General features: G+C 45.4%; 53 protein-coding genes and 2 other annotated features (1 of these 55 running past the window's edge). Of the genes, 5 read left to right on the forward strand and 48 right to left on the reverse strand.

The window, feature by feature from the left end; all coding sequences use genetic code 11:
* Positions 1-104: 104 nt before the first annotated feature.
* Positions 105-782 (reverse strand): BofC C-terminal domain-containing protein, encoded by a 678-nt coding sequence (locus tag ASD40_RS26680; protein ID WP_057306138.1) that lies wholly within the window; start codon positions 780-782, stop codon positions 105-107.
* A 561-nt stretch (positions 783-1343) separates the two neighbouring features.
* On the opposite strand from ASD40_RS26680, the gene sigW reads away from it, so the two are divergent.
* Complete coding sequence (gene sigW / locus ASD40_RS26685; protein WP_057306139.1) at positions 1344-1955, forward strand: RNA polymerase sigma factor SigW; 612 nt, start codon at positions 1344-1346, stop codon at positions 1953-1955.
* A 72-nt stretch (positions 1956-2027) separates the two neighbouring features.
* Here the strand turns inward: sigW and ASD40_RS26690 are convergent, their stop codons facing one another.
* From ASD40_RS26690 to ASD40_RS26710, 5 genes are all read right to left on the reverse strand, one after another.
* Positions 2028-3338, reverse strand: a complete 1311-nt coding sequence (locus tag ASD40_RS26690) for a LysM peptidoglycan-binding domain-containing protein (RefSeq protein ID WP_057306140.1) — start codon at positions 3336-3338, stop codon at positions 2028-2030.
* 228 nt (positions 3339-3566) lie between these two features.
* Entirely contained in the window at positions 3567-4430 is an 864-nt protein-coding gene (gene pheA, locus ASD40_RS26695) for a prephenate dehydratase (protein ID WP_057306141.1), read from the reverse strand.
* Entirely contained in the window at positions 4427-5404 is a 978-nt protein-coding gene (thrB, locus tag ASD40_RS26700; protein ID WP_057306142.1) for a homoserine kinase, read from the reverse strand. The genes pheA and thrB overlap by 4 nt, the downstream gene beginning before the upstream one ends.
* Before the next feature lie 27 nt (positions 5405-5431).
* Positions 5432-6718, reverse strand: a complete 1287-nt coding sequence (locus ASD40_RS26705; protein WP_057306143.1) for a homoserine dehydrogenase — start codon at positions 6716-6718, stop codon at positions 5432-5434.
* 30 nt (positions 6719-6748) lie between these two features.
* Complete coding sequence (locus ASD40_RS26710; protein ID WP_082562464.1) at positions 6749-7231, reverse strand: ACT domain-containing protein; 483 nt, start codon at positions 7229-7231, stop codon at positions 6749-6751.
* A 167-nt stretch (positions 7232-7398) separates the two neighbouring features.
* Here ASD40_RS26710 and ASD40_RS26715 point away from each other — a divergent pair, with 167 nt between their 5' ends.
* Positions 7399-7908: an NUDIX domain-containing protein gene (locus ASD40_RS26715; protein WP_057306144.1), complete on the forward strand. Its 510-nt coding sequence runs from the start codon at positions 7399-7401 to the stop codon at positions 7906-7908.
* Between the two features lie 58 nt (positions 7909-7966).
* Here ASD40_RS26715 and ASD40_RS26720 read toward each other — a convergent pair whose 3' ends face one another.
* The 20 genes from ASD40_RS26720 to ASD40_RS26815 all read right to left on the reverse strand — a co-directional run bounded on the left by ASD40_RS26720 (position 7967) and on the right by ASD40_RS26815 (position 25181).
* Positions 7967-8755 carry a C40 family peptidase gene (locus ASD40_RS26720; protein WP_057306145.1) on the reverse strand — a complete coding sequence of 263 codons (789 nt, stop codon included), beginning with the start codon at positions 8753-8755 and terminating at the stop codon, positions 7967-7969.
* 233 nt (positions 8756-8988) lie between these two features.
* A complete protein-coding gene (locus ASD40_RS26725; protein WP_057306146.1) occupies positions 8989-10062 on the reverse strand; it encodes an anthranilate phosphoribosyltransferase in 1074 nt (357 codons plus the stop codon).
* A gap of 1090 nt (positions 10063-11152) precedes the next feature.
* Positions 11153-12454 (reverse strand): GTPase ObgE, encoded by a 1302-nt coding sequence (gene obgE / locus ASD40_RS26730; RefSeq protein WP_057306147.1) that lies wholly within the window; start codon positions 12452-12454, stop codon positions 11153-11155.
* A 52-nt stretch (positions 12455-12506) separates the two neighbouring features.
* The gene (locus ASD40_RS26735) at positions 12507-13262 is read right to left on the reverse strand and encodes a Spo0B domain-containing protein (protein WP_057306148.1); all 756 of its coding nucleotides are present in this window, start codon (positions 13260-13262) and stop codon (positions 12507-12509) included.
* 223 nt (positions 13263-13485) lie between these two features.
* Positions 13486-13797, reverse strand: a complete 312-nt coding sequence (rpmA, locus tag ASD40_RS26740) for a 50S ribosomal protein L27 (protein WP_029194675.1) — start codon at positions 13795-13797, stop codon at positions 13486-13488.
* Between the two features lie 4 nt (positions 13798-13801).
* Positions 13802-14155 carry a ribosomal-processing cysteine protease Prp gene (locus tag ASD40_RS26745; RefSeq protein ID WP_029194674.1) on the reverse strand — a complete coding sequence of 118 codons (354 nt, stop codon included), beginning with the start codon at positions 14153-14155 and terminating at the stop codon, positions 13802-13804.
* Between the two features lie 11 nt (positions 14156-14166).
* Complete coding sequence (gene rplU, locus ASD40_RS26750) at positions 14167-14478, reverse strand: 50S ribosomal protein L21 (protein ID WP_029194673.1); 312 nt, start codon at positions 14476-14478, stop codon at positions 14167-14169.
* Between the two features lie 12 nt (positions 14479-14490).
* Positions 14491-14579: a sequence feature (ribosomal protein L21 leader region), on the reverse strand.
* Positions 14580-14631: 52 nt separating this feature from the next.
* Complete coding sequence (locus ASD40_RS26755; RefSeq protein WP_057306149.1) at positions 14632-15795, reverse strand: Rne/Rng family ribonuclease; 1164 nt, start codon at positions 15793-15795, stop codon at positions 14632-14634.
* Positions 15796-15818: 23 nt separating this feature from the next.
* Entirely contained in the window at positions 15819-16694 is an 876-nt protein-coding gene (locus ASD40_RS26760; RefSeq protein WP_057306150.1) for a M50 family metallopeptidase, read from the reverse strand.
* The gene (locus ASD40_RS26765; RefSeq protein ID WP_057306151.1) at positions 16687-17580 is read right to left on the reverse strand and encodes a M23 family metallopeptidase; all 894 of its coding nucleotides are present in this window, start codon (positions 17578-17580) and stop codon (positions 16687-16689) included. Before ASD40_RS26765 ends, ASD40_RS26760 begins: the two co-directional genes overlap by 8 nt.
* Before the next feature lie 111 nt (positions 17581-17691).
* Complete coding sequence (locus ASD40_RS26770) at positions 17692-18840, reverse strand: FtsW/RodA/SpoVE family cell cycle protein (RefSeq protein WP_057306152.1); 1149 nt, start codon at positions 18838-18840, stop codon at positions 17692-17694.
* 7 nt (positions 18841-18847) lie between these two features.
* Complete coding sequence (gene minD / locus ASD40_RS26775; protein ID WP_057306153.1) at positions 18848-19642, reverse strand: septum site-determining protein MinD; 795 nt, start codon at positions 19640-19642, stop codon at positions 18848-18850.
* A 44-nt stretch (positions 19643-19686) separates the two neighbouring features.
* The gene (minC, locus tag ASD40_RS26780; RefSeq protein WP_057306154.1) at positions 19687-20340 is read right to left on the reverse strand and encodes a septum site-determining protein MinC; all 654 of its coding nucleotides are present in this window, start codon (positions 20338-20340) and stop codon (positions 19687-19689) included.
* A gap of 72 nt (positions 20341-20412) precedes the next feature.
* Positions 20413-20940 carry a rod shape-determining protein MreD gene (gene mreD / locus ASD40_RS26785; RefSeq protein ID WP_057306155.1) on the reverse strand — a complete coding sequence of 176 codons (528 nt, stop codon included), beginning with the start codon at positions 20938-20940 and terminating at the stop codon, positions 20413-20415.
* 13 nt (positions 20941-20953) lie between these two features.
* Positions 20954-21814, reverse strand: a complete 861-nt coding sequence (gene mreC, locus ASD40_RS26790; protein WP_235549391.1) for a rod shape-determining protein MreC — start codon at positions 21812-21814, stop codon at positions 20954-20956.
* A gap of 21 nt (positions 21815-21835) precedes the next feature.
* On the reverse strand, positions 21836-22870 hold the full coding sequence (locus tag ASD40_RS26795) for a rod shape-determining protein (RefSeq protein WP_056836326.1): 1035 nt from the start codon (positions 22868-22870) through the stop codon (positions 21836-21838).
* 36 nt (positions 22871-22906) lie between these two features.
* The gene (radC, locus tag ASD40_RS26800; protein ID WP_047675978.1) at positions 22907-23596 is read right to left on the reverse strand and encodes a RadC family protein; all 690 of its coding nucleotides are present in this window, start codon (positions 23594-23596) and stop codon (positions 22907-22909) included.
* Positions 23597-23708: 112 nt separating this feature from the next.
* Positions 23709-24158, reverse strand: a complete 450-nt coding sequence (locus tag ASD40_RS26805; RefSeq protein ID WP_057306156.1) for an RrF2 family transcriptional regulator — start codon at positions 24156-24158, stop codon at positions 23709-23711.
* A gap of 120 nt (positions 24159-24278) precedes the next feature.
* Positions 24279-24881: a Maf family protein gene (locus ASD40_RS26810; RefSeq protein WP_057306157.1), complete on the reverse strand. Its 603-nt coding sequence runs from the start codon at positions 24879-24881 to the stop codon at positions 24279-24281.
* A gap of 57 nt (positions 24882-24938) precedes the next feature.
* Complete coding sequence (locus ASD40_RS26815; protein ID WP_047675969.1) at positions 24939-25181, reverse strand: DUF4321 domain-containing protein; 243 nt, start codon at positions 25179-25181, stop codon at positions 24939-24941.
* 146 nt (positions 25182-25327) lie between these two features.
* On the opposite strand from ASD40_RS26815, the gene ASD40_RS26820 reads away from it, so the two are divergent.
* Positions 25328-26575: an N-acetylmuramoyl-L-alanine amidase gene (locus ASD40_RS26820; RefSeq protein ID WP_057306158.1), complete on the forward strand. Its 1248-nt coding sequence runs from the start codon at positions 25328-25330 to the stop codon at positions 26573-26575.
* A gap of 139 nt (positions 26576-26714) precedes the next feature.
* Here ASD40_RS26820 and ASD40_RS26825 read toward each other — a convergent pair whose 3' ends face one another.
* The 6 genes from ASD40_RS26825 to ASD40_RS26850 all read right to left on the reverse strand — a co-directional run bounded on the left by ASD40_RS26825 (position 26715) and on the right by ASD40_RS26850 (position 36293).
* A complete protein-coding gene (locus ASD40_RS26825) occupies positions 26715-28064 on the reverse strand; it encodes an SPOR domain-containing protein (protein WP_057306159.1) in 1350 nt (449 codons plus the stop codon).
* 160 nt (positions 28065-28224) lie between these two features.
* On the reverse strand, positions 28225-29613 hold the full coding sequence (gene murC, locus ASD40_RS26830) for a UDP-N-acetylmuramate--L-alanine ligase (protein ID WP_057306337.1): 1389 nt from the start codon (positions 29611-29613) through the stop codon (positions 28225-28227).
* Between the two features lie 7 nt (positions 29614-29620).
* Positions 29621-31006 (reverse strand): bifunctional folylpolyglutamate synthase/dihydrofolate synthase, encoded by a 1386-nt coding sequence (locus ASD40_RS26835; protein WP_057306160.1) that lies wholly within the window; start codon positions 31004-31006, stop codon positions 29621-29623.
* A 61-nt stretch (positions 31007-31067) separates the two neighbouring features.
* Positions 31068-33737: a valine--tRNA ligase gene (locus ASD40_RS26840; RefSeq protein WP_057306161.1), complete on the reverse strand. Its 2670-nt coding sequence runs from the start codon at positions 33735-33737 to the stop codon at positions 31068-31070.
* Positions 33738-33836: 99 nt separating this feature from the next.
* Positions 33837-34088, reverse strand: a binding site (T-box leader).
* Between the two features lie 177 nt (positions 34089-34265).
* A complete protein-coding gene (locus ASD40_RS26845; RefSeq protein ID WP_057306162.1) occupies positions 34266-35288 on the reverse strand; it encodes a LysM peptidoglycan-binding domain-containing protein in 1023 nt (340 codons plus the stop codon).
* A gap of 117 nt (positions 35289-35405) precedes the next feature.
* Positions 35406-36293, reverse strand: coding sequence for an RluA family pseudouridine synthase (locus ASD40_RS26850; RefSeq protein WP_057306163.1), 888 nt, complete (start codon positions 36291-36293; stop codon positions 35406-35408).
* Between the two features lie 283 nt (positions 36294-36576).
* On the opposite strand from ASD40_RS26850, the gene ASD40_RS26855 reads away from it, so the two are divergent.
* Positions 36577-38070 (forward strand): phosphodiester glycosidase family protein, encoded by a 1494-nt coding sequence (locus ASD40_RS26855; RefSeq protein ID WP_057306164.1) that lies wholly within the window; start codon positions 36577-36579, stop codon positions 38068-38070.
* 62 nt (positions 38071-38132) lie between these two features.
* Here the strand turns inward: ASD40_RS26855 and hemL are convergent, their stop codons facing one another.
* Positions 38133-39431 carry a glutamate-1-semialdehyde 2,1-aminomutase gene (gene hemL / locus ASD40_RS26860; protein WP_057306165.1) on the reverse strand — a complete coding sequence of 433 codons (1299 nt, stop codon included), beginning with the start codon at positions 39429-39431 and terminating at the stop codon, positions 38133-38135.
* Between the two features lie 70 nt (positions 39432-39501).
* Between hemL and ASD40_RS26865 the strand changes: the two genes are divergently transcribed.
* Complete coding sequence (locus ASD40_RS26865; protein WP_057306166.1) at positions 39502-40161, forward strand: Crp/Fnr family transcriptional regulator; 660 nt, start codon at positions 39502-39504, stop codon at positions 40159-40161.
* Here ASD40_RS26865 and hemG read toward each other — a convergent pair.
* The 15 genes from hemG to lonB all read right to left on the reverse strand — a co-directional run.
* Entirely contained in the window at positions 40158-41624 is a 1467-nt protein-coding gene (gene hemG / locus ASD40_RS26870) for a protoporphyrinogen oxidase (RefSeq protein ID WP_057306167.1), read from the reverse strand. The two genes, ASD40_RS26865 and hemG, sit on opposite strands and share 4 nt — an antisense overlap.
* Positions 41621-42568, reverse strand: a complete 948-nt coding sequence (gene hemH, locus ASD40_RS26875; RefSeq protein WP_057306168.1) for a ferrochelatase — start codon at positions 42566-42568, stop codon at positions 41621-41623. The genes hemG and hemH overlap by 4 nt, the downstream gene beginning before the upstream one ends.
* A 1-nt stretch (position 42569) precedes the next feature.
* Positions 42570-43634: a uroporphyrinogen decarboxylase gene (hemE, locus tag ASD40_RS26880; protein ID WP_057306169.1), complete on the reverse strand. Its 1065-nt coding sequence runs from the start codon at positions 43632-43634 to the stop codon at positions 42570-42572.
* Between the two features lie 235 nt (positions 43635-43869).
* Positions 43870-44862, reverse strand: coding sequence for a porphobilinogen synthase (gene hemB / locus ASD40_RS26885; RefSeq protein WP_057306170.1), 993 nt, complete (start codon positions 44860-44862; stop codon positions 43870-43872).
* A gap of 68 nt (positions 44863-44930) precedes the next feature.
* Positions 44931-46463: a uroporphyrinogen-III C-methyltransferase gene (gene cobA, locus ASD40_RS26890; RefSeq protein ID WP_057306171.1), complete on the reverse strand. Its 1533-nt coding sequence runs from the start codon at positions 46461-46463 to the stop codon at positions 44931-44933.
* Positions 46464-46468: 5 nt separating this feature from the next.
* A complete protein-coding gene (gene hemC, locus ASD40_RS26895; RefSeq protein ID WP_057306172.1) occupies positions 46469-47416 on the reverse strand; it encodes a hydroxymethylbilane synthase in 948 nt (315 codons plus the stop codon).
* A gap of 80 nt (positions 47417-47496) precedes the next feature.
* Positions 47497-48168, reverse strand: coding sequence for a precorrin-2 dehydrogenase/sirohydrochlorin ferrochelatase family protein (locus ASD40_RS26900; RefSeq protein WP_057306173.1), 672 nt, complete (start codon positions 48166-48168; stop codon positions 47497-47499).
* Between the two features lie 5 nt (positions 48169-48173).
* A complete protein-coding gene (locus ASD40_RS26905; protein WP_057306174.1) occupies positions 48174-49004 on the reverse strand; it encodes a cytochrome C assembly family protein in 831 nt (276 codons plus the stop codon).
* Positions 49005-49037: 33 nt separating this feature from the next.
* Complete coding sequence (gene hemA, locus ASD40_RS26910; protein WP_057306175.1) at positions 49038-50441, reverse strand: glutamyl-tRNA reductase; 1404 nt, start codon at positions 50439-50441, stop codon at positions 49038-49040.
* A 222-nt stretch (positions 50442-50663) separates the two neighbouring features.
* Positions 50664-51200, reverse strand: coding sequence for a hypothetical protein (locus ASD40_RS26915; protein ID WP_063860275.1), 537 nt, complete (start codon positions 51198-51200; stop codon positions 50664-50666).
* 127 nt (positions 51201-51327) lie between these two features.
* Positions 51328-51735, reverse strand: a complete 408-nt coding sequence (gene speD / locus ASD40_RS26920) for an adenosylmethionine decarboxylase (protein ID WP_057306176.1) — start codon at positions 51733-51735, stop codon at positions 51328-51330.
* A 252-nt stretch (positions 51736-51987) separates the two neighbouring features.
* On the reverse strand, positions 51988-52575 hold the full coding sequence (locus ASD40_RS26925; RefSeq protein ID WP_029194640.1) for a hypothetical protein: 588 nt from the start codon (positions 52573-52575) through the stop codon (positions 51988-51990).
* Between the two features lie 244 nt (positions 52576-52819).
* The gene (gene yihA / locus ASD40_RS26930; RefSeq protein WP_057306177.1) at positions 52820-53479 is read right to left on the reverse strand and encodes a ribosome biogenesis GTP-binding protein YihA/YsxC; all 660 of its coding nucleotides are present in this window, start codon (positions 53477-53479) and stop codon (positions 52820-52822) included.
* Positions 53480-53502: 23 nt separating this feature from the next.
* Complete coding sequence (gene lon / locus ASD40_RS26935; protein WP_057306178.1) at positions 53503-55848, reverse strand: endopeptidase La; 2346 nt, start codon at positions 55846-55848, stop codon at positions 53503-53505.
* Positions 55849-56104: 256 nt separating this feature from the next.
* Positions 56105-57671 carry the 3' portion of an ATP-dependent protease LonB gene (gene lonB, locus ASD40_RS26940; RefSeq protein ID WP_057306179.1) on the reverse strand. The gene runs 152 nt beyond the window's last position, so 1567 of the gene's 1719 nt are visible here — the last part of the coding sequence; the start codon falls outside the window, past its right edge; it ends in the stop codon at positions 56105-56107.

Below are 57671 nucleotides of genomic sequence, written 5' to 3' on the forward strand. Positions count from 1 at the left end.
TAAAAAAGCGAACATATGTAGTCATTTCATTATAGCAGATAACAAAAAAAAGAGATAGACTCAGGAATCTCCCGATCTACCTCTTCATCTTACTATCACCTATCTTAAGGTCTTGTCATTGCCCGTTCAATCTCTTGGGGCGGCATGGCATAATCGCTGAAAGTTGATAATACGCTATTATACTCCTCCAAATCAGTGACTCGGATCCCTTCATGGAGCTGCTCCACCGTTTCGCGTGGAAGACTGCTTTCTAAATGCTTAATATTTAATTGAAAAAATGTTCGAATCACATTATCCTTGGCCGGCGTTCCATTAAATAGAGACAGATTGCTGCTGCCGTCGATGCCGAATACCGCCTTTTCCTTGCATTCCGGCGATAAATCATCGATATTTTCGGTAAAAGTGACCTCTCCATTCGCACCTATGCTCAGCAACCAATTAGGGTGCTTCATTTGCAATTCCAATAATTCTTGAGGGCTTTGCAGGCCCAACTGACTTCGCTCTTCGCCACAAACATATTTCTTAAGCAAATAGCCCTCTCTGCTATCCGTTATTCTTTTCAACATTGTCGTTGCTTCTTGAAGACGTTGATCGTCAACCGGTGTAAGACCAGCAAAGGTCGATCTAACCGCTTCAGGGCTATCACCAGCACTTAGACGGCTCCCAGTTGCATATAATATATAGCTAACCATAACCACGGTAAAGAACATTCCTAAAGTCAACCAACTTCTTTTCCAACGCAGCTTCCTTTTCAAATGCCTCAAAAGTTGCAGTACATTCACCGATATCCCCTTCTATTCTCGTTTTTCCGTATTGTTTCCATTTGCATGAGGCACTATACATCATTTACCATAGAGGGAGAGTATGAAACCAATCAAGACGGATGGTGAAGCCCAATCATGAACGGTAGGAAACGAATCAAACGTACAACACTCCTGATTATAGGAGTTGTCCTGTTATGGGGGGCAGTCGCCATTTGGAATGAAGTACAAAAAATTGAATCTGGTGTAACCTCACCGCGTTCAACCTCAGCCTCATATCCATCTCCATCTCAGAAAAGTCACCAAACATCCATGAATTCGGTAACAAATGGATATAAAATGAGCTCTCCCTAGCTTTATAATTTGACTGTAGCCACAGAAATGATATAGTCAGAAGTAGATGAAATATTCTCATACTTATCCAGGGAAACCGATATATATTTCAAAAGGCAAATGCTAAGCTTACGATACAAGTTTTCTTACGAAAACTATAAACGGAGAGACTTTGAGCAAGCTCAAAGATCCCAAAGCAGAGAGACTTTGAGCTACGCTCAAAGATTCCTATATTAGGAGGGGAACAGCATGAATGTGGCAGAACTTCAATTAATTCAATTATCCAGACGGGGCGACCGCAACGCTTTCGTGGAGCTAGTCGAGTTATACCGAAACAAAATACAGAAACTTGCATTTCGTATGCTGCATAACAGGCCTGATTCTGAGGACATTGTTCAGGAAACATTTATCCGTGTTTATTTGAACTTAAACCACTTTGATGAAAGTCAGAACTTCTCTACTTGGATTTATCGAATTGGTAAAAATGTCGCCATTGACTTGCTGCGTAAAAAAAGACCTGTTCAATCCTTAGATGCCGAGCTGAACGATTATGACGATGATTACAGCTATTACAGTAAGCTTGCAAGCCAAGATCAGTCGCCTGAGCACGTAGTTCTCCAAACAGAAGTTCAAGAGCATATGCATACATCCATTAATAAATTAGCTGACAAATATAGAAGTATCATTACACTATATTATCTGGAAGAGCTCTCTCTTCAGGAAATAAGTGAAAAACTGAACCTACCGATTACTACAGTGAAAACTCGTTTACACCGCGGGCGTGAATTGCTTCGCAAAAAATGGGGCATGAATTTCGTTGTCGGTTTAATGACTTTTTTCACATTGGGTATGATCGCCTAATCCATAGCATAACGAAACTAAGAAGCCTCCTATTCCACAAATCCTGTGGTTTAGGAGGCTTCTTGTTCATTCTCAGAAGTTAATCCAAGGTGCGTTTTGCTTGGCGTCCTGCTTTTCAGAAGCTCTTTGTTGACGTTTCAAGAAAGCATTAAGTGCTGCTGTACCTGACAATTTCACTTTTTTTGAAGAATTGCTGCTTGACCTATTTGCCTTCTTATCATTACGGATGTCAATTTCAACAATTTCTTCTGTATCGGTTTCTTTCGCTAGCTCATGCGTGTGGACCTGTGGCATAATAGGCGACTCATAAGGAGCTTGATAATGAGCTCCAGCATAAGGAATCCCATAAGGAGCTTGCTGGTAATCATATGGATTATGTCCAGTCTGCTGCATGCCATAAGGAGCCTGCTGGTAGTCAAACGGATTATGTGCTGTTTGTAGCATATCATAGGGTGAAGCTGGAGGATATATCCCAGGAACTGTTGGAAAGCCATGCTGATAACCATCCCATGGACTTTCTACTGTTCCGGTTGGATAACCAGCCGGGAATGTCGTCCAAGGCTGTTCGATCATCGATTGGCCTCCGCAGCCACAGCCATCTTGACTCATTGGATAGGAGGTTGGCTCTGCATGATACGGAAATTGCTCATATTGTGACTGCTGATACGGTGAAAACTCCGGATAAGTTGGCACCTCTTGCTGCTCGGAACCTGGATAGGCAAATACCTCAGTCGCTTTAATGTGAAACTGCTGGAAGGGGTGGACCGCTTGCTGCTCGTAGGGTGCATGGAGACCTATAACCCCAGGCTCAGGCGCAGGAATGACTGGCTCAGTGGGCATCGGCGAAGGTACAAACGGTTGCTCAGCTAACGGCATCGATTCTACATACGGCGCAGGCGGCGCTTGGCTTATCGGCTCTTCTGCAATCGGCATAAATGGTTGCTGATACGATTCTGCAACATCCCATGGCTGAGCTGATGGGACTTGCGCAAATGGTTCTGTCGATGGTTTAGACGTCGATAACGGCTTAATTCCTACGTGCTCATGATGCATCTTGGGCACATAAACAATTTCACCAGTCATAAGTACATTGGGATTCTTCAGATGAGGATTTGCTTTAATCATATCTTGAAGGGGTACATCCCAAGCCTTACCAAGCTTCCATAAGCTATCACCCTGCTCCACAACGTGTTTATAAACGTAATCTGAAGCAGGCGGATCAACTGGCTTCGGCTTGGAAGGTATTTTCACCTTCATCCCGATGTCAAGATGATCCGGTTGTGCAATTTGCGGATTAAGTGCGATGACTTCGTCCAACGTGGTTTGATATTTTTTTGCAAGCTCGTACAGGGTATCGCCCTTTTTGACAATGTGGATTTTCAACACCATACCTCCTTAGAGTTTTCGTTAGAAAACTTACTTCGTAAGCATAAACTCGAGTTTCGTTAAAAAAACTGCTTGGTAAGCATAATCTCGAGTTCTCGCAAGAAAACTTGCTTCGTAAGCATTCGCTTAGTCACAATGATATTACAGTTTATGCAGGTTCCTAGGCTTTTGCCCCTTTTGGACAAAAAAAATCCCTCGCGTAATGAACGCAAGGGAAGAACGGTATTAACTCGTGTATGAATAACTCGGATAACAACCCAAAATTCGAACCTGACAACCAATCGCTTCAATTTCTTGAATGGCAGATGGCAGGAGAACGGAATCCAGGGAACCAGCAATATCGATATAGAAATAATAAGTACCGAGTTTCTTCTTCGTCGGCTTGGATTCAATCTTCGAAAGATTAATTCTGCGCCAAGCGAAGGCAGAGAGCACCTGATGCAGGGCACCTGGGTAATCTTCAGGCAGTGTGACAAGAATAGTTGTTTTCATGTCTTCCGAGGACTTTAGTTCTGACGCTTCGGTACCAACCAGCAAAAACCGGGTCATATTGTCTTTATGATCCTGTATTTCTCTTCGCAGCATAGGAACACCATAGTTTGTAGATGCAATAGCCGTTCCGATAGCAGCCACGGTATGGTCCTGCAGCGTTGATACTATTCGTACTCCCTCTGCCGTGGAGCTTACTTGCTCAAACTCTGCCTCGCTCAAATACTGTTTCATAAATCTACTGCACTGTGCAGGAACGACCTGATGAGATAATACCTTGCGAATATGTCCATATGGATTCGAAGCTTCCACTTGTCCGTCAGGATTCGGAAACCCTATGAGATTCATATCAATGGGAAAAACCCACTCCGCCCGAATGGGCAGATCAACCTCGTGAACGAGCCAGTCGACATGTAAATGAACGGATCCTTCAAGTGTGTTTTCAATGGGAATGACCCCTAAATCCGTTTCCCCTGACGCTGTCGCATTGAACACTTCAGAAATTAGCTTGTATGAAACGTAAGTAAAGTCTTCACCCAAAAAATGACGGGTGGCTTCTTCCGAAAAGGTACTCGGTCCTAAGATGGCAACCCGCTTCATGCAAGAACCTCCCCTTCAACGAAGGATAACAGATCCCCGTCACCTTCTTGCAGCAGAACTGCCGCCACACCTTCTCCGCTCGGCTTTAACCATAGCGTCTGCGCTTCAATTCCTTCCTTAGCAAGCGTGTCCTTCAGGAATGCCTCGAGTTCCTCTTTCTGGCCGCTTCTTGCATCCACTAACGCAAGCATCGTCGGTCCAGCTCCGCTGAGTGCAACCCCTAACGCACCATGGTTCTCCGCTTGCTCAAGCAGCGTCTTCATGCCCGGAATGAGCTCTGCACGGTAAGGCTGATGTAGCGCATCCTTCATGGCATGACGGATCATCCCCAGGTTGCAGGTAGCTAGCGCGGCAACAAGTAAGGAGGAATGGCTGAGGTTGAACACCGCATCCTTCATGGGTACTTGCTTCGGCATGACGCTTCTCGCCTTCTCTGTAGCAAGCTGGAACGCTGGTATCGCCACCAGCACTTCCAAATTAGCGTCCGGCTCTATTCGAATAGATTCGGCTTTCTCGCCGTCCCAGAACGCAACCACGATCCCGCCGAACAAGCTGGCCCCGACATTGTCCGGGTGCTTCTCCAGGCGGCTAGCGATTTGGAACAGCTCATATTGCGTGAGCTTGTTCCCGATTAGGGCATTGGCGCCGGCAAGCGCACCAACAATGGCTGACGCGCTGCTGCCTAGACCGCGTGTGAGTGGAATATCGCTATACATGGAAATATCCAGTTCAGGGTGAGAAACGTCCGCTTGTTCAAATACCATTTGCGCGACTTTATAAATTAAATTGGACTTGTCCGTTGGAATTCCGTTCATCTGATCGCCGATCAAGCGAATCGTCGTTTCATTCGAGATTGCCATGTCAATCCAGGCATATAAGTTCAAGGCCATCCCCAGTGAGTCAAAGCCAGGACCTAAGTTTGCCGTGCTTGCCGGCACTTTCACTCTTACCTTTTGCACTGCCTTATAACTCATTTCGAAATTGCGCCTCTTTTCAATAATTTAGCCTTCTACGCGATAAACGCTTTTGATGGCGTGAATAACATCCATGGATTCGAATTGTCTCAGCACATTTTTCATACTGGCTTGGTTCGCATCATGCGTGATAATAATAATTTCAGCCTTCGGATTGGATTGGTTCGGGTGCTGGAACACAGACTCCAAACTAACTTCGTGCTGAGCGAAAATTTGCGTAATTTGTGCAAGTACACCCGCTTTATCTTCAACGTGCAGAAGAATAAAGTTTTTGGAAGCAATCTGTTCGTCCGTCTTCAGCTTCATTTCTTTGTAAGGCGCCAGCACCGTACGTCCATTCACACCCAGCCTCAAGTTGCGTACAACAGCAACCAAATCTGCTACGACAGATGTTGCCGTCGGCAGCTCGCCTGCTCCAGCACCGTAGAACATCGTTTCACCTACTGCTTCGCCTGTTACATACACAGCATTGAACACACCATTTACGGAAGCAAGCGGATGCGAGTTTTTCACCATAGTAGGTTGTACACTCACAGAGATATGACCATCATGATTTTCAGCAATTCCAAGCAGCTTCACTTCGTAGCCTAATTTTTTGCCGTATTGAATATCTTCTTTGGATACCTTCGAAATGCCTTTTACTTCAACATCACTAAGAGCAACATTGGCATGGAAGCCAAGTGTCGATAAAATGGTCATTTTACGAGCGGCATCCAGCCCCTCAACATCAGATGTTGGATCTGCTTCTGCGTAGCCAAGATCCTGTGCTTCTTTCAAGACATCGGCATATGCAGCGCCTTCTTGACTCATTTTAGTCAAAATGTAATTGGTTGTACCGTTCACAATGCCCATAATCTTCGTAATACGGTCAGAGGAGAAGCCCTCTACGAGTGCACGAATGATCGGAATACCGCCGGCAACACTAGCTTCATAAAATACATCGCAGCCGTGTTCAGCTGCTTTTGCCAAGATTTCAGCGCCATGCATGGCCATAAGATCCTTATTCGCTGTCACGATGTGCTTGCCATTGCCTAGCGCAGTTAAAATATGCTCTTTGGTTGCTGCAACTCCGCCCATAACTTCAACGACAACATCAATCTCACTATCACTAATAACGTCCCATACTTGTTCCGTCAGTTTATTTGCATCCACGGAAATGTTGCGAAGCTTTGATTTATCTTGTACTAAAATTTTTGAGATTTCAATGGACGAGCCTGTTTGACGCTGCAAATCCTCTTGATGTCCTTCGATAATGCGGACTACACCTGTTCCTACTGTACCTAATCCGAGCAAACCAACCTTGATGGGTTTCATGTATGTTACCTCCTGAATATTTTTTCTATCTTAACTGCCTTGACCGATGACCATGGCACGCTTGACCCCTTCTTGCGCTTGAAGTCGATTAAGCATTTGACGAATCTCTTCCCCCATCGAGGAAGTCTCTACCGAAATGACGACATTCGCCATACCTTGCAGAGGAATTGTTTGATGTATCGTTAATACATTCCCATCCAAATTAGCAATGAGAGCCAGTACACGAGACAGAATCCCGGACCGATGCTCTAAATCCATAGATATTGTGATGATGCGCTCTCGTTCCAGTTTGCTGAGAGGGTGAATACCATCCTTATACTTATAGAAAGCGCTGCGGCTGAGTCCGACTTGTTCAACGGCATCGTGGATCGTTTTCACTTCACCCCGTGCAAGCAGCTCCTTAGCCTGAGCTGTCTTGAGTACTCCTTCTGGCAAAATATCTTCCCGGACTAAGTAGTACCTCTCAGGACCGGTGTGCTTGATCGTTTGTAAAAAATCTTTGCTTTCCGGCACTTCACCATCGTCCTCTCTGGAAAGACCAATGTTCCTCTATAGAGGACATTATATCGAATCATACGGATTGAAGCAATAGGCAATTCACATCTTAATTTTTCATCTTTTGCAGCACCTTACTTCACTATGATAAGCTGATAGTACTAGATTAGAAAGGGATTGCCTCCATGATTACATTACGCATGATGTCTACGGCTCTCCTCTGGAACAGCCAGAACGAATTACTAATGATGAAACGCTCCTTAACGCGTTCGCTGTCGCCAGGTTTATGGGCTGCTATTGGCGGTCACCTGGAGCCGAGTGAATTAAATAATCCGCGTGCAGCCTGCTTGCGCGAAGTGTGGGAGGAGACTGGCATTGAGCATGATGAAATCCAAGGGCTGCGCATGCAGTATGTTTTACTTCGATTAAATGGACAAGAAGTTCGCCAGCAATTTTTCTATATCGGAACGACTGATGTGAACCCGCGGATCGTCACACCCGAAGGGGATCTACATTGGATTCCTAAAGAACAGGTGCTGGAGCGCCCAATCCCTTTTATTTTTCGTTGCTTGCTTGAACATTATTTCAGCGTAGGCCTCACCGAGCACCCTTGGGTAGGCTCAGCAGGAATTCAACTGGACACAGGTGAACCTACTATTCACTGGAACCCATTAGTAGATCCCCTGCAGACTTAATGAGAATAGCAAAAAAGGCAGACTCGATTGCTCGAGTTCTGCCTTTTTGAACTGCTAATTATAACGCGCTGCCTCCGAATAAGAAACGATACTCCCAGTGGCGATTTTCGATTGAATCAATCCGAACACCACCGCTGTCATTGGAGTATGTCGACAAAATTTGTCCATTTCCTAAGTAAATAGCCACGTGCGTAATGGTCTGAGTTGACTTATTAATACCGCTGTAATTCGATTTGCTTGTCCCTTTGTAAGACATGAAGAACATGAGATCGCCAGCTTTCAGATCGTGCCAATTTGTTTTGGCATGCCCGAGAGATTTCACATAACTCCCCTGGCCTCTAGAGTCACTTGGCAGCTTCTTTCCAATACCATCCAAGAAAGCTTGACGGACAAAGTCAGAGCAATCAAACGTTCTTGTATTATCACGACTTGATCCATATTCATAGGGTGTGCCTAGATACTTTTTCCCCGCAGCAATAATTTTTTGAACATTTGCACTTGTTGAAGCTCCAGAACCGCTGCCGGAACCGCCATTCGTGTTGGAATTTCCAGGCGATGTAACACCCGATGCTTTTATGTATTTGGCGCTTGTGCTTATGTAACCCTCACGGCCATCAGAAGCTCTCACTTTGTACCACCAACTGTTCACTTTGGACAGGATGGTAACCTTCTCGCCTTCCTTCAAGTACCGGATACGCGTAGAATTCTCATTCGCACTTTGGCGAAGACTGACACTGTTAATAATTTGACCTGTTGATGCAGCCGAAGCTTCTTTAGGTAAAGGAATTGTCACAGCGCCAAAGATAAGGGCTGGAGCAAGTACGAGGGTCAGTAGTTGTTTTTTCATGATGTTGGCCTCCTAGCATTTTATGTTGCAGAACGAGCATCATTCGCCTCTTCTTCCGTTTCGCCAGACTACGTGGCTTCGAAAGTAGTTGTCCTTCATATTTATTCGTAATATAGGCCTCCTTTTTGGGGGGTAAGATCACAATTAATTGGAAACATACCTCTAATTCCTCTGGTAGATGGAAACAAAAAAAGCCTTCCTTAGCTGATACATTACAGCATTTAGGAAGACCTTTATCCAATTTTGGCGGAGGAATCATGGATTTTCGAATGATCTTGAAGCATAAAGTGATGACTCTGATCCACCCAACGCTGCATAACTTTGTGGGCTTCTTTCCTTTGCAGCAGCGATTCCGCTAGTTGAAAACCTTCTTCATAACTCCCCACTTTATCAAACCACGTCAACCGAAGTCCCGCATTAAAAATGACATGATCACGTTCCCGCTTCAATTCCTCTGAATCTTCTCCAGCAATAATGCGCCGCACCATGGCAACCTGATCTTCTTTACTTAAAGGCAGCAGGGGCTCACTCAGAAAGCCGAATTTCTGCGGTTCAACCACTCGCGACTCATCTCCCCAAGGGGTCACGATCCTTATTGTACTGTTCTGGTAGATCGGCAAATCCTCGGATCCTTCTATCCCATTGATAATATATACATTTTGAAAGCCAGATCGGATAGATATGGGAATCAGAGATTCCATTGCTTTTCGCTGATTGACTCCTATAATCATATTCATTGAACGTACGGGATTTATAACTCTCTCAACGGTATTCATCACAGTTCGCAATCCTAACTGCTCGCGAACCTGTTTCAGCTTCCCAAGCGGCGGACAAAGCTGTTCGGTATGAAGAAATCCAATATGCAGGTGAAACAACATCGTTTCCCATGCTTTCACTGATAAATCTATCGCAACGCCGAAGCTTTCTAATAGTTCTTTCATTGCGGTTCCCTGTCTCGGCGGAAGTGAATCACCTCCATGCAGTACCTGGGAGAAACCCACTGAAGCAAGCAGGAGGCTAACTGGCAGTGTAATGGGAAAATATTGCCGGCCTTCCGTTGGTCCCGCACAATTGAGTGAATCCGCAAAAGTATGGTAATTCAAAGAGTAGCTGCGGAAAACATCAATGAATGCCATCAACTCTTCGTCAGCTTCCCCTTTCATACACAGTGCCATTAAGAAAGCTGCGCATTGAGCTTCTGTCGAATCTCCTCTGGCCATCTCATGTGCGGCTTCTACAGCTTCATCATAAGATAAATCACGTGATCCTTGCATACCAGTTCCCATCGCTTGAATCCATCTTTTCATCAAAATTCCTCCTTCCTTATATCGATACACTCCATAGATACACTTTATAGATACACTTCATATACACTTCATAGATACACTTCATGGATACACTTCATGAAATGTTATATTTTTTAACATTAAATTATGTTAATTAATAAAATCGTAATCTTTTTCTTTGTTCGTGTCAAGTTTCATGACATTAATCCGCGTTTTAACGTTAAAAGAACGGTTTGCGCCGTCCTCGAGTGATAGTATTTATAAAAGTTGATGCAAAGTAAGCTACAACGCGTGAGACGTATATGCTTTAGCATTAACTTGCTAATACAGGTGTCGTTGTACTTTGTACAACATTGAGCAGGATAATCCGCGTTAGCCCCAGAGGTATGAATAATTAATCGCTTTCTCATCCGTGTAATGTTGTACTGCGGAGACTGTCAATTCATGCATTATGCCAGCTAACCACTGATAGGCATGACTCCAAAATTTGATTCTAAAGTCTTTTTTGCAGCTTAGTGAGGGAAGATTCGGCTATTGTAGATGCCAATGTTGTATTATCGAGACCGTCGATTTATTCATCTAATCTTGCTCTGCATGGAGGTGTCTTAGTTCGTGTTCAATCGTCAACTAGGCTCAATTGAGGTTGCTAGATGAATGAATTCATGTTCGCGGTTGAATGATGTTGTACAAACTGCAACAATTACTACCTAAATCTCACCTTTTTCCATTAGTTGTTGCATCATGTACAACAATTTGGTCCTATACAGGCCATTTCTCAAACAAATGAGCTAAAATGTTGTACAAACTGCAACTTCAAGTTGCAAAATAGCCTTTGGGCTTGTAAATTGTTGTAGATATTACAACACTGCTAATCACAATAGCCCAGCTCCCCTCATAAAAGCTAATGACTCTAAAATCAGATTTTGGAGTTTTGAATACCAGTTGTGAGAGACATAATGAATCAATCGAAAGCCTTGTACAACATGCAACATCCTGGGCTTTTCAAGAAGAAACCGCGGAAATTGTTGTACACTGTTCAACTCGAGTATCTAATCTCCAACTTCTTAAACGCAAAAAAACACTCATCCTTAGGATAAGTGTTTCTATCGTTCTAATGCTTCTCATCAAATTCGAAGTCAAAATCACCAATTTGGATCGTCTGCCCATGGACGGCTCCACGTTTACGCAATTCGTCATCGATCCCGATATTACGCAAAATACGAGCAAAACGAGCGACGCCGTCCTGTGTACTGAAGTTCGTTCGTTTGATCAATTTCTCAATCGACGGACTTTCAACAATGAATACATCGTTCTCACGACGAATCGTGTAATCATTCTCCTCGCGTTTCTCGAAGCGATACACTTTACGCTCTTCTTTATCAGCTACACCCTCTACTTCAGGAGCATTCGGGATACTTTCTACAATGTCTGAGATCTTGTAGAGAAGCTCCTGCACACCGCCTCGTGTCAAAGCAGAGATCGGGTAAACCTCAAACTCTTTGCCATCAGCGGCCATCTGCTCCTTGAATAAAGCCAGATTGTCCTCTGATTCTGGCATGTCCATCTTATTGGCAACAACAATTTGCGGACGCTGTTCCAACTTAGCATTATAGAGCTTAATTTCCTCATTAATCTTGAGGAAATCTTCATAAGGATCGCGGCCGTCTGCAGCAGACATGTCCACGACATGCACAATCACTCGCGTCCGTTCTACGTGGCGCAAGAACTCATGACCGAGTCCCACACCCTCGTGTGCCCCTTCAATAAGACCGGGAAGGTCCGCCATGACGAAGCTGCGTCCATCACCAACATCCACAACCCCGAGGTTCGGGGTAAGGGTTGTAAAGTGATACGCCGCAATTTTCGGCTTCGCGGCAGAGACAACCGACAATAGCGTGGATTTCCCAACGCTTGGGAAGCCTACTAAGCCGACGTCGGCCATGACCTTCATCTCCAGCACAACCCAACGCTCCACGCCCTCCTCGCCGTTCTCAGCAATTTCTGGTGCTGTTACGCGTGCTGTTGCGAAGCGTGTGTTGCCTCGGCCTCCTCGACCGCCTTTGGCCACAACCACCTCTTGTCCATGACGCGTCAAGTCGGCGATAACCTCCCCAGTGTCATCATCGATGATGGTTGTCCCCGGCGGGATGCGTACAACCATATCCTCTGCGTTAGCACCATGCATCGACTTGTTGCGGCCCTTCTCGCCGCGCTCCGCTTTAAAGTGCTTCTGATAGCGGAAATCCATCAATGTCCGCAGACCTTCGTCTACACGGAATATAACGTCGCCGCCATTTCCTCCGTCGCCACCTGCAGGTCCGCCCTCTGGTACATATTTCTCACGGCGGAAAGCAACTAAACCGTCGCCACCGTCGCCACCTTTAACAAATATCTTCGCTTTATCAACAAACATTTCTACACCTCAACTAAGGAGAGACTCTGGTCTTGGACCAAAGATCCCTTTATTATGTAAGAAACGGTAACCGCAATGTGATGACCGCTTCTTCCTCTTGCCATTCACTCTGCTCCAGCGAAAAAGAATTCACTTTCGAAAGCAGGGTTTCCTTCACAGCTTTTTCAAGTTGCTCCCGGTTATAGGGGCCTTGATATACAAAATCAAGCAGTAAGCCATCTTCTTGAACATCAAATTCCAAGCTGAGTGTACCGCTTTCACCGTCACTTGCCGCAGCATGCTCCTGAACGCATTCCACGGTTTGACGTACCAATCTTTCGATAAGGCCGTCATGCAGAGGAAGTTGTCCAAGATTGATTTCTTGATCTAATTCAACTTCCAGCTCTAATGACTTTGACTGGACGCGAAAAAGCAGCAAGAAAGCAATTAACGATGGAACACCTAACTTGGAGAGATTACTTTCCTGCTGCATAGTCATTTTTATTTTTTCCATATAAGGCTGTAAATTATCAAACTTCTTTAACTGAATATAACCAAACAAAATTTGGGTATCGTTCATCCAATCGTGACGTAAGCGATTTATGACCTGAATTAACTTCTGTTGAGACTGTTGTTCCTGTTGGCGGAGCTCTTGGCTCCTCTTTTCTTCCAATCTACTCGCTTCCAACTTGAAGGCGGTATAACCGCTAAAGACTATGATCAGTAGTAAAGCACCCCTGACAATCCAAGGTTCCACAAACATCATTCCCGTCAAACCTATAAGCACAAGTGCCAATAAATAAACTTGCGTGCTGCCTGCTTGCTTCATTTCCCGTTCGCTCCGTTCTCCCTGCTTTGTAGCCGTTCATCCAGTATATCATGATTTACTAGCAAACTTCACCAAACAAATGAGAAAACCTCTGCCCTCGGCCATTCAAGATGAGTGACCGCGTTCTTAGATGAGAGACTTTGGTCTTCGACCAAAGATCCCTATATTGTTTCGTAGTAGAAAAAAATCCCTGGGCGGGCTTATCGCTCGCCAGGGATTCATATTACGCTTCTAAAGCTGCAGCCACAGGAGCTACATCAACTGGGTATACGCTCACTTTTTTGCGATCGCGGCCCCAACGTTCGAACTTCACTACGCCTTGTACCAAAGCGAAAAGTGTATCATCCGAACCGATGCCTACGTTCGTTCCTGGGTGAATTTTCGTACCGCGTTGGCGGTAGAGAATGCTTCCAGCAGTAACGGTTTGACCGTCAGCACGTTTAGCGCCAAGGCGCTTAGAGTGTGAGTCACGTCCGTTCTTTGTGGAACCCACCCCTTTTTTGGAAGCGAAAAACTGGAGATCCAATTTCAACATGGTGTTATCCTCCTTTGTGATAGATTGTTTCAATCGTTATATAGTCACCGTAATTATCTGCAATGGTTTGTAGCATGACGACCATCGATTCTAGAATCAATTGGACCTTATTCCATGTCTCCGGAACAGATCGTGTACTTTCTGGAATTGTAACATCCATCAAGCCTCGTTCCATCTCGTGAATGGGAATCACGCCTGTCAGCGATTCAATCGAATTATAAGTACCAAACGTTACCGCTGATACTGCAGCGCAGACTAGGTCTTTGCCAGGTACGTCATATTCAGCATGGCCTTCCACTACAAAAGATGAGATCTGAGGTGAATCCGGTGCAAGACGCTCTATGGTCACATAGATCATAAGGCTGCCTCTTACGCTTGGATTTTCTCAACTACTACTCTTGTGTACGGTTGACGATGACCTTGCTTTTTGTGATAGTTCTTTTTCGGCTTGTACTTATAAACGATGACTTTAGCGCCTTTGCCGTGTTTCTCCACTTTCGCGGAAACTGAAGCACCTGCAACCAATGGAGCACCTACTACTAAGCCACTCTCTTTGGAAACCAAGAACACACGATCAAAAGAAACAACTTCACCTTCAGCTGCGTTCAATTTTTCGATGTAAAGAACATCGCCTTCTTGAACTTTGTACTGTTTACCACCTGTTTCAATAATTGCGTACATTTTCATTACCTCCTCATGTCTCAGACTCGCCTTGTCCAGGTGACGGTTAGGATAAAATCCAAATCCGTGCTTAGACCCGATTCGTGCGGTTACAGCATGCCTAAACAACACACTCCGAGTATTATATCACAGAAACATTTTGTAATGCAATTATTATTTCCGCTTACGCGTCATCTCAAGCAGGCCTAGCTTGGTCCAACCGACAATAATCGTTTTGGAACGATCCTTACGAACGGCTTGTGTGATGTTCTCCATCACGGCTGCTCGATTCACTTCCGAACTCATGTCTATAAAATCAACAATAATAATGCCTCTTATATTACGAAGACGCAGAAGCCTTGGAATTTCACTTGCCGCTTCTCGATTAATATCGGTAACTGTCTGTTCTAAATCAATGGATCCGGTATACCTACCTGTATTCACATCAATCACAGTAAGTGCTTCGGTTTGATCAAATATCAAATACCCGCCGCTAGGCAGCCAAATTTTACGCCTAAAGCTCTGATTCAGCTCTTCTGTAACACCAAATTGATCAAATAACGGTATCTTGCGGTCATAATAAGCTACACGTCCCCGCCAACTCGGCTGCTGCTTACGCAGTAACTGTTTCATCTCTTCGTATACTTTGGCATCATTTAGCCAAATTTCATGAACGTCATCCGTTATGACATCTCGGGCTAATCTAGGCAGGAGATCAAGATCTTGATATAGCTGCGCGGGCGCGTGTGCCTCTTCCATTTTGGATACAATGGCACTCCATAATTCTCGTAAATTTTGCAAATCATCACGAATCGCTTCTTCGCTTTGACCAATAGCACCCGTTCGTATAATAACACCTTCACCAGGAAGCAAGCTGCCTTCGGCAAGCTGTTTGAGGCGCTGTCTTTCTGCATCCAAATCAATTTTACGGGATATAGCAATATAATCAGCGTCTGGCATGTAAACAATCCAGCGGCCAGGAATGGAAATATGCGTTGTTACTCTTGCACCTTTAGTACCTTGCGGATCTTTCGTCACCTGCACCATCAACGTCTGACCGACTTCGGCGAGCTCCGTTATTGAGGGTTTAATCTTAGGCTGCTTGTCCAAGTGGACGGGTAGGAGGTCGTCTATATATAGAAAGGCATTCTTCGCAAGGCCGATATCGACGAATGCCGCCTGCATGCCGGGAAGGACGTTGACGATGCGACCCATGTAGATGCTGCCTGCTCTTTGAGAATCAAGCGGATACTGCGTATCATACTCAACAAGGCGACTTTCTTCAAGCAATGCCGCTTGTGTAAGATCAGGTGCGCAGTGAATTATAAGTTGCTTCATACACGTTCACCTCAACAGTTATTTTACATGAAAAGATCGGAAACTGCACTCCCCGGTTTTTTCCCATCCAAATAACCGCTCACTAATTGCTGTTCCGGCAATACGGCTTGTATGCGCCCTGTTTCTCCTACGATATAGATTAAATGATATTTTTCCCGCATAAAAAGTTTCAGTGTTTCCGCCATTGTGCGATGTCTCGTAATAACAATCGGCTGTGCTAACGTCCCGCGGCTCAATAGCCTGCTCATTCGGTTCCCGCGACCAATAAGAAAGCGAAAAAAGTGATAGGGCAGCTGTCGATAGGCATACCAATTGGATACAAGCAAGAAAATACCGATGACTAATATATTGAGCGGGAGTTGTCCGTTGATCAGTTGGAAAATGGCTATGACTATAATAACCAGACTTAAGATCATACTGATCCATGCTGTATATAAAATCGTGTTATGGTAAGACAATAAATACCCTAATAATGACTGCATCACTTTGCCACCATCGAGCGGCATGACTGGAATAAGATTAAATAAGCCAATCATCAAATTAGCTTCAATGAAATAATCCCACCAGCTGCTTGCACCTACATCCACCCATTTCATCAGCAACGCAACGAGGATCATCCATACGTGCTGCAGCGGCCCAGCTAGGGAGACAATCAGCTCTTCATGAGTCGGAGCCGTTCCAAGCTCATCCACGATCAAAACTCCCCCAAAAGGCAGAAGCTGCACTTCCCGCACCCTCCAGCCAAAGCCGTTGGCAGCAGCCAAATGACCAAGCTCGTGAACCAGTACGATGCCAAAAAGCGTAATAGCCTCCAGGAAGTAGCCTGTAATGGCAGAACCGATCATAATGAGTGTAAATAAGGGGTGGAATCGATACGTAGTTCCGGCCCATTTAATCAAAGCTGATCACATCCGATGGATTGACGGGATGCCCGTCCTTCGTAACGGCAAAGTACAGCGTCCCCTTCGCAGGATCCTTCTTGGAAGCCTTACCGATGGGTTCGCCAACTTTCATCCAGTCACCTACTTCAACATCGGCCTCACTCAATCCGCCATACAAAGATTGAAGTCCTCCTGGATGGCGTATCACAATTGTTAGGCCCGTTTCTACAGCTACTCCCGAGAAAATGACCTGACCTGTATCCAACGTATACACCGGTGCAAATTCAATGGTATTCAAATTAACTCCCATGTGGGAAGTTCCGTCATAACGTGTAACAATGCTTCCCTTTGCAGGGGAAAAAAAGGTGCGCTTAGAGGCATTCACTCTTATGGCCTCATTCCCTTCTCGATTAAAGCTAGGAATGAATGAAGGTGAGCCGCCGAACTGATCACTATACCAAGCTGATAGTGCATTGAAATCGTACGACTTCGTAAGTGAAGCGGTCACGAATTGCTTCCCTTTATTAGCCCAAGGCTGATTAAGCTGGAACATCCCGTAAAGTGCTGCAAACAAAACACAACTAATGAACAGCTTGACCGCAATCTTACGAGGCGAAGGCGGCGCGAACAAGCCTCTTTCACCATCCCTCAGATAATCACGCCCGACTAATGCTGTGTCCATTAATAATTTTTGCTGCCATGCATACTCAGGATCCTCCATTCGCCGTTTCCATTCGGAGTCCACATAGAGCGGTACTTCGGTATGATGTTGTACTGGCAACGAATTCCCCCTAAATCCAGAGGGTCTCACCGGACTTCCACTCCCGTTAGAAGCATCTGACGTTTCGCGCAAATTGCGAAGTCGTTCCATCCTTCGCTGTTTCACTTTATCTTTGACTTCCATGGAAGCCCCTCCCCATCGTTTGCCTTTGTACAGCCTATGAGAAGAGGGACAAGATTATGTGGACAAAAAAAGCCCCTGACCAAAGGTCAAGGGCACTGCATTCATATACTTTTAGAAAAATTCAGGTTCACGTTCCTGATGCAGCTTTACGCTCATCACGAGGCCTAATGAAAGCATGTTAATCAGTAGAGAAGTTCCCCCATAACTGACGAATGGAAGAGTGATTCCCGTTAACGGCATGATACCTATCATCATCCCAACATTTTCAAAAATTTGAAAGACGAACATGGAAACCACACCCACCACAATATAAGCTCCGCTAAGCTGACTACTCTGGATCGAGATGAGGATCATGCGGTAAATGAGTAAAAAATAGATCAACAATAGAACCGCTGATCCGCGGAAACCGAATTCCTCACCAACGACGACGAAAATCGAATCGGAATACGCGAATGGAATGAAATTACTATGAACAGAGGTGCCTTTTAGAAAACCTTCGCCTTCCAAACCTCCTGAACCGATCGCTCTTACCGCATTACGGACTTGATAATTATCATCAGCAGACACATCTTGCGGATAAAGGAACGTATCGATACGATCCATCCAGTGACTAAAACCATAAACCTTAAGCATATCAAACAAGGATTGATGGAAATACTTATATAACGTCAAGAGCAAGAATCCAGCGCCTATGAGTACGACTGTGCTAAGTAAGACATGCGAGTATTTAATATTACCAATCCAAATCATACCCAAAAGAATGATTACAAAAATGATCGCATTCCCTAGATCAGGTTGAATGAGTACCAAGATAAACGGGACCAGCACAGCCACACCGACTGGAATAATATCATTCTTGATTTGCAGTAAATCACCTTTGCGCCTTGCCAACAGAGCAGTAACAGCCACGATTAGAATTAACTTCACTAACTCAGCTGGTTGGAAGGTCAAGCCTCCAGGGAGCTCAAACCAGCCACGCGCCCCATGAATTTTCGTGCCAAAAAAGTAGACCGTGATCAAAGAAAAGATGCCGATACCATAAAGATAGGGAGCAATTCTGATTAGTACTCGATAATCAAATAAACTGCTTGCAACAAACGCTGCGAGACCAACGCCATATAAGACGAGTATTTTCGTGATACTAACGTTAATTTTAGGATGATCGATAGATGCACTGTATACCAGCATCGTACTAATGACCATAAAAGCAATCAAAATGACAACAATAGGAATATCTATGTTTTTAAGTTTGGCAAGCATTGGACGATCAACCTATTCCGATAAACTTTTTCATACGTTTGACCCAGCCGCTTTTGTCCTCCAACTGCATAAGAGGCACCGTGTCGCCTAATATGCGACGAGCGATATTGCGGTAAGCAATAGCAGCGCGCGACGACGGATTCATCACGGTGGGTTCCCCTAAATTAGCTGCTTTGATCACATGCTCGTCATCTGGAACTATCCCTAACAAATCAATGGCGAGTACCGAGCATATTTCATCAATATCCAGCATCTCGCCTTTCTTCATCATCAATGGACGAATGCGGTTAATGACTAACTTAGGTGAGGAAATTTTCTCATTCTCCAGCAAACCGATAATGCGGTCAGCATCACGTACAGCCGCGTTTTCCGGTGTGGTAACAACGATCGCTTTGTCTGCTCCGGCTACGGCATTTTTGAAGCCTTGTTCGATCCCAGCTGGACAGTCGATAATGACAAATTCAAAGTCTTTTTTGAGCTCCAAAATAATATCTCTTACTTGCTCTGGCGATACGGCATGCTTATCCTTTGTTTGAGCAGCTGGCAAAAGATAAAGCTCATCAAAGCGCTTATCCTTAATTAATGCTTGCGGTAGACGGCAACGGCCTTCTGCAACATCCACAAGATCATAAATAATACGGTTTTCCAGACCCATGACCACATCCAGATTCCGCAGTCCAATGTCGGTATCTACCATGCAAACTTTTTTCCCTAAAAGCGCTAGTGCCGTTCCAAGATTCGCAGATGTCGTTGTTTTACCAACGCCACCTTTTCCTGAAGTGACGACGATTGCCTCTCCCATATTTTCTCACCCCACACGCTATTTTCACATATACAACAATTATCTTACATTGATTCCGGCCAAATACGATGAAGCTGGTGCAGCTTGTCGATTTCCATTTTACCTTCTTTTACATAAGCAAATTCCATGAAAGCCTCGTCAATACCCCATTCATCCGGTGGACGGCTAATGATTCCGGCAATCCTAAGTTGTGTGGGACGCATATGAGAAGCAGCAATAATCGCTTTCTCATCGCCATCCACCCCCGCATGCGCCATGCCGCGAAGAGACCCCATTATATAAATGTTCCCTGTAGAGGTAATCGTTCCGCCAGGATTAACATCGCCTAAATATAATAAATCACCCTCGTTGTGTAGGGTTTGTCCTGATCGAATCATTCCTTTGAGCGTTGTCATAGAAACCGCAGACTCCTCCGCAGGTTCCTCTTTAGGCGACTCACTTTCGATCGATTGGATAAGCAGGTTGCCTTTTTGCCTGATGACGGACCGAATTTCTTCCTTCTGTTCTTCGGTCGCTTCTCGGCTGCCTAATTTAACGTGCACATGAATAATCGGCCCAGTCAATATTTGTTGATGCGTTTTCTCAAGCTTATGCTGCAGTTCTTGCAGCAAGATTTGCCATTCGCATGCGTCGTTAAGCAAAAAAACAAGGCCATCCTTGACCCCTTTTATCATCACATGGTGCTTTGTTACAGACATAATTGCGCTACGACCTCCCAACCTATACATTTCGGTTCATGTCCTTAATTCTCCTGCCTAGAGCCTGGAAAATTAATCTTCGTTTCCGGACGGCACAATCCGCTTTCCTTCAAGCAGCTTGCGGATGGGAACGTAGCAAATCAAGGCGATTAGCAGATTAAATAGAACACTCGGAAGCATGTAATGGGTGAGAGCAAATTTCAAATCAATATCAATGAGCTTGAACAACCGATTGATACCAAAATTAATAAACTCAAACAACAGCAAACCAACGCCTGTTATGAGTAAGTTATAAAAAATCAAATTAGGCTGCCTTCGCTGCGCAAGTCCGGCCAAATAGCCAGTTAGCCCCATGCCGAAGGAATATACGCCTAGCATCGATCCATAATAGTTAAAGTCGTGTAATAGTCCGAACAAAAGTCCATAAATTAATGCGGTATGACGATGATGAAAAAGTCCGATAAACAAAATGAATACAAGTGTTAAATGGGGTGTAACATTAACGCTAGATTGCCAGGATGAAGGGATTAGCCAAACAAGCAAGGTTCCTTGCAGGATAAACAAACCGAGTAGAATGAGCCACAACAAATGTCTAATCACTTAATGGCTCACCTCATTTCACTTCCGGGACTTCGACAACAAACACTTCGCGAATATGGTTGAACGAAGCTTTGGGCTTCACCATAACCTTGTAGGTAATGCCGAATTCCCCTGGACCGATGGAAGAGATTGTCCCTACCTCAATGCCCTTAGGAAATACTTGCCCTAAACCTGATGTAATGATGGTATCCCCGATTTTCATATCGTCCGCATGTTCGACCTTGTTCATCACAAGCTCACCAGTGTTAGCGTAAGACTCAATCATCCCGAAGGGTTGACTCTCATTTCCCTTAACTGTAACCGCAATTGCCTTAGAATTATTATCGGTATCATTGATTTCATTGAGTAGCTGAACATTAGAGTGGAAACCAAACACCTTGCTCACCCTGCCGACCAACCCATCTACGGTCATGACGGCCATATTCTCTTTAATGCCATCTTTATCGCCTAGATTAATCGTGACCGTTTTGTTGTAAGGATCTGGATCAATCGTTACGACCTCAGCAATGCGATACGTATACACGTTAGCCTGACGCTGTCTTTCTGTGAAGCCAAGAGCTTCCATTAACCGCTTGTTTTGTGATTCTAGCTCATTCAAACGCTGTGTATCTCGTGCATACTGCGTAAGAGTCAGTTTCAGCGTCTTATTTTCCTCGTAGATAACTCTTAACTGACGGATGTCTTCAAAGAAACCCGCTACCTGCGCAGCGGGCTTGTAGAAGAGTCCTTGCGTCCATGATACCGAGTCTTTAACAAATTTCTCCGGCCACGTCATGGGTGCCCGGTTCCCGAGTGTCAGTCCCATCAATATAAAGAAGCAGACTAGACCGAACATCAGAAAAATCAACCTCTTGTTGCCCATAAATTTAAACAAATTAGCACCTTCTAACGAATATTAACGCTTATATCTCGAACTGGATCCTGATCTGTTCTTGAACAAATGGATATTTTCCAAAGCGCGCCCCGTTCCAATCGCCACACAATCTAGCGGATTCTCAGCGACGAGTACTGGCATTCCGGTTTCTCTGGCAAGCAGACGGTCAAGATTACGAAGTAAGCCGCCGCCGCCGGTCAGTACAATTCCCCGATCCATGATATCTGCTGATAATTCAGGCGGACACTTCTCGAGAGTAACCTTCACAGCTTCAACGATCGCATTCACCGTGTCCGTCAACGATTCCGTAATTTCATCGGAAGAAACGCTTAACGTTTTCGGTAATCCGGAAACTAGGTCACGTCCTCTTATTTCGAGTGACTCAGGCTTGTCCATAGGAAGTGCCGACCCGATTTCCAGCTTAAGCGTCTCGGATGTACGTTCACCGATCATCAAATTATACGTACGTTTAATGTATTGAGTGATGGCTTCGTCCATTTCATCGCCTGCAATTCGGATGGAACGGCTCGTTACAATCCCTCCAAGTGAGATGACTGCAACCTCCGTTGTTCCCCCTCCAATGTCAACAACCATGCTACCAGTTGGTTCCCAGACGGGAAGATCAGCACCGATCGCTGCTGCGAAAGGTTCTTCAATCGTGTAAGCTTCGCGTGCTCCAGCCTGCTTCGTCGCATCTTCAACAGCACGCTTCTCGACAGCTGTGATGCCTGAAGGCACACAAACCATCACATTCGGGTGACGCGGGAACAACCAACGCTGCTTCTGTGCTTGTCTTAAGAAGTAGCGAATCATCGTCGCGGTCGTCTCAAAATCAGCAATAACCCCATCCTTCATTGGACGAATTGCACGAATGTTGCCTGGTGTACGGCCGATCATTTTTTTAGCGGCATCTCCGACAGCCTCGATTGTTTTTGTATCAGTACGTAGAGCAACCACGGACGGCTCCCTAACGACAATTCCTCTGCCTTTTACATATACCAATGTATTCGCTGTACCTAAATCAATTCCTAAATCTTTCGTAAAACCACCGAACATGGTAGTTGCTCCTTTCCTATTGCGTTATCTATTATATTACATAAAGCCTTGTTCCTTCAAACTTATGAATCTCTGATCACCAATGATAACATGATCAAGCACTTCAATACCAATTATTGTTCCTGCCTCCATAAGACGATGCGTGAGCTGAATATCCTCCGGACTTGGAGTTGGATCACCGCTAGGATGATTGTGTACACAGATGATTGAAGCACTGCTGCGCTTAATTGCCGCGCGAAAAACTTCCCGAGGATGAACAATGGACGCGTTCAGGCTGCCCATCGATAATGTTTCCTGCGCAAGCAAGTGGTTCTTGGTATTGAGAAACAGGCAAACGAAATGTTCTTTCTGCAAATAGCGAAGATCTTCACTCACTAAATCTGCAATATCCTTGGGGGAACGAATCGTAACTCGCTCCGCAAATGTACTCTTGGCTAATCTGCGTCCGAGCTCAATTCCGGCTTGAATTTGCAGCGCCTTCGCATCGCCGATTCCCTTAATTTGGGTTAGCTGGTCTTTACTCATGTCAACAAGGCTGCGCAGCCCGCCGCTTTCACTTAATATACGACCTGCTAGACGCAGCGCTGATTCCGAAACTGTCCCTGTTCGAAGTAAAATGGCCAGGAGTTCTGCATGACTTAATGCACCTGCTCCGTATTGGAGCATGCGCTCTCTAGGTCTTTCCTCCTGTGGTACTTCTCGTAACATCAAACTTGTGACTTCCATGAATTCCCCTCTTTCATTATGTAGGTTGTGTTACTTAAACGCATCCCATTCATACGGATAAGTGCTCATAAAAACAAAATAAAGCCCGCGGATTTATAAGATCCGAGGGCTTCTAGGACAATTGCTCTTTATTCGATTGTGGGCATTCGAACGCTCTGATTTGTTCCAGCATACTGCCGATGGTATGTCCATCAAAGTATATTTCCATTTGCTTTTCTGCGTCAATGAAAACTTTCCCCATCAATAGATCCATTTTGGATGAAATGACGCAGGTCTTATTCTCATCACCAGAGCACCAGCTCGGTTTCAAGGAACCTTGACAAGTTAATCGGTAAATTTCGCCGAGTGTTACCTCGTTCGGGTTGCAGCTAAGTATGAATCCGCCACCGATTCCTTCTTTGGTCGAAACGTAACCTGCTTTTCGTAGAAAGCCCATAACTTTACGTATACGAGCAGAATGGGTAGATACATTCACAGCAATTTCTTCGCTGGTTGCCATATGATCCGGTAAATGAGCCAGAAATACGAGACTGTGGACGGCTATTGTAAATTCGCTGTTCATGGCAAATACCTCCCTGAAGAATGCGAAGTCATGTCGCTTACTGTCATTGTAACCGTTACAGATTACACAGTCAATGTATGCGTCCTATATTGGACATATATTCCAGCCTAGATCGGATGATTATAGAACTTGAATCTCAAAGCTTAGCAGTAAGTCACTGAGCAGAGAAAGCGGCAATCCAACAACGGTAAAGTGATCACCTTCAATAGATTCCACGATCGTTGCCCCGATCCCTTGAATCGCATAAGAACCAGCTTTATCCTTAGGTTCTCCTGTGGCAATATAACGTAGAATTTGTGCGTCCGACATAGACTTCATCTTCACATGAGTCACACGATGAGAGACTACCTGCTTACCTGTAGCCGCGTCCACACAAGCAACTCCGCTGTAAACCTGATGTGTGCTGCCTTGCAGTGCTTTAAGCATCCGGAAAGAATCCTGTTCATCCACCGGTTTACCTAAAACTTCATCATGATAGACAACAACAGTGTCAGAACCGATGATGATTCCTTCTTTTTCACTGGCTTCAAGCATTTCCAAAACAGTCTCAGCTTTACGCAAAGAGAGCACTTCTACGAGCTCAGCAGGCGATATTTTTTCTTCGACGGTCTCATCTGCGTCACTCACTCGAATGATATAGGGTAAACCAAGTGATTGAATAAGTTCCTGCCTCCGCGGCGAAGACGAAGCAAGAATAAGTCTTTGTTTAGGGGAATGACTCAAAAGAAACAACTCCTAGCTGATTGTAATATTTAATATGGCCTTCCAAATACAATCCAGTTACACCTTACGATACAGGAGGTAAGCCCCCACTAGTCCAAGAATACTGCACAGGTTTAGTTTCACCAAAAGATGGAACTCATATTTCACGACTTGTAAATCGGCTTTAGGCTCCCATGATATTTGCGCCGATTTGGTCAAAAATGCGAGAGCAGGCACTGCAGCCAGCAGCTGGCCTATGATAATCCCGGTAATTAAACCGACGATTAAAAATACGATCAATGTGAAGGTACCTTTTTTCATTCCTGTCATCCTCTCTTTATGTACAAGCCCTATTATACGGGTAGACTCTTCTTTTTTCCAAGTAAAAATAGGATAGGGTGGTGATTCTTACCAGCTTACAATGTAAGCCTATCCTAGTAAGATAGTTAGCGGAGGTATTTCAACTTATGACTCTACTTAAAAGACTTATCCTTTTATCCTTATTACTTACATTTGCATTTCCTTATCAAGCATTCGCGTACAAAGTTGTTCTCGATGCCGGACATGGCGGAAGTGATCCTGGAGCAACTGGTGTAAACGGTCTTCGTGAAAAAGATGTTAATTGGGACATCACCCAGAAGGTACGGGACGAGCTAATCGCAAAAGGTTACGAAGTTGTCTTAACAAGAACAGATGACTCCTATTGGTCACTCGCACAGCGCGTCGAATTTACAAATACTTTGCAAGCGGATTTATTCGTATCTATTCACGCCAATGCGCATCCGGACGGCAAAACGAAAGGAACCATGGTTCTTTACTACGACAATGATTATCCACAAGAGGATTATCCAGCAAGTGAAGCAATGAAACAATTAACTCCGTACAGCAAAGACCTCGCACAGCGTGTTTTGGATTCACTCGTCGCTGCTGCCGGAACCAAAAACCTAGGTCTTGTTCCAAGTGCTGTTTATGTAGCCAGAATGGGAACCATTCCGAGTATTCTCGTAGAAACCGCCTTTCTCAGCCAAACAAGCGACGCAGCTTTGCTAGCAAGTGACTCCGTTCGGTCTAAAATGGCTGCAGGTATTGCGGATGGTATCGCTGCTTACACGCCGCCCTTGTTCACAGATTCACTTGGTCATTGGGCCAGAGAAGCGATTTTGCGGATGAAAAATAAAGGGATCATTGAAGGCATTGCTAATCGTTATGAACCGGAACGTGCTTTAACAAGAGCAGAATTTCTCACATTAATGGATCGGGTGTTTACGTTCAGCAAGTTGAAAGCTGTCTGCGAGCCGGGCAAAACCGTGACATCTATCGTTTATGGCTGCCAAGCGGCCGCTGAGCAAAGTTACAAAGACTTGCCGTCTTCTCATTGGGCAAGCCCTGTATTTGCCAAAGCCAAAAACTTAAACCTCCTGCAGGGCTACTCCGACGGAACGATCCGACCCGATCAATCGATTACGAGAGGTGAAGTCGCTTTTCTCTTCGATCGTCTTTTACAAATGTCGTCTTCCACAACGAATAACCCTTCTGTTGCAGCAGCATCTGCATCTTTCAACGATGTACCTGAGACACTATGGAGTGCTAAAGCCATTTATGCGTTAAGAAATATGGGCATCATTGATGGTATCACGGATACCGCGTTTAAACCTAGTCAAACCATTACCCGCGCAGAGATTGCTGCCATGCTCAATCGCTACTACCAAGGATAAACGACTCCGTCGTCCTTCAGGGACGAGCGCGTTTGTCAAGATAGATGCGAAGCAAAAGTATAAAACTTATACTTTCTTATCTACAAATAAAAAGCAGTGTGTCCAAACTCCTGAGAGTTTTGGGCGCACTGCTTTTTCGTTAGGATACGCTGATTTTCTTAAGCAGCTCTCTCTGAGCAATAATGTACTGCATCATGGACGATTGAGCCTGCCAAAGCATAGCCGTAGAAGGACTCTTCTTGTACTCTTCCATCGATTGAACCGCACTGTTGATCGATGTGGTCATTTTTTGCAAGAATGCCTTCGTATCATCGCCTACCCCCTCGCCTAGCGAGGCCGACAATGTGGTAAGCAGCTGATGGGAAGTGCGAATCGATTGCAGCGACGTTTCAGCAAGCGGGGTTGGCTTCGTTTCAGCCAAGTGAACCAGCGCTAAACCATTGATCGTATTCACTAGTTTATCACCTTCACTAATGAAAGTTGGAACCGACTCCGGTTTCTGACCGCTCCAACGAATCCCTGTGGACGCAGGGATATCCACATTTTTCATATAAACCTCAATGGTTTTATCCGTTGTTTGCAGTTGTTCTCTTAATGCGAGAGCATCATCTCGGTTTTTGGCAAATCCGACGAAGACGGTTAGCTTATCTGTCGTGTCAAGCGCCGTGGCTAATCCTTTCTTCTTAAGTGTATCTTGGATTGCTTGAGCTCCCTGTATGGTACTAAATACACCATTTTGAAGGAAAGTATACGATTTCGCAGGAATTTGAACCGCTGTGACAGCAGAGGCAGAGGCCGGAATAGCAGGCGCTTGATCTGTCGTCGTTTTAGTTGCTCCTGTTGGCGCTTTCGATGGTGCTGCTGCTTGTACATTGGGTGAAGGAACTGTTATCGTATTCTTATTCGCTGCCGTATCTTTGGTATCACGATCGCTTGAAAACATGGAGAGAACAAAGAAACCAAACGCAATCCCCGTCACCACCGCTCCTGCCACTGATGTTGCAATTCGAATCCAAGGTGTACCCGTTGATTTCGCGTATCTGGCACCTGTCCCCGGTTCCTTATATGGTTCCTTAGACGTCCAGGAAGACCACTCATCCCGATGTCTGTCAGAAGTAGGCTCAGCTCTCTCTGTTGACGGATTTCTAACAGCTGGATTCTCTCGGGCTGCCTGTGACTCACGAATGATGCGTTCCACTCGCTCACCTTCCGTTTCAATCTGACTATTCCAGCTTCCAAAGTCCGTCGTGAACGTATTTAAAGCATGAGGTTCAAATAAATGTTCGACCTGCTCCCTCTCCGCTTGATGATAAGGAGTCACCTCATCCGACGTAGGACGGTCAATCGTAGAATCTATAACCTTAAATTCTTCCTGATAGAGTGGTATCACTTTCTCCTCTTTATCTGGTACTCGCGATGCTCTACGGTTGGATTCCGAGCTTTCTTGCGGATCGAAACGGTAGGTTATTCTTGCTTTATTCTTGTTCATCTCTCAATCACTCCTCGTAAAATTTATTTGGAAACGGGCATAGCGCCGCGTCGTCTTGTCCAAATCTTCTGTTACTAGATTATGATTGAGAGAACCCCATTATGTTTCTTTCAGCAAAAAAAGACCGCCTCCAGCCATTTGGCTTGCAGCGATCTTTCTTCTAACTAGTCAGTTCGTACTTTTTACGCAGCGATTTCGCTAAACCATCAGCTGCTTTCCAGATGTCGCCAGCCCCCATGGTTAACACCAGGTCACCAGGCTGCACATGCTGAATCAAATAAGTGAGTACCTCATCCCGAGTAGCAATATGTTGAACATTCGGGTTGCTGTTACTGCGGATCAATTCAACCAGTTTAACTGAATCTATTCCCTCAATTCGCTGCTCGCCGGCAGGTGAATAAATATCGGTAATAATAACCTCATCAGCTTCATCGAATGAGCGGCTGAACTGTTCAAATAAATAATAGGTTCGCGTATAACGTTGCGGTTGAAATACAGCTATGATGCGTTTCCCTGTTGCTTTGGCTGCGGAAATCGTTGCTTGAATTTCCGTAGGATGATGCGCGTAGTCATCAATAACCAACATGTTTGCAACTTCTCCCAGCACTTGGAACCTACGCTTTGCGCCTCGAAATTCCTGAATAGCTTCTGCAATTTGCTCGAAAGAAAGCCCTGCTTCCAGACAGGTGATAAGCGTCGCTAATGCATTATATACGTTATGTTTACCTGGTACGGACAAGCTAACCTGACCGAGTGCAGCCCCTTTGAACTGTACAGTAAACGTAACCTTACGGTCGCCTAGCGTAATATCACTTGCGACATAATCAGCCTCAGTATCTATGCCATACGTAATGACTTCGCTTTGAATTTGCGGAATCATTTCACGTAAGAACGCATCATCATGACAAACAATCGCTCTCCCGCCAGGTCTAACTTGACTGAGGAATTGTTTATAAGCTTTCTTCAAATTCTCGAAATCACCATTGTAATTCTCCAAGTGATCCGCTTCGATATTGTTCACAAGTGCGAGAGTTGGGTGATATTGAAGGAAGGTTCCATCACTCTCGTCCGCTTCTGCCACGACGAATTCGCCCTTGCCAGCTTTGGCATTACTGCCTACATTCATGATCTCGCCACCAATGATATAAGTCGGATCTATTCCGCAAATCTCCATGACTAAAGCAATCATTGACGATGTTGTTGTTTTCCCGTGGGCCCCAGCTACCGCAATGCCTTTGCGTTCATTCATGAGCCGAGCAAGCATTTGTGAGCGATGAATAATCGGAATATTCAATTCTTCCGCAGCTTGCATTTCTACATTGTCTTTGGCTAAAGCGGTTGAATACACAACCAAATCGGCCCCTGACACATTCCTAGCTTCATGTCCGATGAAAACTTGCGCACCCTTCGCTTTCAGCTTTTCTGTAAGCTCTTGCTGTGCCAGATCGGAACCAGATATCCGGTATCCCATTTCCAGCATGACTTTGGCAATGGCACTCATGCCGTATCCGCCGATGCCAATAAAATGTACGTGTTCTGCTTGACTCACGCCGTTCTCACCATCCTTTTTCAGAATCGGTTTGATAGGTAATCCAAGAACGAACATCAGAGATTAAATACAGCGTGCCGGATACGACCGCCAGATCATCCTGCTCAGTTCTACTTGTTAGTGTTTCTAAAGCTCGCTTCCAATCTCGCTCAACAATGATATCTACCTCACGGTTCATCTCGCGCAGCAGCTCTCTTGCAATCTCAGCGAGCATAGAAGCGTCGCCTTTTTTATGAAAATCGGGTTCCGTAATTATAAGAGTATCCACCAATGGTAGTATATGCCTCAGGTAGCCTGGATGATTCTTCGTAGAAAGCATTCCTACCATCATATGAAGCTTACGGTAAGTATATACACTTTGGAGCGCGGCAGCCAGCGTTGCGGCCCCTTCTGGATTATGAGCGCCATCGAGTAATATACGAGGCTCGCTCGAAACCATCTCAAGTCTGCCCGGCCAACGTGTCTCCTTGAGTCCTTTGAACAGATCTTCATCATCAACGATACAGGCATAATATTGACGAAGAACTTCAAGCGTCATTACGGCTACTGCTGCGTTCTTCAATTGGTGCTCTCCGTTTAGCGTAATCGGCACACCATGAATATGTCGAAACGGCCCGCTAAAATCAAAAGTTTGGCTATCTAGCTCGCTTCTCACATTCGTGAAATTGAATTGTCCGCCAAGTGAATAGAGTGTCGCTTTTTTCTCCTTGGCAATTTGATCGATCACACTCCAAATCTCATGCGGCTCAACAGCGGTAATGACGGGCACACCTGCTTTAATAATACCCGCTTTCTCAGCTGCAACTAATTCGAGTGTATCACCCAAGATTTCCATATGGTCATGGCCTACATTCGTAATGATGGTTACGACGGGATTCACAATATTCGTGCTATCCAGCCTTCCCCCGAGACCTGTTTCCCATACTACGTAATCGGGATATGCCACTTTGCCAAAATGCATAATCGCAAGCGCAGTCGAAATTTCGAACATAGACGGAGGTCCGACCTCAGTTTCTGCAATTTCGTCAACGATTGGCTTCATTTCATTCACCAGTCTGAGCAGCACGTCGTCCGGAATGTCGGCTCCGTTCACTTGGATACGATTCGTATACTTCTCCAAATAAGGAGACGTGAATGTACCCACGTCATAACCGCAAGCCTGCAAAACAGAAGATAGATAGGCACAGGTAGAGCCTTTGCCATTCGTCCCAGCCACATGAATGAACTTCAGCCTACGTTCGGGGTGACCTAGTTTCTCCATTAACATCTGCATTCGTTGAAGTCCCGGTTTCATACCGAGCTTCTCCATCCGGCTGACAATCCAAGCAATGGCTTCTTGCGCTGTCTGGAATTCAGCCGAAGGGGTGTCTTTGATTTTATCCATCGATTTCATCCTCATTTACTATATGAATCAGCTTGTTTTCGTAACTAGGCAATCGTTTGTTTTACTACAATTATCCTTTTAACTCCGCTAAACGCGTAATCACTTTGTCTCGCTTGTCGGCATAATCAGCAAGCTTTGCTTTTTCTTCCTCAATGACCTTAGCTGGCGCCTTGGCCACAAAGCCCTCATTGCCTAGTTTTTTCTCGATACGCTCTACTTCACCGTGCAAAGATTGTAATTCTTTATCCAAGCGCGTGAGCTCTTGCGCAATGTCGATAAGACCAGCCAGCGGCAAGTAAAGCTCAGCTCCTGTAATGATAGCTGTCATAGCTTTCTCTGGTGCTGCCATTTCTGCGTCGATTTGGAGCAGGGAAGTGTTACAGAAACGCTTCAGATATTCTTCATTGCTGCGGAGAATACTCAGCGTTTCGCTGCTAGCCGGCTTTACAAGCAGTTCAACTTTCTTACTCATCGGCACATTCACTTCGGACCGTATATTACGAACGGAACGAATAACGTCCATCAAAAGTTCCATCTCACGAACAGCATCAGGCGATTCGAAAGCCTCATTCTCTACTGGCCAAGATGCTAATGTAATCGTCTCACCCACATGCGGCAGATGCTGCCAGATCTCTTCCGAAATGAACGGCATGAATGGATGAATCAAACGTTGGGTATGGTCAAGTACATACGCAAGTACGGACTGCGTTTTACTCTTCGCAGCTGTATCTGTCCCGTATAAGCTTAACTTACTGAACTCAATGTACCAATCACAGAGATCATCCCAGATGAAATTGTACAGCAAGCGTCCAGTTTCACCGAATTCATAGCTATCTATTAGACGAGTCACGTCACGAACGGTTTCATTCAGACGGTGAAGAATCCAGCGGTCTGCAGTACCTAGTTGACCTGTTAGATCAATATCTGCTGCGTTTACACCTTCTAGATTCATTAAAGCAAAGCGAGAAGCATTCCAGATCTTATTAGCAAAATTCCGCGCCTGCTCCACACGTTCCCAACGGAAACGTAGATCTTGTCCCGGTGTGCTGCTGGTCGAAATCATATAGCGCATAGCGTCAGCGCCATACTTCTCGATGACTTCAAGCGGATCGACACCATTACCAAGTGATTTTGACATTTTGCGGCCTTCAGAATCCCGTACAAGACCATGCATCAATACATCTTTAAACGGAATTTGATCCGTAAATTCAAGAGCGGTGAAAATCATTCGAGCTACCCAGAAATAAATGATGTCATAGCCCGTAACCAATACATTCGTCGGATAGAAACGCTTCATATCCTCAGTCTCATTCGGCCAGCCTAGTGTAGAGAACGGCCACAATGCGGAACTAAACCATGTATCTAGCACATCGTTGTCTTGGTTCAAGTTCGTGCTTTGGCAATGCGAGCAAGCCGTAGCGTCCTCACGCGTTACCGTGATTTGACCACAGTCCGCGCAATACCACGCTGGAATACGATGTCCCCACCACAACTGACGGGAAATACACCAATCACGCACGTTTTCGATCCAGTTCAAGTAAATTTTCTCGAAACGATCCGGTACGAAGTTAACACCTTTGCCTGTTTTTTGTGCATCAATCGCTTGATCAGCAAGCGGCTGCATTTTCACAAACCATTGCGTTGATAAATAAGGCTCGATCACGGCGCCGCTGCGCTCGCTATGACCTACTTGATGCATGTGTTCCTCAATTTTGATAAGAACACCCTGCTCTTTCAAATCAGCAACAATTTGCTTGCGGCATTCGAAACGATCCATCCCCAGGTAGGGACCCGCATTTGCGTTCATCGTGCCGGTTTCGTCCATTACCAGAACTTGCGGCAGGTCGTGACGCTTCCCGACTTCGAAATCGTTCGGATCGTGGGCCGGTGTAATTTTGACGGCGCCGCTTCCGAACTCTTTTTCAACATACTCATCCGCAATGATCGGTATCTCACGATTCACGATAGGAAGAAGCAGCGTTTTGCCGATGAGATGCTGATAGCGCTCATCCTTCGGATGAACAGCAACCGCTGTATCGCCAAGCATCGTCTCAGGTCGTGTGGTGGCAACAACGATTGAACCTGTTCCGTCCGTCGTTTTGTATTCTAAATGATAAAGGGCGCCTTGCACCTCTTTATATTCTACTTCAATGTCAGATAGCGCTGTACGAGCCGCTGGATCCCAGTTAATAATATAATTCCCGCGATAAATGAGGCCTTTCTCATAAAGACTTACGAATACTTCACGAACGGCTTGTGAAAGACCCTCATCCAAGGTGAATCGCTCACGCGAATAGTCCAGCGAGAAGCCCATTTTGGCCCATTGCTCATGAATTGTGTTCGCATATAGTTCCTTCCACTCCCACACCTTCTCCAAAAACTTCTCGCGTCCAAGATCATAACGTGATTGCCCTTGCTCGCGGAGCTTTTGCTCTACCTTGGTTTGAGTGGCAATACCTGCATGGTCAGATCCAGGCAGCCAAAGTGCGTCATACCCCTGCATTCGTTTGGTACGAATTAAAATATCCTGCAGTGTAAAATCAAGCGCATGCCCGATATGCAGCATGCCTGTTACGTTCGGAGGAGGAATCACAATGGTGTAGGTTTCTGCATCAGGACGGGTGCCTGCTTTGAAAAATTCATTTTTAATCCAGTAATCATACCACTTGCTCTCAGCTTCTTTAGGATCATACGTAGTGGGCATTTGCAATTGTTCTTTGGTCTCATTAGCTTCTGTCATAAGATTACCTCCATTACTATTATCTCTGTTAAACAGGCTTATAAGGCCTGTAAGTCATCTCACATCGGCGTCCATTCAAACAAAAAAAGCCCTCCGCCCGCAAAGGACGAAAGGCTTGCTTCCGTGGTACCACCTTCATTCCGCGCAGCTTCAAAAGAAGCGCGTGGCTCTCAAACAGATAACGGCTGCGGCCGGTGAATGCTAATGCTGCTCACCGCATAAACGGGCGCATACAATCACATTCACAACTCCAGGGCGACTTCGTTCGGTTGCTTCCTATGGAACCTTTCAGCGCTACAGTTCCACTCTCTGAAGGGCTTACCGCCTACTACTCCCTATCAACGTTTCCAATATTACTCAAAATGGTTTACATCATATGATATCGAACATTTGAAATAGAGTCAATATATCATTCCAGTATTACCGTTTATGCATAAATTATGCTTGCTTCCGAAAGATGTTACGAAAATGAAAAAGAGCCCCCAGCCGCTATAAGCAGCCAAAGGCTCTTGCCTATGTACCTGTTATTTATCTAGGCAGATAAATAACCTGCCCAACTGAAATTTCTTGATCGCTCATACGGTTCAGAAGTTGAAGCTCACGCGGGTTGAGTTGATATCGTTTGGCAATCGATTCCAACGTATCTTCTTTTTGAACAATGCATAATTTTAGTTTCCTAAACTCCTGCGATCCTGTGTTGCTTTGTAGAAAGAGCCGCTTCCACTCCACAGCATCTATTCGCGTCTCTTCCGCAAGCGCAGCTTGCGCTTCTGCTTCTGCATTCCTCTTATCTGTAAGATACGAGCCTGCCTTAGAAAGAAGCGATTTAATACCGTACGGGTTGATATCCACAGCCTCATCCGCCTTTTTGCCAAAGGCGACTTTAAGTTCTTTCTTATCTTCCGTAACCACCGTGTTTTCTTGATGGGGTGCCACCTTTAATTCGGTTTGTTCAATCTCCACGACAACTACACCATCGTCAGAACCAACCTCATCTTGAAAAGGAGCCACATTTGGAGGAACCTCAGCATAAGACGCTGCATTTACAGGTTCTCGTATGGTTGGAATTGCCGGTGGTTCCTGCAAAGGCTGTGGCTGATAGGGCATAGGTGGCTCGAAACTTGGGATGTTAACCTCATGAACGAAAGTAACTTCCTCTTCTTCCCGCCAGTTCTCTAGCGGAGCCGAAACAATTTCGACGCCTTGTAGGGAAAGCACACCTGTAACGTTCAGACTTCGCGCTGATAAAAGATCAATATCAAAATTTTCAATTTCGACCTGAATATCTTCCACACGATGAATGCGATTTAAAGGTAATGTGATCTCGACTGGAATCAGATGCTCTAGTGATCTGGGTGAATCCCTTTCTTCACTGAAATAATTGCCTGTGAGCAGCAAATTTCCTTTCAGGATTGCCTGATCATCCAAAGTAATTACCTGAATATGAGGAAGCAATTCTACATCATTTAATTCTTGTATCCCCGCCAAATCTTCTTGCAAATGAACGCGTTCATAGATATCGAACCTTAAACCTGGTTGTTGTTCAGACACCGAATTAATCCTCCCTTCCATCAAATCCAGATGCTGGACAGCATTCGGATTGTTTGGCCATTTACTTGTTTGTCTCTAAAAGTATATGGGTGGGAAGGGCTAGGCATGACTACATTTTTACAGGGCTGAAACTTCTTCTAGCAAAAGCTTGAAATCTTGGGGCAGAGGAGCATGCACAATGACGTGCTTTTGAGTAACAGGATGATCGAAAGAAAGCCTCTCCCCATGCAGGGCTTGTCGATGAAATAAACGTGATGAACCCCCATATAAGGAATCCCCTACGAGCGGGTGGCCTAAATGACTGAGATGGACCCGAATTTGATGGGTTCTCCCTGTTTCTAGCGTAAGTTCCACGAAAGCTGCTTTCTTCATTTGCTCTAAGACCCGATAATGCGTTACCGCTTGATCACCGTTTGGTGAAACTCTTCGCTTGCCTGAAATATAGCGATCTTTACCGATAGGTTCATCTATTGATCCTTGCTTTGTTCGGAATACGCCCTCGGCTAGCGCTACATAGCGTCTATCAATCCGTTTATCACGCATTGCTTCATCAAGAAGCGCATGCGCCCACTCATTTTTGGCATAAAGTACAGCTCCGGTCGTATCTTGATCTAAACGATGTATATGCCGAACTCCACAAGCCTGGCCAGTCGACTCAAAATAGAAGGCTACCGCAGAAGCCAACGTACCGCTTTGCCCTGCTTCAGCCGGATGTACGGACATGCCAGCCGGTTTATTAACGACAAGACAAAAATCGTCCTCATACAAAATGCCAAGATCATAAGGTTCGGGTCTGAAAGCTGCCTTCTCTTCAGGAAACGCATGAAGTCGAACTTTGTCATCCTGAATCCGAATAAGACCTTGGGAAGCTAGTCGAAGAAAGTACTTTCTAGGAACAGGCAGTATAGCTGCTAATTCTTCTATTGCACCTGGTTTAAGAGGTTTCCATAATGGATTTGGAACCGGGAGCTCCAACCATTCACCGCTGCGCTTCCACTCTGTCATTTAAGTGTTCCTTTACGAAAAGATAAATAGATTACTAGCAAAATGACTAGAAAAACAAAAACAACGGCCATTAAATCTATTGGAAAATCAAAAAAGTAATACCGTTTCATAGAATTCAAGACTCCTTAAGAAAATAGGGATTATGTACACTTTATTTTAACAATTACCATTAACAATTGCATGCAAAAATATGATAATATAAATCTTGTATTGTTTTTTTTCGACATTTCTTATCAAAATATCTAATACCAAAATAGAATAATAGAGCAGGAGAGGAACAACCTTGGGTAGTTCAATATTAGAGCATTTTCGGAATTATAGTTGGCTGAAACGCACTTTTCTCGTTATAGCTGTTTGTGCTTTTCTGAGTTCAAGCTTCTTATTTCTAACCCCGCCTGGGGCATATATCCGCGAGTATTTGGCTAAAACCGTTATTACGACGCAGCATCGTGACTGGGCTTGGATTTTCGTTGGTGCTGAGCGCAGAGATCAGTTGGTTCTCGAAATGCAAAATTTGACCGAAATCAACTCTGTTGAAAAACAAGATTTGCGGGCGGTTCAATTCAATAAAAATCGTTCTACAGAAAGTCTTGTGAAAGTCGAAGATATTTCTGGTCAGTTTTGGAAGGGCAAGAAAATGTATGTTTATGACCCACGAACGATTCGTGTCGTTGTCCCCGCAAAGCAAGGTGAAGGGGAAAGAATTACATCCATGGTAGAGCGTACTGGCGCTGTCGCCGGCGTAAATGGCGGAGGCTTCAACGATCCAGACGGACTTGGAAACGGATTTGCGCCAATTGGTGCTATTATGTCCGGCGGAGAAATTCTTTATACAGACCAAGAAGGCAGCGTTCCTCAACACATCGTTGGATTCACTAAAGAAGGCACACTCATTATCGGCAAATATACGATTGACGAGCTGCTTAAACTTGGTGTCACTGACGCCGTATCGTTCTATCCGCGTGTTATTGCTAACGGAAAACCGCTCATTACTAGCGGAGACGGAGGCTGGGGACGCGCACCTCGTACAGCTGTGGGACAAAAAGCCGACGGAACGGTTATCTTCATCGTGATCGACGGTCGACAAACGCACAGTGTAGGTGCGACTCTCAAAGAGGTACAGGATATGTTTCTCGCAGATGGCGTCATTAATGCTGGCTTCTTAGATGGCGGAGCATCCTCCGAGATGGTATACAACGATGAGCTGATCACGAAGCCCTCCAGTCGTTACGGGGAGCGTCGCTTACCATCTGCTTTCCTAGTTTTTGATCATCCTGACCAAGTAAAAGTCAAGAATGTTTGGGAAGGACTTAAGACAATTGATCCAGGCGGTGCTTATGACCACCCTGAATTCTTGAAAGAACAAGCGAATAAAAAAGCAAACCCGCCTAAAGCAACAGCTACACCGAAGTCAACAACGTCAACCAAGCCTGAATCCAGCACGGAAGCTGGTAAAAACGGCACGTCCAATCCTCCTTCAGGATCAGATAATGGAACTGTCAAACCAAGTCCTTCAGCGAAGCCTGAAACTTCACCGACACCTTCTACGAAGCCAAGTCCTTCTCCGAGTACAGGCACTGGCTCTGGGACAGGTACAGGCAATGCCGGCACAGGTTCCGGCACTGGCACAGGAAGCTCCTCACCAGGAGCTTCCACATCATCAAAGCCGAGCCCGACGCCTACACCGAGTACAAGCCCTAACCAAGGACAAACAAACACTGGGATTAGCGCACCTCCGCCATCTACTACTGTTGCTCCAACCACAAAAACAAACTAAATCTTCTACATAAACAGCAAAAGACCTGGCCGCATTGGCCAGGTCTTTGTATGTTCACAGATTTATAATTGCTTCAACGCTTCACGATGAGCATCGATTGTAGCAGCAATATCTTCATCGGAATGAACCGTAGATACAAACATCCCTTCGAATTGTGAAGGTGCAACCGAAACCCCCAAATCGAGCATGTGGCCGAAATAAGCATTAAACTTAGCTAGATCAGACGTTTTGGCTGAATCGTAATTCGTGACAGCCTGCTCGGTGAAGAATGGACATATCATGGATCCTACTCGGTTAATTGTGCTTGCAACACCAAGTTCAGCAGCATTCCTAGCGAATCCAGCTTCCAGCATCGCGGACTTGCGTTCCAGTTCCTCATAGACATTGGGCTCACCCAATAAGGATAACGTTGCGAAGCCTGCAGCCATCGCTAGTGGATTGCCGGATAAGGTTCCCGCCTGATAGATTGGACCTGCAGGAGCAATCTGCTCCATGATGTCCAATCGGCCTCCATAAGCGCCAACAGGGAGTCCTCCGCCTATGACCTTACCTAGACATGTTAAATCAGGTGTAACGCCGTACAAGCCCTGAGCGCAGTGTTTATGCACGCGAAAGCCTGTCATCACTTCATCGAAGATTAGCAGGGAGCCATATTGCTGAGTAATGGATCGTAATCCTTGTAAAAACCCCTCAGCTGGAGGCACTACTCCCATATTCCCTGCAATCGGCTCAACGATGATAGCAGCGATTTCTTCCCCAAACTTTTCAAAAACTAATTTAACGGATGCTAAATCATTGTAAGGCACGGTGAGCGTATTCGAAGCCACGCTATTCGGAACCCCTGGACTGTCTGGAAGGCCAAGTGTGGCTACACCAGAGCCAGCTTTGATCAGCAATGCATCTGCGTGACCATGATAGCTTCCTTCGAATTTCATAATTTTGTCGCGCTTCGTAAACCCGCGGGCTAATCGTAGGGCGCTCATCGTCGCTTCTGTCCCTGAATTCACCATGCGAACCATATCAATGGACGGCACGCGTCCAATAACCAACTTCGCCATTTCCGTTTCTAGAAGCGTCGGAGCACCGAAGCTCGTCCCTTTTTCGGCAGTACTTTTAATGGCTTCCAGCACGACTGGGTGAGCATGTCCTACAATTAACGGTCCCCAAGATCCTACATAATCGATAAAGGTATTGCCGTCAATATCCGTTACGCGAGAACCTGAGCCCTTCTCCATGAACAAAGGTGTTAAACCAACCGACTTGAAGGCGCGAACAGGACTGTTCACTCCACCAGGAATGATCTTCTTAGCTTCTTGAAAGGCAGCCGAAGAGCGCGTGTCGATTCTACTCGAATTTCCCATAATTTCATACCCCCTGTAATCTATCTATGATAAAATGAGTTGACTTACTACAAATAAAGGCGGTACCCATATGATCGATACCATCAAAAAAGTACCTTTATTCTCCCAATTGAATGAAGAACAATTCAACACTCTAGCTCAAATTTGTACAAGACGTTCCTTTAAAAGGAGTACCGTCTTATTCTCCGAAAAAGAGGTCGGCTCCGTCTTTTATATGGTCCTCAGTGGCTCTGTCAAAATTTTCACAACAAGCAGCTCCGGTGAGGAAAAAATATTGTCCATCTGCAAATCAGGCGAAAGCTTTGGTGAACTTTCACTGATTGATGGCAAGCCGCGCTCTGCTTCGGCCCAAACTTTGGAGGACAGTGTGCTGCTCACATTGACAGGACAAAGTTTCCTCGGTCTGCTACGCACTCATTTTGACATTACCCTCGGCATTATGCAAGAGCTCAGCAGTCGACTACGCGATACGAATCAACAAGTGTTCGACTTGACCTTCTTAGACGCGAGAACGCGTGTCATCAAAAGCTTGATCAAAATGGCCAATAAGCATGGGTTGCGTAACGGAACGACAATTACGATTAAACTCGTGCTTAACTTTGACGAAATATCTCAACTAGCCGGCGTACAAAAAGTGACGCTCATGCAAGTGATTCGTGATCTTGAAGAAAAGCAAATCTTGACCATTTCATCATCAGATTTCAAATTAGATCTGGCCAAGCTTCGTTAAATCGAACTGGCTGTTTCTACGGCATCCTGAGACTGGTTTTGGATCAGATCCGCAAGCTGCCACGCTGCCTCTTTACCTTGCCTTATACAGTCAGGGAGGCCCACTCCATGGAACCCCGCACCCACGATGAGGACTTGAGGCATAGCTGCAGCAAGCTCTTCACGGAACTGTGCAATCTGCTCCAGATGACCCACCGGATATTGCGGCATAGAATGCATGAGGCGAGTTACATCCGTAAAGAGCGGTTCCGCCTTTAGTCCTAATAATTCCCGAAGATCATGACGAGCTTTGCTAACAAGTTGTTCATCCGACCACTCCGGCCACTCTTGCTCACCTGCACGACCGATATAACAACGCAGAAGCACCTTCCCGTCTGGGGCTGTATGCAGCCATTTAGCAGATGTTAAGGTACACGCAGTTATCGTCCTGCCTTCGGTTTTCGGTACCAGAAAACCCGAGGCGTCCAGTTCAAATGGGATGTCTTTGCGATCGAAAGCCATAATAACATTCGCCACGGAAATGTAGTCAATTTTCTTAAGCTGATTTGCTGCTGGAAAATCGGCTAACACCTGCGCTGCCTGATAAGTAGGCGCAGTTAGGATAACGCCATCTACCATTTCACTATGCCCATCCTCAAAGATAACCTCGGCTTGCTGCTGCCCCATTTTACGAACGGATACAACCCCAACGCCATTTCGTAGATCCACAGTCTTCAAGGCGTCTTCTAAGCCCGAAACCAACGTCTGCAGCCCCTTCTTGAACGTCACGAAAACCGAATTACGAACAGCAGAAGGTAAGTGAGCACTCTCTTCACTTACGTTTTTGCGGCTGGCCATCATCCCTAGAATTAAACTTCGATGCTTCTGCTCCATCGCTCGAAACTGCGGGAACGTTGCTTTCAAACTAAGCTTAAACGTATCACCTGCATAAATCCCCGCTAGAAGCGGTTCCACGATACGCTGGAGCACTTCTTTCCCTAAACGGCGCTCCAGAAAATGCCCAAGAGATTCATCTGTCGATACATCTCGCTTAGGTAGAATCAAATCCAATGCGGCTCGCATTTTACCTAATGGGGAAATGAGGCCCGTCTTCATGAACGGTGTCATTTGCGTTGGTATGCCTAGCACTAAGCCAGGCGGCATGCGGTGCAGCTTGCCTTGACGTACAATATAGGTCTTTTTCGCCCCGGGGTTGGTACCCGTAAGCTCATGTTCAAGCCCGAGATCATAAGCCAGATCAATAATAGGGCGCTTCCGTGCAAGGAAGGAATCCGGACCTTTTTCAATAACGAAACCCTCTCGCTCTATGGTATGAATTTTCCCGCCAAATGTCGGGGATTTCTCCACCACAGAAATACGAAAAGGGGCTCCCGCAGACTCCAACCTTTTCTTTAAGTAAAAAGCTGCGCTAAGCCCCGTAATCCCCCCGCCAACAATCATGTAGTGAGGAATCCTAGTACTCATGATAGACGGGTGACCTCTTTCCATTTGTTATAGACAACATCACTCAATGTTTCCAAGTACAGAGGGTCTGTATTTAGCGATTCTGTTCGTTCCAAATGCAGTCCAAGTTCCTTGGCCAGGGCCTGTGCTTCGATATCGATATCGTAGAGAACCTCCAGATGATCCGAAACAAAGCCAATCGGACATAGGAGAACACTCTTGACGCTTTCTTCTTGATTGATTTTACGTAAAACATCCAAGATATCCGGACCAAGCCACGGCATCGCCGTTTGGCCTGCGCTTTGCCAACCAAACTGCCAATTCGTCAGCCCCACACGTTCAGCAATGACTTTGGAAGTGGCAAGCAACTGATCTGGATATGGATCTTTCATTTCAAGGATTTTCTCAGGCAAGCTGTGCGCAGTAAAGATAACACGCACATCATTTCGATCACTACCTGTGAATTTCTCCAAAGCTTTGTCAACACGTGCACTAAGGGCATCCACCAATTTAGGATGAAGATGGTAATCAAGAACGAAATCAATCTTCAGACCAAGCGCCTCTGCCTTATCTTTCGCTCTTTTGACATAGCCGCCAACGCTCATCGTGGAGTAGTGAGGGGCTAGAACGACTCCCACAGCCTCCGTAATACCATCCTTAACCATTTGCTCCACACCGTCTTCTACGTAAGGCTGAGCATGCTTCAGACCCTGATAACAGACGAATTCAAGGTTTGGATGTTCTTGACGAAGTGTATCTTCCAAGCCTTTAACCTGCTTGTTCGTATTTTCACGCAGCGGGAAGAACCCTCCTACAATTGCCTCATAACGAGCCGTTAATTCATGCAGCTGCTCAGGCGTTGGAGGATGCCCACGTCTAATATGTGTGTAATAAGCTTCAACTTGATCCAAACTTTCCGGAGTACCATAAGACATGACTAAAACACCAATACGCTGACTTGCCATGCTAAACACCACTCTTTTCTGCTTGCTGCGTTAATACGGAATGTGAGTAAGTATGAATGAATGTAGTCAAATCCTTTAGCTTCTCAAGCGATGCTTCCGGGAATAAACCATGGCCAAGGTTAAAGATATAACCTGGTTGCTGGATGCCTTCATCAATAATTGCTTTCGCCTGCTGCTCAATAACGCTCATCGGAGCTGTTAAAATATAGGGATCCAAGTTTCCTTGCACGGCGAAGCGTTCGCCAACTCTCCCGCGGCCTACAGAAATTGGAATCCGCCAATCTAGACCAATGACATCCGCTTGGATATCTTTGAGATAAGGAAGTAACTCCCCTGAACTCACGCCTGGGAAATAAATCTTTGGCTCCTTCAAGTCCGCAAGTTCTTTGAAAATTCTCATCATTGTAGGCAGTACATACATTTGAAAATCTGCAGGAGAAAGCGCGCCAACCCAGCTATCAAATACTTGAACAGCTTTGGCACCCGCTGCGATATGCGCTCGTAAGTAGGTAATGACCATATCGCCAAGCTTCTCCATTAAAGCAAACCAAACGGTTGGTTCGGAGTACATTAGCTGCTTCGTACGAATATAGCTTTTGGATGGCCTACCTTCAATCAAATAGCTCGCAATCGTAAATGGCGCACCCGCAAATGAGATGAGGGGAACCTCAAGCTCCTTGTCTAAGATACGGATCGTTTGAATAATATGCGATAAATCTTTTTCCACATCGATAGGACGCAGGCGCTCAACATCTTGCGCTGTCCGAACGGGGGTATGAATCACAGGACCGACATCTTTGACAATATCAAAATCAACCCCAAGAGAAGCAACGGGATTCATAATGTCCGAATATAAAATGGCCGCATCAACACCCAACTTTTTAATGGGCATCATCGTAACTTCCGCAGCTAGCTCTGGTTGCTGACAAATTTCGAGCAGTGAGTACTTTTCTTTGATTTTGCGATAATCCGGATCGTAACGTCCAGCTTGGCGCATATACCAAACGGGCAGTGTATCCACCTGTTCTTTTCGGCATGCTTTAATAAAATTATCGTTATAGGTCATGAGGCACCTTCCATATATAGGGATCTTCGGCCCTAAGCCAAAGTCTCTCCGATTAGTTTCCATCTATTCTCATTCATTATGCCCTAATTATACCCTTGTCACAACTGAAGTAAGCTTAGGTTTTGCGACAAAAGTATGACAAAAGAACCATCCGCACTAAGACTACATGCTGATCGTTTCCAGCGGAAACTGCTCGCCTTTGCATCTTAGGTGAATGGCTCTTATTGGAAATTAGCTATTTTTTCAAATATCTAGCAATATCTTTGGCAAAATAAGTCAAGATGATATCAGCACCGGCACGTTTGAAGCTTGTCATTGTTTCCATGACGATGGCCTCTTCATTCACCCAGCCCTGCAAGGCTGCAGCCTTAATCATCGAATACTCCGCACTCACATTATAGGCGACTACTGGCAAATCGAAGTTATCCTTCAGCATCCGAATGATGTCCATATAAGCAAGAGCTGGTTTCACCATGAGGAAATCAGCACCCTCTGCAACGTCACTTTCCGCTTCACGCAAAGCTTCGCGCCCGTTCGCTGGATCCATTTGATACGTCTTACGGTCACCGAATTGCGGTGTTGAATCTACTGCATCCCGGAATGGACCGTAGTAAGCCGATGCATATTTTACGGAATATGCCATAATCGGTGTATTCTCGTAGCCTGCTTCATCTAATCCTGAACGAATCGCATATACGTAGCCGTCCATCATATTGGAAGGAGCAATAATGTCAGCACCCGCTTTGGCTTGCGAGACAGCCGTACGAACCAACAGCTCCAAGGAAGCATCATTTGCCACATCCGCCTGTCCTGTCACCGGATGATGATGAATAACACCACAGTGGCCTGTATCCGTAAACTGACATAAACACGTATCGGCGATAATGAGCAAATTCGGGTTCAATTCTTTAATTAAACGAGTCGCTTGCTGCACAATGCCATCATCCATAAAAGCGGATGTTCCTTGTGCATCTTTATGATCCGGAACACCAAACAAAAGTATAGCTTGAATGCCGAGCTCTGTAATTTCTTCGATTTCTTCTTGCACTCTGTCTAAAGAAAAATGATAAACACCTGGCATAGAAGCAATTTCTGACTTGATGTTCGTACCATGTGTAACAAAAATCGGTTGAACAACATCGTGAACAGTCACTTGATTTTCACGTACCAGATTACGAATAGCTGCATTGCCGCGTAAGCGGCGATTACGAACGATAGGGAAACTCATGAAGAATTCCGCCTCCTTATTGGTGATCAGATGCAGCTCCTTAAGAAGCTGCATCTGAGACATTTTTATTATTTATGTTGAGTAATACTTTGTACCAATGAAGCAACTGTAGCCTCTTCCGCCATATAAGTAACCGGCAGTCCACATTGACTTGCGGTCTCTGCGGTTTTCGGTCCAATACAGGCAATTTCAACCCCTTGCAGCAAGGATAGCGGTTCTTCCACACCCAGCTGGCGCAAGGCTTCAAGTAAATTTGTAACCGTAGATGAGCTTGTAAAAGTTATGATATGAATGCTTTGATTTTGCAGAAGATGAATGATTTCATCCCCATCGTCTGTTGTGAGTACATTTTCGTAGACATCAACTTCAGTTACTTCAAGACCGAGTTCTTTGAGTTTAGCAGGCAAATAATCACGTGCCAGATCAGCTGTAGGTAACAGAACCTTCTGACCGGCTTTCAAATCTGCTTGAATGGCTTCCAGGATACCCTCGCCTTGATATTTGGCTGGGAGTACATCCGCAATGATGCCACGCTCAGCTAGCGCTTCGGCGGTCTTCGGGCCTACGGCTGCAATGCGAGCTTTCCCCATTTTGCGAACATCAATCCCTTTTTCACGTAGCCTGCGGAAAAAATACTCCACACCGTTTACGCTTGTCAGTAACACCCAGTCAAATTCATCAAGCTTGTCTAGCGCCAGATCCAATGCTTGAATGGCCTCAGGGCGACTTGGCGGTTGTAATCGAATAACAGGGAATTCGACCGCTTCTCCACCCATGTCATCGATTAAATCCACGAGCTCACTTGCTTGACTTCTAGCTCTTGTGACCAGTACTCGACGCCCAAAGAGCGGCTTCTTCTCAATCCAAGCCAGCTTCTCTCGCAGCTTAACAACTTCGCCAACAATAATAACGGCTGGGGATTTGAAATTAGCTTCTCTTACCTTCTCCGTAATATCAGCCAAAGTTCCCGTAATCGTTTGTTGATCCGCCCATGTTCCCCATCTGACGAGCGCAACAGGCATTTCCGGCGGTTTGCCGCAGCGAATCAATTCGCGGCAAATTTGTTCAAGATTTGCTACACCCATTAAGAAAACCATGGTGCCAATCGCCTTGGCCAGATGCTCCCAGTCCAAACTGGAATAGGTCTTATTCGGATATTCATGACCGGTAATAATCGCAAAAGACGAAGTGAAGTCGCGATGGGTGACTGGAATACCCGCATAGGCAGGAACCGCAATTGAGGATGTGATACCCGGTATAATATCGAAGATCACATCGTTATCTGCGAGCAGCTCTGCTTCCTCGCCTACTCGACCGAAGACGCTGGGATCGCCGCCTTTGAGACGAGTCACCACTTTCCCCTGTAGGGCCAGGTCTACGAGCAATTGATTAATTTCTTCTTGCTTTAGTATATGTTTGTCCGGAAGCTTGCCGACAAAGATCAGTTCAGCTTCCGGTCTACGATGCTTAAGTAGACGAGGGTTGGCCAGCCGGTCATAAACGATGACATCGGCTTTCTGAATGGCTTCCATACCGCGTACCGAGATGAGTTTAGGATCTCCGGGACCCGCACCTACGAGATAGACTCTTCCTTTGTTCACGGTGCTCACTTCCTTACCTCAGCCAGGATACGTTCTGCGCCTTGCGCGATAAGCTTATCAGCAACAAGCAAACCTAGCGCTTCCGGATCGCTCCCGGAAGCCGTTTCCTTGAGCATGGTGACGCCGTCCGGCGTACCAACCATGCCCGTTAAAGTGAGCAGCGGCACTTCTGATCCGCTGTTGTCTTCGCTTATGCTCGCGTAAGCGCCGAGCGGCACTTGGCAGCCTCCATTGAGTCTGCCGAGGAAAGCCCGCTCCGCTCGCACCGCGAGCGCGGTTGGCTCATGCTGGAACCTGCTCAGCAGGTCCAGCATGAAGGCGTCGCCGCCCCGGCACTCGATGCACAGCGCCCCCTGCCCTACGGCAGGGAGGCAGATCTCGGGCGGCAAGTACGCGCTAATGCGATCCTGCCAGCCGATCCGGTGCAAACCGGCCGCGGCAAGTAGAATCGCATCGAAGTTCTCATCATCGAGCTTGCGCAGCCTCGAATCAATATTCCCGCGGACCGACTCGATGCGGAGGTCCGGGCGGAGGTGCTGCAGCTGGCTGGCGCGCCGCAGCGAGCTGGTACCGACGAGCGCGCCTTGCGGCAGCTCGTCCAGGGAGCGGTGCCCGCGTGTGATCAGCGCATCGCGCGGATCCTCACGCTTCGGCACCGCTCCGACGACTAGCCCTTCGGGTAGCTCGAAGGGCATATCTTTCATGCTGTGGACGGCCATGTCGATGTCGCCGTCCACGAGTGCCTGTTCGATTTCCTTGACGAACAGACCCTTACCGCCTACCTTGGATAAGGTGACATCCAAGATGCGGTCGCCCTTCGTGACAATTTTCTTTATTTCAAATTGACAAGCGATCCCATGTTCAGCTGCAAGCTGTTTTAAGAGTTCCACAACTTGCCCTGTCTGCGTTAGTGCCAAAGCGCTTTGCCTAGTTCCTACGATGATTGTTCTCATCTCTACCCGCCTCTCTGTACTTGCTGCCCGATATCCTTGATAGCTGAACAAGCAGATAGATCCTTACCTCTATCTCCAACTTACTCCTGCATCCAAGGTTCTTTCTCTAAGGTTATGTAGAGCTTCTCTTTCCAACTTTCAAACGTGCCGTCCCTTATTTTGGCAAGCACGTCCCATTCAAGCATCTCTTTAAACACACGTTGTCTGGCTTGTTTATCAGCCACCCTGCTCTGAATCAATAACCGTAAATCGCTTAGGAAATCGAGGTAGGTTTCATACTCCTCACCATAAGCGTTGTCTAATTCTTGAGCGAATTTACGAGCAGCCGAAGGGCTTGCTCCACCTGTTGAAACCGCAATAACTAACTTCCCTCTTCGAACAACAGAAGGGACGATGAAGGAGCTCAATTGAGGTTGATCAACAACGTTGACTAGCTGCCCATTACGTGATGCTATCTCATGCACATGAGCATTTACTTTCGCATCATTCGTTGCAGCTACAACCAAGATGTAGGCCGTAAAATCCGAGCTTTTGTCGATCATGATCGATGGATCAAACGTTTGCCTATATAGAACCACGTCAGCATGGTTCTCCATCTCCATAAGCCCCTCAGTAAATTCTGTGCTTACGATCGTTACATGGGCACCTGCTTGCAGCAGTGATTTCACCTTTCGTTCAGCCACAGCCCCGCCGCCAACTACTAAACATCGGCGTCCAGACAGATTCATCATAATTGGATAGGGATGATTCATCGTCGTTAGCTCCATATCCAGCCGTGAAAACCTGAAACCAGATTAGAAACCACAAAATTGAGAACAACAATCAGGAATGCCGCGAGGTTCCAAGCTGCGAGCTTATTGCCCGAAATACGCATAGAATGTTGCTGAAATAAATAGAAAGCGTACGCTGCCAATACAAAGAATGAATTAATCACCTTAGGATCATAAAGTAAATTACGATCTCCCTCCAGTACAACCCAAACCACTCCCAGGCTTAAAGCCATAAGCAGCAACGGTGCACCAATAATAACGGAGAGATAGGTGTAATGTTCAATTTTCTCAAGTGAAGGTAATCTCATAACCGTTTGAGAGAATTTCTTCGCTTTCAACATTTTGTGTAAGAACACATACATGCCTGAGAAAATAGCTGCAATCGAGAATGCCACATAGCTGCCAATCGCTAAGGTAATATGAATAAATAATAGCTCATCGTTGATGTCCCAATCAGGCTTAATTGGCGTTACATTCGGATTACCGAAAACATTCAAAGCCAAAATGGCAAAACTGAGCACATTCACAAAAAATACAAACAATTCAATGCGGAAAAATCGGTTAATCAACAGTGAAATCGTGACAATCAACCACGAAAACATAAATAGTACGTCCGACCGGGCAAATGCCCATTCCGTCAAATGACCATACAAGTTAATGCCTAAGTAAGCGGTTTGTAGAACCCATACAAACAAAAGCAGCCCCGTCCCCATCCGTTTCGCGCTTCGGTTCGCATTCGCGAAATCCGAAAAGTAAAACAATAGGCTCAGGGCATACATATAAATCATCGCATCAAACAACCAGCTACGTGTAACCATGGCACCTCTCCTAGGCGATTAGCGCCCTTTTCTTCAAGATTGGGCTAGAACATCAGCGTTCTGTAAACTAAGCACGGACAACTTATCATCCAGCATCTGCTTAGCTTCAACTGCTTTATGCCCGGCTTCTAGTTCTTGTGCTAACTGATTGGCTTGCTCTTGTTGTTCAAGGGTCTCTTCCAGGGCAAACAGTTTCGTGAATAGCTCAAGCGCTTCATCACCATGACGCTCTCCAGCCATTTCCTTAATACGAAGGATTGGGTCACGCAGCACTTGATTCACAATGCTTTTCGTCAATTTACGGATAACTTTAATTTCACGTTCATCAAGGTCAGGCAGCTTCTTTAACATGTTATCCATCGTCTCTTCGTGGATCTGACTCGCTTTTGTTTGAAGAGCGCTAATGACTGGACTTACACCTAGCGTCTTCGTCCATTGTTCGAAAACACCTATTTCAGACTCGATCATCGTTTCAATCTTTGCTGCTTCTTTCTTTCTCTCTTGCAAATGTTTATCTACGATATTCTCCAAATCATCGATATCATAAAGAAAAACATTTGGTAAGCCGCTAATCTGTGGATCTAGATCACGAGGGACCGCGATGTCCATCATGAAAAGCGGACGTGATTTTCTCTTTTGAACATAGGACTGAATGTCATTCTTTGTAAGAACATATCCTGGGGCGCCTGTTGAGCTTATAATAATATCCACTTCCGCTAAATGCTCCAGCATGTTATCGATGGTACATGGAATGCCGTTAAATTTCTCAGCCAATTCAACTGCACGTTCAAACGTGCGGTTAACCACGATAACTTTGTTAGCGCCATTCGCGTAAAGGTGCTTCACCGTGAGTTCGCTCATCTTACCTGCACCAATAATCATAACAGTCTTGTTCATGTAGGTACCGAATATTCGTTTACCAAGTTCCACCGCGGCGTAGCTGACGGAAACTGGATTATTGCTAATGCCTGTTTCGGAGTGTGCTTTTTTGGCAAGTGTCACGGATTGCTTAAACAACGTATTGAAATAAGCCCCGGTTGCTTTCATATTTTGAGATGATAAAAAAGCATCACGCACTTGTCCTAGAATTTGGGTTTCCCCAATGACCATAGAATCTAATCCGCTTGTTACGCGGAATAAATGTTCAATCGCTTTTTCATTTTCATACATATATAGATGCTTTTGGAATTGATCCTTACTGACTTGGAACCAACGTTCAATGAAGTGAGTCAAGTAATGGCTGCACATCTGCGGTCGATCCACAACAGCGTAGATTTCCGTGCGATTGCAGGTGGCGACGATTACACACTCCAATATGCTTTTCGTGTCTTTCAATTCTGCCAACGCCTTAGGTAAATCCTGATCGGAAAAAGCGAACTTCTCCCGAATTTCTACCGGGGCCGTACGATAATTCAAGCCAAGTGCGATAATATGCAAAGGTACCACCTGCCTTTCCGTCTATTTCTATGAACCATTATAGCACAGCAAAACAAGCAATCCGACAAATTTTTTGTAGAATTTATGAATGCTTCATACTGCTCGTTAGTTTTAACAGCATTTCGTTTCTATATACCTAATATAGGGATCTTTGAGTGTAGCTCAAAGTCTCTCCGCTTTGGGATCTTTGAGCTCCATTCAAAAAAGATCCTTATATATCCTTTATTGAAGTGCTTTTTTTCGTATAAAAGAGGTTAAATTTCGATCCAGCTCAGTCAGCTTCGTATTTTGGGACGAAACAATATCGCCATTCGAAGCCATGAGTTTCTCATACAGATCGTACAGACTCTTGTACTGAACCCAAACTTCCTTCAAAGTCTGGATCTCATCTGGCTTTAACATTCGCTCTCCTCCCACCTGCAGACGCTTCAAGTACTGCGTTAACTGGGTCATACTGTCCAGTGAAGTCAGATATTCGCTTCCTCCAACAGCAAGCACCATGCGTTCATGCGTATAACTTGCCGAGTAAAGGGCTTGCCCCACAGCATCCAATCCTGCGGTATCTTTGCTTTGAGCAGCTTCCTCCAGGTAGCTCTTCAGAAGTTCCATCTGAAACAGAGCTACTTGATACAGTAGATGGGTAGCATCATGCTCCTCTTTATGAGGACCAAGTATTTGAACGAGCTGATAAATAGGCCAGATGATGAGAAAGAGTACAATACTGTAAATTACTGCTTTTCTTACTATTTTCTTTTTCACAATCCGTTCCCCCAGTTCATGTTTGCTTCATGTTCGGACATGTGTCGCAATAACATTGTATGGGTATCTGGACAAACAAATAACCACGGATTTCTCCGTGGTTATCGTTATTGTTATGCCCAGATTCTTATTTAACAAGCTCTGCTTGCTTCATTTCAGGAGTTTCTACTTGCAGTTCACCCATTCCGCGAACTAATTTCTTCGCATAGAATGTTTCTGGTTTCAATACGGATACCATAAAGTCAATTGCTAATTGAGGGTCCACTGTCTCACCGCATGTATAACAATCAAGCGCGGCAAAACCTCTCTCAGGATAAGTATGAATGGAGAGATGACTCTCGGACAACATAACAAGTACAGTTGCTCCTTGTGGTTCAAATTGCTTGGATTGTACAGATAGTACGGTTGCTCCGCATACCTCGGCAGCTTCTACCATCTGAGCCTGCAGCCAATCTGCATTGTTCAGAAGTTCGAAATCTACCCCCCAAGTATCTACAGCAACGTGTCTTCCGAAAGTTGAGTATTCTGTTTCCATCTTTCGGTTCCCCCTTCCTAGGAATAAAATGTCTGAAAAAAATTTCATCCGCTAGGACCTACGTCATTCACTTCCCGAGGGTATAATCTCTCGCAACATTCAATGTCCTGAGTGAATCCTGGTTCCTATATTGTTTCAACGAGAATAAAAATAACATCTATCGACGAGAAATGCAATAGTTTTTTTTACCAAATGCCTTTAAACAAAAAAGACCCTAAAAAGGGTCTATTGTAATTGTGGGTATATGTGTGGTTAAGCCTCCAATATAAACAAACGATGCGTTAGCTCATTGAGGCGAGTGTCGATCTGCTGATGTTCTTCCTGTTCCTGCAGCATATTTCGTAAATCAAGCAGATGGTTAATTTGATCGTAGATCATTTCAATCTCTTGCTCGACTTCTCTCTTTTGGAACATTTGCTGCATGAGACCAATAGTGTCTTTGTACTCATAGATAACGGTCAACAATTGCCCTTTGACTTCCTCAATTTTAACGACGGTTCCACGCTCGTAGTAGTAAACCATTGTATAGCTTGGATAGATTCGGTTTACTTTTGCGCTTCCTTTAAACTCTGACACTGCTTTACGCATCAAATTAGCCAGTAAGGTGTTACTTAATCTGCAGGATCCTGTGCATTCATATAGGCCCGATTTCTTCTCAAATGAAAGGACGATTTCCTGACCTGCTCCATCTTGAAAAACAACCTCTTGGTTGCCATTTTCCAAGACTTTCACTTGCAATGTCACTTGATGATCCACAAACATTTGAAAAAACCTGAACATCTCGGCTTCTGTTAACTGGAGGCAGGTTTTGACATATTCAGTCGCTAACCTTTGTGCCATAAAAATCCCTCGATTCTTTGTTTACAAGCCATTAACTATTACCTTGTTTATTATTATACTACATGCGTCTCTAATATTCCTGCGTGCAATTCATTATAATCAGCCAAATATTCTGAAAAAACCAAGGAATTACGGAATGCCAGCAAATTTTCCCCAGTAAACCTCGCTTTCCCGTGTGCTTCTTCTTGATTTTCTCTGTCTTTTGACGTCCTTCTTATTAATACACAAAAAACCGCCCTATGAATCAGGACGGTTCTTGTTCTTTATCTTGTTCTTGCTGGGTCACGAGTTCATTTGCTTCCTCAGGCTCTGTTTCTCCATAAGCAATAGCTTGCTCTAAAATCCCCCACAGCTCGTCTTTGCCGAGCCCAAGCTCCGAGGAAAACATCAAAGGCTGAACACCCTTATCCATCCCTAGTGTTTCTCGCACAATCTTGATATGCTTCGGCCATCTGCTTTTCGGGATCTTATCGGCCTTGGTCGCAACGACGATGACGGGTACATCATTATGTCTTAGCCACTCGTACATAGCTTGATCATCTTTGGAAGGGGGGTGCCGCAAATCAACTAATTGCATGACAAGGCGCAGTGTTTCTCGATTCATTAAGTAGCTCTCAATGAATTTTCCCCACTGCTCCCGTTTCGTTTTGGAAACTTTGGCGTAGCCATAACCTGGAAGATCAACGAAATATAAGTCCTGGTTGATTTTATAATAGTTAAGCGTTTGGGTTTTGCCCGGCTGTGAGCTGGTTCTGGCCAAATTTTTGCGGGAGATCAAACAGTTGATGAGTGAGGATTTCCCGACATTAGAACGCCCTGCCAGAGCAATCTCTGGCAAGGCATCCTCTGGATATTGGCTAGGTCCAACCGCACTGATAATAAACTCAGCTTGATTGACTTTCATGGATGTTCAACTACTTTCTATCGTTATCCGACTTGCACGGGAGGCTTATTTTTGACAAGCGCATGTTCAAGCACTTGATCCATATGGCTGACTGGAATGAAGGTCATCTCGGCGCGGACACTTTCTGGAATTTCAATGATGTCTTTCTCATTATCCTGAGGCAGCAGGATGGTACGAATACCAGCTCGATGTGCAGCTAGCGCCTTTTCTTTGAGCCCTCCAATTGGAAGTACTCGGCCGCGCAGTGTAATTTCACCGGTCATCGCAACCACACGAGAAACAGGAATATTCGTCAATGCCGAAATCAATGCCGTTGCCATCGTAATTCCTGCGGACGGACCATCCTTTGGAATGGCGCCTTCCGGGATGTGAATATGGATATCGTTCTTCTCATGAAAGTCTGGTGCAATGCCAAATACATCAGCCCGTGTGCGTGTATAACTGAAAGCTGCTTGAGCGGATTCCTTCATCACATCACCGAGTTTACCCGTCAAAGTCAATTTGCCTGTTCCGGGCATAACGGTGACCTCAATAACTAAGGTATCCCCGCCAACTTCCGTCCAAGCAAGGCCTGTCACAGCACCTATTTGATCTTTCTCTTCTGCTACATTATAGCGGAACTTGCTCGGTCCTAGGTAGTCCTTCAAGTTTTCTTCCGTTACATGCACCGGTGTAGTTGGGTCAGATACGATCTTTTTAGCCGCTTTACGATTCATACCTGCGACTTGCTGCTCTAAATTACGAACGCCCGCTTCACGTGTATATTCACGAACGATTTTCATTAAGGCATCTTCATCTACAATAAGCTGGTCTTCTTCTAGACCATGGTCGCGCTTCTGCTTAGGCAGCAAATATTTTTTCGCAATTTGAAGCTTCTCAATCTCTGTGTAGCCAGGAATGTAGAGAACCTCCATCCGATCTAACAGAGGGCGAGGAATATTGTGAACAGCATTTGCTGTCGTCACGAACATGACATTGGACAAGTCAAACGGAACTTCAATGAAATGATCACTAAAAGTGCTATTCTGCTCGGGATCAAGAACTTCAAGCAATGCCGAAGCTGGGTCTCCGCGGAAATCCATTGCCATTTTATCAATTTCGTCTAGCAAGAAAACAGGATTATTCGTTCCAGCGTTCTTCATCCCCTGGATAATCCGTCCCGGCATCGCCCCAACATACGTACGACGATGACCGCGAATTTCGGCTTCATCTCTGACCCCGCCAAGCGAAATACGAATGAACTGTCTTCCCATGGATCTAGCAATTGAACGAGCAATCGAGGTTTTGCCGACGCCCGGAGGACCAACTAAACAAAGGATAGGTCCTTTCAGCTTCTTAACCAGCTTCTGTACCGCTAGGTACTCGAGTACGCGCTCCTTTGGCTTTTCAAGTCCGAAGTGATCCTCATTCAAGATTTCTTCGGCCTTATCCAAATCCAAGTCATCGTCCGTATTTTTGGACCAAGGCAGTCCTAGCAGCCAATCAATATAGTTGCGGATGACGCCTCCCTCGGCAGAAGTCGCTGGCATCTTCTCTAGACGGTCGATTTCTTTCTCAACCTTCTCGCGGACTTTATCTGGCAATTCAGCTTCCGTCAACTGGTTGCGTAGGTCATCCACTTCGCCTGCGCGGCCTTCTTTATCGCCAAGTTCCTTCTGGATGGCTTTCATCTGTTCGCGAAGGTAGTACTCCTTCTGCGTTTTTTCCATTTGTTTCTTAACACGTTGACTAATTTTACGTTCGAGCTCAAGCACCTCTCGCTCATTGTTCAAGATATTAAGCATTTTCTCGAGACGCTCACGTACATCTACTGTCTCCAGAATCTCTTGTTTATCCTTAATTTTGAGCGATAAATGGCTGCATATAACATCTGCTAAACGGCCTGGTTCATCAATGTCAGACACGGCAGCAAGCGTTTCTGGTGTAACCTTTTTCGACAAATTAATGTAATGCTCGAATTGACTCAGTACGCTTCGCATAAGCGCATCGATCTCAGGATCGGTGATCTCTTGCTCCGGTAGTTCCTTAGCCGTGACTTCATAATATTCATCATTCACAAGGTATTCAACAATCTCAGCACGCAAAACGCCTTCAACCAAGACACGAATGGTTCCATTCGGTAGTTTCAGCATTTGCCTTACTTTAGCAATTGTCCCAATGCGATAAATATCCTCTTTGGCAGGTTCTTCTATGTTGATCTCAGATTGAGAGCAGAGGAGAATCATGCTGTCATCCACCATTGCCCGCTCGAGTGCTTTAACCGACTTTTCTCGCCCTACATCCAGATGTAGAACCATGCTCGGATAAACCAGCAGTCCCCTTAGAGGCAATAGCGGCAATCTGCGCACCTTGATTTTTCCGGGTCCCATCCTCTGCACCTCCTAATATATGGATCTTCGAACGGAGTTCGAAGTCTCTCCGCTTTGTGGATCTTCGAACGGAGTTCGATTTGTCTCCGTTTTGGATTTTCGAACGAAGTTCGATTTGTCTCCGTTTCAGATCTTTGAACGATGTTCAAAGTCATTTATTTCTGTACCCCTCGTTGCCCTTTACATTTTATCAAAACTGCAAACAAAACACCAACTGGCACTCTGACGCGTCATGTGAGGTTATCTCAACTCTGATTTAGGAGTCAATTGTATGTTGTGAATTAGCATGTAAAATAGGTAAAGTTGAAGCTGGAATCGTCCTTTCTGAAGTAAAAGGCAAGTGAATCACATTATCATGAAGCTCTAAGCCTAACGCAACTTCCAGCACTTCTTCGATCGAGTCAGCAGCAAGCACCTCTACACCAGGCAAATTAGCGAACATTTCTTGCCAATTTTCTTTGGGGATAATGACTTTGGTAGCGCCCGCTTGGAATGCAGCTTCGACCTTCGCTACAACGCCGCCAACGGGTTTAACTTTACCATGGATACTCATTTCCCCCGTCATAGCCAATTTATTATCCACAGGTATTTTATGTATCGCAGATGCAATAGCTGTCGCCATGGAAATACCTGCAGAAGGTCCATCGATAGGCACTCCGCCAGGGAAATTAATATGCAAATCATAGTCTGACGTATTAAATCCAAGTTTGCGAAGGACTGTCAAAACGTTTTCCACTGATCCGCGCGCCATACTCTTCCTGCGGATGGTTCGAGAGCCTCCTCCCATTTCCTCTTCATCTACTACACCTGTAATATTAAATTTCCCAGTACCTGCAACGGCAATTGGTATCGCGGTCACTTCGATCTCAAGTAGTGTACCCAAATTAGGACCATACACCGCTAATCCATTGACGAATCCAATTTGCGGTTGTGCAGGTATTTTCCGCTCTGGTCTAGGTGGAATTTGCGATGAATTGACAACCCACTCAATGTCAGCTGCGGTAATCTCATCTCGCTTATCCGTTAAGGCAATACCCGCGGCAAGCTGAATCACATTCACAGCCTCTCTGCCGTTCGTTGCATATTTCGTTACAACTTGAACAGCAGCTTCACATTTCTTGAAGCCAATTTTATCCAAGGCTTTCCGAGCAATTTCCCCTACCTCACCTGGTAAAAGAGGACGGAAATAAATTTCCAAGCAGCGCGAACGGATAGCTGGAGGAATCTCGCTAGGTGTACGTGTTGTAGCCCCTACTAAACGGAAATCAGCAGGCAGACCATTTTGAAATATATCATGAATATAGCCTGGAATATTCGTATCCTCAGAGCTATAATACGCACTCTCTAGAAATACTTTACGATCTTCCAGCACCTTTAATAATTTGTTCATTTGTGTGGGGTGTAATTCACCGATCTCATCGATAAACAATATGCCGCCATGCGCTTTCGTCACGGCACCTGGTTTAGGTTGCGGAATCCCCGCGACCCCCATTGCACCTGCACCTTGATAAATTGGATCATGAACTGAACCGATTAATGGATCGGCAATTCCTCTTTCGTCAAAGCGTGCTGTCGTTGCATCGATTTCTGTAAATTTGGAATCCGGACGGAAGGGTGACTCCTGATTTTTCTTAGCTTCTTCTAAGACGACACGAGCCGCAGCCGTTTTACCAACCCCAGGCGGACCATAAATAATGACATGCTGCGGATTGGGACCGCATAGTGCAGCTTTTAGAGCTTTCAATCCTTCAATCTGGCCAACGATATCCTGCATGGAAGACGGTCTTGTTTTCTCAGAGAGTGGCTTTGTTAGCGAAATGGAT

Source organism: Paenibacillus sp. Root444D2, from assembly GCF_001426375.1.
Lineage (GTDB): Bacteria > Bacillota > Bacilli > Paenibacillales > NBRC-103111 > Paenibacillus_E.

Bases quoted from the DNA above. Each gene is read 5' to 3' on its own strand.
- sigW (WP_057306139.1), top strand. From the start codon at position 1,344: ATGAATGTGGCAGAACTTCAATTAATTCAATTATCCAGACGGGGCGAC.
- ASD40_RS26705 (WP_057306143.1), bottom strand. From the start codon at position 6,718: ATGAAACCCATCAAGGTTGGTTTGCTCGGATTAGGTACAGTAGGAACA.
- radC (WP_047675978.1), bottom strand. From the start codon at position 23,596: ATGGAAGTCACAAGTTTGATGTTACGAGAAGTACCACAGGAGGAAAGA.
- ASD40_RS26900 (WP_057306173.1), bottom strand. From the start codon at position 48,168: ATGAATCATCCCTATCCAATTATGATGAATCTGTCTGGACGCCGATGT.
- lon (WP_057306178.1), bottom strand. From the start codon at position 55,848: ATGGGACCCGGAAAAATCAAGGTGCGCAGATTGCCGCTATTGCCTCTA.
- hemE (WP_057306169.1), bottom strand. From the start codon at position 43,634: ATGACCTATAACGATAATTTTATTAAAGCATGCCGAAAAGAACAGGTG.
- ASD40_RS26825 (WP_057306159.1), bottom strand. From the start codon at position 28,064: ATGAACAAGAATAAAGCAAGAATAACCTACCGTTTCGATCCGCAAGAA.
- ASD40_RS26820 (WP_057306158.1), top strand. From the start codon at position 25,328: ATGACTCTACTTAAAAGACTTATCCTTTTATCCTTATTACTTACATTT.
- ASD40_RS26840 (WP_057306161.1), bottom strand. From the start codon at position 33,737: ATGACAGAAGCTAATGAGACCAAAGAACAATTGCAAATGCCCACTACG.
- yihA (WP_057306177.1), bottom strand. From the start codon at position 53,479: ATGAAAGTCAATCAAGCTGAGTTTATTATCAGTGCGGTTGGACCTAGC.
- ASD40_RS26765 (WP_057306151.1), bottom strand. From the start codon at position 17,580: ATGGAAGTCAAAGATAAAGTGAAACAGCGAAGGATGGAACGACTTCGC.
- ASD40_RS26735 (WP_057306148.1), bottom strand. From the start codon at position 13,262: ATGAAGCAAGCAGGCAGCACGCAAGTTTATTTATTGGCACTTGTGCTT.
- ASD40_RS26815 (WP_047675969.1), bottom strand. From the start codon at position 25,181: ATGAAAAAAGGTACCTTCACATTGATCGTATTTTTAATCGTCGGTTTA.
- thrB (WP_057306142.1), bottom strand. From the start codon at position 5,404: ATGAGTTATAAGGCAGTGCAAAAGGTAAGAGTGAAAGTGCCGGCAAGC.
- speD (WP_057306176.1), bottom strand. From the start codon at position 51,735: ATGGAAACAGAATACTCAACTTTCGGAAGACACGTTGCTGTAGATACT.
- hemB (WP_057306170.1), bottom strand. From the start codon at position 44,862: ATGAGTTTCCCTATCGTTCGTAATCGCCGCTTACGCGGCAATGCAGCT.
- ASD40_RS26835 (WP_057306160.1), bottom strand. From the start codon at position 31,006: ATGAAATCGATGGATAAAATCAAAGACACCCCTTCGGCTGAATTCCAG.
- pheA (WP_057306141.1), bottom strand. From the start codon at position 4,430: ATGAAGCGGGTTGCCATCTTAGGACCGAGTACCTTTTCGGAAGAAGCC.
- ASD40_RS26725 (WP_057306146.1), bottom strand. From the start codon at position 10,062: ATGAAAAGATGGATTCAAGCGATGGGAACTGGTATGCAAGGATCACGT.
- ASD40_RS26770 (WP_057306152.1), bottom strand. From the start codon at position 18,840: ATGCTTGCCAAACTTAAAAACATAGATATTCCTATTGTTGTCATTTTG.
- ASD40_RS26905 (WP_057306174.1), bottom strand. From the start codon at position 49,004: ATGGTTACACGTAGCTGGTTGTTTGATGCGATGATTTATATGTATGCC.
- hemG (WP_057306167.1), bottom strand. From the start codon at position 41,624: ATGAGTACTAGGATTCCTCACTACATGATTGTTGGCGGGGGGATTACG.
- obgE (WP_057306147.1), bottom strand. From the start codon at position 12,454: ATGTTTGTTGATAAAGCGAAGATATTTGTTAAAGGTGGCGACGGTGGC.
- hemH (WP_057306168.1), bottom strand. From the start codon at position 42,568: ATGGCAAGTCAGCGTATTGGTGTTTTAGTCATGTCTTATGGTACTCCG.
- minD (WP_057306153.1), bottom strand. From the start codon at position 19,642: ATGGGAGAGGCAATCGTCGTCACTTCAGGAAAAGGTGGCGTTGGTAAA.
- rpmA (WP_029194675.1), bottom strand. From the start codon at position 13,797: ATGTTGAAATTGGATCTCCAGTTTTTCGCTTCCAAAAAAGGGGTGGGT.
- ASD40_RS26850 (WP_057306163.1), bottom strand. From the start codon at position 36,293: ATGACAGAGTGGAAGCGCAGCGGTGAATGGTTGGAGCTCCCGGTTCCA.
- ASD40_RS26720 (WP_057306145.1), bottom strand. From the start codon at position 8,755: ATGAAAAAACAACTACTGACCCTCGTACTTGCTCCAGCCCTTATCTTT.
- ASD40_RS26805 (WP_057306156.1), bottom strand. From the start codon at position 24,158: ATGAACAGCGAATTTACAATAGCCGTCCACAGTCTCGTATTTCTGGCT.
- hemL (WP_057306165.1), bottom strand. From the start codon at position 39,431: ATGGGAAATTCGAGTAGAATCGACACGCGCTCTTCGGCTGCCTTTCAA.
- ASD40_RS26715 (WP_057306144.1), top strand. From the start codon at position 7,399: ATGATTACATTACGCATGATGTCTACGGCTCTCCTCTGGAACAGCCAG.
- rplU (WP_029194673.1), bottom strand. From the start codon at position 14,478: ATGTACGCAATTATTGAAACAGGTGGTAAACAGTACAAAGTTCAAGAA.
- ASD40_RS26755 (WP_057306149.1), bottom strand. From the start codon at position 15,795: ATGAAGCAACTTATAATTCACTGCGCACCTGATCTTACACAAGCGGCA.
- ASD40_RS26795 (WP_056836326.1), bottom strand. From the start codon at position 22,870: ATGTTCGGTGGTTTTACGAAAGATTTAGGAATTGATTTAGGTACAGCG.
- minC (WP_057306154.1), bottom strand. From the start codon at position 20,340: ATGTCTGTAACAAAGCACCATGTGATGATAAAAGGGGTCAAGGATGGC.
- hemC (WP_057306172.1), bottom strand. From the start codon at position 47,416: ATGAGAACAATCATCGTAGGAACTAGGCAAAGCGCTTTGGCACTAACG.
- ASD40_RS26925 (WP_029194640.1), bottom strand. From the start codon at position 52,575: ATGGCACAAAGGTTAGCGACTGAATATGTCAAAACCTGCCTCCAGTTA.
- ASD40_RS26865 (WP_057306166.1), top strand. From the start codon at position 39,502: ATGATCGATACCATCAAAAAAGTACCTTTATTCTCCCAATTGAATGAA.
- ASD40_RS26745 (WP_029194674.1), bottom strand. From the start codon at position 14,155: ATGATCTATGTGACCATAGAGCGTCTTGCACCGGATTCACCTCAGATC.